56 protein-coding genes and 1 pseudogene are annotated in these 54,642 nt (G+C 69.7%); 34 read left to right on the plus strand and 23 right to left on the minus strand.

Annotated elements, in window-relative coordinates:
- Positions 1-391: 391 nt before the first annotated feature.
- The 4 genes from ACGFJ2_RS55350 to ACGFJ2_RS55365 are packed head-to-tail and all read left to right on the plus strand — an operon-like array spanning position 392 to position 1,975.
- Positions 392-640, plus strand: coding sequence for a hypothetical protein (locus tag ACGFJ2_RS55350; protein ID WP_393482845.1), 249 nt, complete (start codon positions 392-394; stop codon positions 638-640).
- A 53-nt stretch (positions 641-693) separates the two neighbouring features.
- Positions 694-987, plus strand: a complete 294-nt coding sequence (locus tag ACGFJ2_RS55355; RefSeq protein WP_393482848.1) for a hypothetical protein — start codon at positions 694-696, stop codon at positions 985-987.
- A 36-nt stretch (positions 988-1,023) separates the two neighbouring features.
- The gene (locus ACGFJ2_RS55360) at positions 1,024-1,761 is read left to right on the plus strand and encodes a hypothetical protein (RefSeq protein WP_393482851.1); all 738 of its coding nucleotides are present in this window, start codon (positions 1,024-1,026) and stop codon (positions 1,759-1,761) included.
- Positions 1,762-1,804: 43 nt separating this feature from the next.
- A complete protein-coding gene (locus ACGFJ2_RS55365; RefSeq protein WP_393482854.1) occupies positions 1,805-1,975 on the plus strand; it encodes a LuxR C-terminal-related transcriptional regulator in 171 nt (56 codons plus the stop codon).
- On the opposite strand, the gene ACGFJ2_RS55370 is transcribed toward ACGFJ2_RS55365, so the two are convergent.
- Positions 1,976-2,500, minus strand: coding sequence for a hypothetical protein (locus ACGFJ2_RS55370; RefSeq protein WP_393482857.1), 525 nt, complete (start codon positions 2,498-2,500; stop codon positions 1,976-1,978). It lies immediately after the preceding gene.
- Positions 2,501-2,781: 281 nt separating this feature from the next.
- Here ACGFJ2_RS55370 and ACGFJ2_RS55375 point away from each other — a divergent pair, with 281 nt between their 5' ends.
- The 6 genes from ACGFJ2_RS55375 (at position 2,782) to ACGFJ2_RS55400 (ending at position 5,850) form a co-directional block, all read left to right on the plus strand.
- Positions 2,782-3,084 carry a hypothetical protein gene (locus ACGFJ2_RS55375; protein WP_393482860.1) on the plus strand — a complete coding sequence of 101 codons (303 nt, stop codon included), beginning with the start codon at positions 2,782-2,784 and terminating at the stop codon, positions 3,082-3,084.
- Positions 3,085-3,103: 19 nt separating this feature from the next.
- Positions 3,104-3,310 carry a hypothetical protein gene (locus ACGFJ2_RS55380; RefSeq protein ID WP_393482862.1) on the plus strand — a complete coding sequence of 69 codons (207 nt, stop codon included), beginning with the start codon at positions 3,104-3,106 and terminating at the stop codon, positions 3,308-3,310.
- A complete protein-coding gene (locus ACGFJ2_RS55385) occupies positions 3,307-3,510 on the plus strand; it encodes a hypothetical protein (RefSeq protein WP_393482865.1) in 204 nt (67 codons plus the stop codon). The genes ACGFJ2_RS55380 and ACGFJ2_RS55385 overlap by 4 nt, the downstream gene beginning before the upstream one ends.
- The gene (locus ACGFJ2_RS55390; protein WP_393482867.1) at positions 3,507-4,481 is read left to right on the plus strand and encodes a hypothetical protein; all 975 of its coding nucleotides are present in this window, start codon (positions 3,507-3,509) and stop codon (positions 4,479-4,481) included. The genes ACGFJ2_RS55385 and ACGFJ2_RS55390 overlap by 4 nt, the downstream gene beginning before the upstream one ends.
- On the plus strand, positions 4,481-5,089 hold the full coding sequence (locus ACGFJ2_RS55395) for a hypothetical protein (protein WP_393482870.1): 609 nt from the start codon (positions 4,481-4,483) through the stop codon (positions 5,087-5,089). The genes ACGFJ2_RS55390 and ACGFJ2_RS55395 overlap by 1 nt, the downstream gene beginning before the upstream one ends.
- Before the next feature lie 395 nt (positions 5,090-5,484).
- Positions 5,485-5,850 (plus strand): hypothetical protein, encoded by a 366-nt coding sequence (locus ACGFJ2_RS55400; protein ID WP_393482873.1) that lies wholly within the window; start codon positions 5,485-5,487, stop codon positions 5,848-5,850.
- A 26-nt stretch (positions 5,851-5,876) separates the two neighbouring features.
- Here ACGFJ2_RS55400 and ACGFJ2_RS55405 read toward each other — a convergent pair whose 3' ends face one another.
- Positions 5,877-6,542, minus strand: coding sequence for a hypothetical protein (locus ACGFJ2_RS55405; protein WP_393482876.1), 666 nt, complete (start codon positions 6,540-6,542; stop codon positions 5,877-5,879).
- Between the two features lie 381 nt (positions 6,543-6,923).
- On the opposite strand from ACGFJ2_RS55405, the gene ACGFJ2_RS55410 reads away from it, so the two are divergent.
- The 4 genes and pseudogenes from ACGFJ2_RS55410 to ACGFJ2_RS55425 form a co-directional block, all read left to right on the plus strand.
- Positions 6,924-8,741 carry a hypothetical protein gene (locus tag ACGFJ2_RS55410; protein ID WP_393482879.1) on the plus strand — a complete coding sequence of 606 codons (1,818 nt, stop codon included), beginning with the start codon at positions 6,924-6,926 and terminating at the stop codon, positions 8,739-8,741.
- The gene (locus tag ACGFJ2_RS55415) at positions 8,741-9,052 is read left to right on the plus strand and encodes a hypothetical protein (protein ID WP_393482882.1); all 312 of its coding nucleotides are present in this window, start codon (positions 8,741-8,743) and stop codon (positions 9,050-9,052) included. The genes ACGFJ2_RS55410 and ACGFJ2_RS55415 overlap by 1 nt, the downstream gene beginning before the upstream one ends.
- Positions 9,053-9,107: 55 nt before the next feature.
- Complete coding sequence (locus ACGFJ2_RS55420; protein WP_393482885.1) at positions 9,108-9,347, plus strand: helix-turn-helix transcriptional regulator; 240 nt, start codon at positions 9,108-9,110, stop codon at positions 9,345-9,347.
- 203 nt (positions 9,348-9,550) lie between these two features.
- A pseudogene (locus ACGFJ2_RS55425) lies at positions 9,551-9,631 on the plus strand (hypothetical protein); the annotation flags it as partial.
- A 74-nt stretch (positions 9,632-9,705) separates the two neighbouring features.
- On the opposite strand, the gene ACGFJ2_RS55430 reads toward ACGFJ2_RS55425, so the two are convergent.
- Together ACGFJ2_RS55430 and ACGFJ2_RS55435 are read right to left on the minus strand one after the other, a co-directional pair.
- Positions 9,706-9,975 (minus strand): hypothetical protein, encoded by a 270-nt coding sequence (locus ACGFJ2_RS55430; RefSeq protein WP_393482888.1) that lies wholly within the window; start codon positions 9,973-9,975, stop codon positions 9,706-9,708.
- 69 nt (positions 9,976-10,044) lie between these two features.
- The gene (locus ACGFJ2_RS55435; RefSeq protein ID WP_393482891.1) at positions 10,045-10,437 is read right to left on the minus strand and encodes a hypothetical protein; all 393 of its coding nucleotides are present in this window, start codon (positions 10,435-10,437) and stop codon (positions 10,045-10,047) included.
- A gap of 448 nt (positions 10,438-10,885) precedes the next feature.
- Between ACGFJ2_RS55435 and ACGFJ2_RS55440 the strand changes: the two genes are divergently transcribed.
- Complete coding sequence (locus tag ACGFJ2_RS55440; RefSeq protein WP_393482894.1) at positions 10,886-11,098, plus strand: aldo/keto reductase; 213 nt, start codon at positions 10,886-10,888, stop codon at positions 11,096-11,098.
- Between the two features lie 8 nt (positions 11,099-11,106).
- On the opposite strand, the gene ACGFJ2_RS55445 is transcribed toward ACGFJ2_RS55440, so the two are convergent.
- The 10 genes from ACGFJ2_RS55445 to ACGFJ2_RS55490 form a co-directional block, all read right to left on the minus strand.
- Positions 11,107-12,543, minus strand: coding sequence for a sensor histidine kinase (locus tag ACGFJ2_RS55445; protein ID WP_393482897.1), 1,437 nt, complete (start codon positions 12,541-12,543; stop codon positions 11,107-11,109).
- 76 nt (positions 12,544-12,619) lie between these two features.
- On the minus strand, positions 12,620-13,306 hold the full coding sequence (locus ACGFJ2_RS55450; protein ID WP_393482900.1) for a response regulator transcription factor: 687 nt from the start codon (positions 13,304-13,306) through the stop codon (positions 12,620-12,622).
- Positions 13,303-13,923: a GerMN domain-containing protein gene (locus tag ACGFJ2_RS55455; protein WP_393482903.1), complete on the minus strand. Its 621-nt coding sequence runs from the start codon at positions 13,921-13,923 to the stop codon at positions 13,303-13,305. Before ACGFJ2_RS55455 ends, ACGFJ2_RS55450 begins: the two co-directional genes overlap by 4 nt.
- An 11-nt stretch (positions 13,924-13,934) precedes the next feature.
- Positions 13,935-15,122 (minus strand): acyltransferase family protein, encoded by a 1,188-nt coding sequence (locus tag ACGFJ2_RS55460; RefSeq protein WP_393482906.1) that lies wholly within the window; start codon positions 15,120-15,122, stop codon positions 13,935-13,937.
- A 29-nt stretch (positions 15,123-15,151) separates the two neighbouring features.
- A complete protein-coding gene (locus tag ACGFJ2_RS55465) occupies positions 15,152-15,958 on the minus strand; it encodes an SGNH hydrolase domain-containing protein (RefSeq protein ID WP_393482909.1) in 807 nt (268 codons plus the stop codon).
- Positions 15,959-16,108: 150 nt separating this feature from the next.
- Positions 16,109-16,792, minus strand: coding sequence for a hypothetical protein (locus ACGFJ2_RS55470; RefSeq protein WP_393482912.1), 684 nt, complete (start codon positions 16,790-16,792; stop codon positions 16,109-16,111).
- 129 nt (positions 16,793-16,921) lie between these two features.
- Positions 16,922-17,728 (minus strand): ABC transporter permease, encoded by an 807-nt coding sequence (locus ACGFJ2_RS55475; protein WP_393482915.1) that lies wholly within the window; start codon positions 17,726-17,728, stop codon positions 16,922-16,924.
- Positions 17,725-18,738, minus strand: a complete 1,014-nt coding sequence (locus ACGFJ2_RS55480) for an ABC transporter ATP-binding protein (protein ID WP_393482918.1) — start codon at positions 18,736-18,738, stop codon at positions 17,725-17,727. The genes ACGFJ2_RS55475 and ACGFJ2_RS55480 overlap by 4 nt, the downstream gene beginning before the upstream one ends.
- Positions 18,698-19,195, minus strand: coding sequence for a MarR family winged helix-turn-helix transcriptional regulator (locus ACGFJ2_RS55485; RefSeq protein WP_357957341.1), 498 nt, complete (start codon positions 19,193-19,195; stop codon positions 18,698-18,700). The genes ACGFJ2_RS55480 and ACGFJ2_RS55485 overlap by 41 nt, the downstream gene beginning before the upstream one ends.
- A gap of 99 nt (positions 19,196-19,294) precedes the next feature.
- Entirely contained in the window at positions 19,295-21,763 is a 2,469-nt protein-coding gene (locus ACGFJ2_RS55490) for a DUF4132 domain-containing protein (protein WP_393482922.1), read from the minus strand.
- A gap of 101 nt (positions 21,764-21,864) precedes the next feature.
- Here ACGFJ2_RS55490 and ACGFJ2_RS55495 point away from each other — a divergent pair, with 101 nt between their 5' ends.
- The 3 genes from ACGFJ2_RS55495 to ACGFJ2_RS55505 all read left to right on the plus strand — a co-directional run bounded on the left by ACGFJ2_RS55495 (position 21,865) and on the right by ACGFJ2_RS55505 (position 24,966).
- Positions 21,865-22,257, plus strand: coding sequence for a hypothetical protein (locus ACGFJ2_RS55495; protein ID WP_393482925.1), 393 nt, complete (start codon positions 21,865-21,867; stop codon positions 22,255-22,257).
- Positions 22,258-22,410: 153 nt separating this feature from the next.
- Positions 22,411-23,691: an adenylate/guanylate cyclase domain-containing protein gene (locus ACGFJ2_RS55500; RefSeq protein ID WP_393482928.1), complete on the plus strand. Its 1,281-nt coding sequence runs from the start codon at positions 22,411-22,413 to the stop codon at positions 23,689-23,691.
- Positions 23,692-23,817: 126 nt separating this feature from the next.
- On the plus strand, positions 23,818-24,966 hold the full coding sequence (locus ACGFJ2_RS55505) for an arabinogalactan endo-beta-1,4-galactanase (RefSeq protein ID WP_393482931.1): 1,149 nt from the start codon (positions 23,818-23,820) through the stop codon (positions 24,964-24,966).
- Here the strand turns inward: ACGFJ2_RS55505 and ACGFJ2_RS55510 are convergent.
- Complete coding sequence (locus ACGFJ2_RS55510; RefSeq protein WP_393482934.1) at positions 24,950-25,372, minus strand: VOC family protein; 423 nt, start codon at positions 25,370-25,372, stop codon at positions 24,950-24,952. The two genes, ACGFJ2_RS55505 and ACGFJ2_RS55510, sit on opposite strands and share 17 nt — an antisense overlap.
- A 90-nt stretch (positions 25,373-25,462) precedes the next feature.
- Between ACGFJ2_RS55510 and ACGFJ2_RS55515 the strand changes: the two genes are divergently transcribed.
- The 3 genes from ACGFJ2_RS55515 to ACGFJ2_RS55525 all read left to right on the plus strand — a co-directional run bounded on the left by ACGFJ2_RS55515 (position 25,463) and on the right by ACGFJ2_RS55525 (position 28,264).
- Positions 25,463-26,413 (plus strand): helix-turn-helix transcriptional regulator, encoded by a 951-nt coding sequence (locus ACGFJ2_RS55515; RefSeq protein ID WP_393482937.1) that lies wholly within the window; start codon positions 25,463-25,465, stop codon positions 26,411-26,413.
- 58 nt (positions 26,414-26,471) lie between these two features.
- Positions 26,472-27,170, plus strand: a complete 699-nt coding sequence (locus ACGFJ2_RS55520; protein WP_357957327.1) for a TetR/AcrR family transcriptional regulator C-terminal domain-containing protein — start codon at positions 26,472-26,474, stop codon at positions 27,168-27,170.
- Positions 27,171-27,277: 107 nt separating this feature from the next.
- A complete protein-coding gene (locus ACGFJ2_RS55525) occupies positions 27,278-28,264 on the plus strand; it encodes an NAD(P)-dependent alcohol dehydrogenase (protein WP_358182196.1) in 987 nt (328 codons plus the stop codon).
- 62 nt (positions 28,265-28,326) lie between these two features.
- Here the strand turns inward: ACGFJ2_RS55525 and ACGFJ2_RS55530 are convergent, their stop codons facing one another.
- Complete coding sequence (locus tag ACGFJ2_RS55530; RefSeq protein WP_357957324.1) at positions 28,327-28,689, minus strand: cupin domain-containing protein; 363 nt, start codon at positions 28,687-28,689, stop codon at positions 28,327-28,329.
- Between the two features lie 117 nt (positions 28,690-28,806).
- Here ACGFJ2_RS55530 and ACGFJ2_RS55535 point away from each other — a divergent pair, with 117 nt between their 5' ends.
- The 4 genes from ACGFJ2_RS55535 (at position 28,807) to ACGFJ2_RS55550 (ending at position 32,824) form a co-directional block, all read left to right on the plus strand.
- Positions 28,807-29,295: a (2Fe-2S)-binding protein gene (locus ACGFJ2_RS55535; protein ID WP_393482942.1), complete on the plus strand. Its 489-nt coding sequence runs from the start codon at positions 28,807-28,809 to the stop codon at positions 29,293-29,295.
- Entirely contained in the window at positions 29,292-30,263 is a 972-nt protein-coding gene (locus ACGFJ2_RS55540; RefSeq protein WP_393482945.1) for an FAD binding domain-containing protein, read from the plus strand. Before ACGFJ2_RS55535 ends, ACGFJ2_RS55540 begins: the two co-directional genes overlap by 4 nt.
- Entirely contained in the window at positions 30,260-32,281 is a 2,022-nt protein-coding gene (locus ACGFJ2_RS55545; RefSeq protein WP_393482948.1) for a xanthine dehydrogenase family protein molybdopterin-binding subunit, read from the plus strand. Before ACGFJ2_RS55540 ends, ACGFJ2_RS55545 begins: the two co-directional genes overlap by 4 nt.
- A gap of 66 nt (positions 32,282-32,347) precedes the next feature.
- Positions 32,348-32,824, plus strand: a complete 477-nt coding sequence (locus ACGFJ2_RS55550) for a DUF6328 family protein (RefSeq protein ID WP_357957316.1) — start codon at positions 32,348-32,350, stop codon at positions 32,822-32,824.
- Positions 32,825-32,851: 27 nt separating this feature from the next.
- Here the strand turns inward: ACGFJ2_RS55550 and ACGFJ2_RS55555 are convergent, their stop codons facing one another.
- Complete coding sequence (locus ACGFJ2_RS55555; protein WP_393482951.1) at positions 32,852-34,336, minus strand: alpha/beta hydrolase; 1,485 nt, start codon at positions 34,334-34,336, stop codon at positions 32,852-32,854.
- Between the two features lie 160 nt (positions 34,337-34,496).
- Between ACGFJ2_RS55555 and ACGFJ2_RS55560 the strand changes: the two genes are divergently transcribed.
- Positions 34,497-36,041: a beta-N-acetylhexosaminidase gene (locus ACGFJ2_RS55560; RefSeq protein ID WP_393482954.1), complete on the plus strand. Its 1,545-nt coding sequence runs from the start codon at positions 34,497-34,499 to the stop codon at positions 36,039-36,041.
- A 24-nt stretch (positions 36,042-36,065) separates the two neighbouring features.
- On the opposite strand, the gene ACGFJ2_RS55565 is transcribed toward ACGFJ2_RS55560, so the two are convergent.
- Positions 36,066-36,995 (minus strand): carbohydrate kinase, encoded by a 930-nt coding sequence (locus tag ACGFJ2_RS55565; protein WP_393482957.1) that lies wholly within the window; start codon positions 36,993-36,995, stop codon positions 36,066-36,068.
- 150 nt (positions 36,996-37,145) lie between these two features.
- Here ACGFJ2_RS55565 and ACGFJ2_RS55570 point away from each other — a divergent pair, with 150 nt between their 5' ends.
- The 4 genes from ACGFJ2_RS55570 to ACGFJ2_RS55585 are packed head-to-tail and all read left to right on the plus strand — an operon-like array spanning position 37,146 to position 40,926.
- A complete protein-coding gene (locus tag ACGFJ2_RS55570) occupies positions 37,146-38,129 on the plus strand; it encodes a sugar ABC transporter substrate-binding protein (RefSeq protein ID WP_357957309.1) in 984 nt (327 codons plus the stop codon).
- Positions 38,130-38,139: 10 nt separating this feature from the next.
- Positions 38,140-39,102, plus strand: a complete 963-nt coding sequence (locus tag ACGFJ2_RS55575) for an ABC transporter permease (protein WP_357957307.1) — start codon at positions 38,140-38,142, stop codon at positions 39,100-39,102.
- Complete coding sequence (locus tag ACGFJ2_RS55580) at positions 39,099-39,905, plus strand: ATP-binding cassette domain-containing protein (protein ID WP_357957305.1); 807 nt, start codon at positions 39,099-39,101, stop codon at positions 39,903-39,905. Before ACGFJ2_RS55575 ends, ACGFJ2_RS55580 begins: the two co-directional genes overlap by 4 nt.
- 10 nt (positions 39,906-39,915) lie before the next feature.
- Positions 39,916-40,926, plus strand: a complete 1,011-nt coding sequence (locus ACGFJ2_RS55585; protein WP_357957303.1) for a LacI family DNA-binding transcriptional regulator — start codon at positions 39,916-39,918, stop codon at positions 40,924-40,926.
- A 109-nt stretch (positions 40,927-41,035) separates the two neighbouring features.
- On the opposite strand, the gene ACGFJ2_RS55590 is transcribed toward ACGFJ2_RS55585, so the two are convergent.
- Both ACGFJ2_RS55590 and ACGFJ2_RS55595 read right to left on the minus strand, forming a co-directional pair.
- Positions 41,036-41,860, minus strand: a complete 825-nt coding sequence (locus tag ACGFJ2_RS55590; protein ID WP_393482961.1) for a PIG-L family deacetylase — start codon at positions 41,858-41,860, stop codon at positions 41,036-41,038.
- 109 nt (positions 41,861-41,969) lie between these two features.
- Positions 41,970-43,361, minus strand: coding sequence for a tetratricopeptide repeat protein (locus ACGFJ2_RS55595; protein ID WP_358182217.1), 1,392 nt, complete (start codon positions 43,359-43,361; stop codon positions 41,970-41,972).
- A gap of 350 nt (positions 43,362-43,711) precedes the next feature.
- On the opposite strand from ACGFJ2_RS55595, the gene ACGFJ2_RS55600 reads away from it, so the two are divergent.
- From ACGFJ2_RS55600 to ACGFJ2_RS55610, 3 genes are read left to right on the plus strand one after another with little or no spacing between them, the layout of a single operon-like run.
- Complete coding sequence (locus ACGFJ2_RS55600; protein ID WP_358182220.1) at positions 43,712-45,934, plus strand: TerB N-terminal domain-containing protein; 2,223 nt, start codon at positions 43,712-43,714, stop codon at positions 45,932-45,934.
- Positions 45,931-47,190, plus strand: coding sequence for an ATP-binding protein (locus tag ACGFJ2_RS55605; RefSeq protein WP_358182223.1), 1,260 nt, complete (start codon positions 45,931-45,933; stop codon positions 47,188-47,190). The genes ACGFJ2_RS55600 and ACGFJ2_RS55605 overlap by 4 nt, the downstream gene beginning before the upstream one ends.
- 60 nt (positions 47,191-47,250) lie before the next feature.
- A complete protein-coding gene (locus ACGFJ2_RS55610) occupies positions 47,251-48,192 on the plus strand; it encodes an NUDIX domain-containing protein (protein WP_393482964.1) in 942 nt (313 codons plus the stop codon).
- Between the two features lie 56 nt (positions 48,193-48,248).
- On the opposite strand, the gene ACGFJ2_RS55615 is transcribed toward ACGFJ2_RS55610, so the two are convergent.
- Entirely contained in the window at positions 48,249-49,067 is an 819-nt protein-coding gene (locus tag ACGFJ2_RS55615; RefSeq protein WP_357957292.1) for a PaaX family transcriptional regulator C-terminal domain-containing protein, read from the minus strand.
- 112 nt (positions 49,068-49,179) lie between these two features.
- Between ACGFJ2_RS55615 and ACGFJ2_RS55620 the strand changes: the two genes are divergently transcribed.
- Positions 49,180-50,769, plus strand: a complete 1,590-nt coding sequence (locus tag ACGFJ2_RS55620; protein ID WP_357957290.1) for a benzoate-CoA ligase family protein — start codon at positions 49,180-49,182, stop codon at positions 50,767-50,769.
- 15 nt (positions 50,770-50,784) lie between these two features.
- Here ACGFJ2_RS55620 and ACGFJ2_RS55625 read toward each other — a convergent pair whose 3' ends face one another.
- Both ACGFJ2_RS55625 and ACGFJ2_RS55630 read right to left on the minus strand, forming a co-directional pair.
- Complete coding sequence (locus ACGFJ2_RS55625; RefSeq protein ID WP_393482967.1) at positions 50,785-52,302, minus strand: acyl-CoA synthetase; 1,518 nt, start codon at positions 52,300-52,302, stop codon at positions 50,785-50,787.
- A gap of 117 nt (positions 52,303-52,419) precedes the next feature.
- Positions 52,420-54,546 (minus strand): choice-of-anchor J domain-containing protein, encoded by a 2,127-nt coding sequence (locus ACGFJ2_RS55630; RefSeq protein WP_357957286.1) that lies wholly within the window; start codon positions 54,544-54,546, stop codon positions 52,420-52,422.
- Positions 54,547-54,642: the final 96 nt, after the last annotated feature.

Consider the following 54,642-nt stretch of genomic DNA (forward strand, 5'->3'; position numbering starts at 1 on the left):
CAGCCCCAGCCGAATCGGCGACATCGCTCGCGCAGCGCTTGTCCTCACCCATTTCGAGCACGACTACCTACCGGCAATTGATTGAGATCACGTCATTGATCCCGCCTTTCTCGTGAACGATTGCAGAGAGCGTTCTATCATCCACGCCCGACAAGTATGCGCCACACCGGGGGTCGTTCTTGTCAGAGCGGCCCCTGCGCTGGCATTCGCAATCTGGCGCAAGTCCGTGTCAGATAAGTGCCATGTCGCCAACATGCTGTCCGAAATTGTAGACAACGGTCGGTCAAAGCACTTTTATGGTCACTCCATGGCGTGACGCCCACGAGTGACAAATGTCAATCGGTGTCCGCAATCTTTCCTTGTACCGATCCAACCCTGAAGGAGTTCCACCATGTTCATGGGAGCGCTTCCGCGCCTGACCAGGTACGTCCTCGCTTTCGTCGCTGCGGGCATGATCGCGTCAGCGTCCGGCGTCGCTTACGCTGACGACGTCACTCCGGCTCCGGAGCCGATCGTTACGGTCACCGAGCCGGCATCGGCGCAGGAGGTGGACCCTGCGGCCGAGGCGCCGTCACCGACCCCCACCACTATCGACATTCCGGTGGAGTCGGCGCCGAACTCGCACACGGGTGGCATGTAGTCGGGGCGTCGAGCCCGGAGGGCGGCAAGAACCTCAGTGAGTCTCGGAGAATCATGATCATCTGTCATGCCATCCGCACGTGGCTGCTCAGCCTGGCCGTGATGTCGGTCGCGGGCTGGGTGACAACCGCTCTTGCATTCCTCATCCTGCACGTCAACGAAGCCCTCAGCGTGACAGCCGTCGTCCTGCTGGGCTTGTGGACGGCCGCTGTACCCGTCACTGCCACGTTCCAGGTCATCCGGTGGCGGAAGTGGGTTCGTGTGGCTCAGCAGACGTTCCTTCTTGGGCAGCATCACAAACGTTTGTTCGAGAACATGCGTGGGGAGATCAGCTCTATCGCGCGCTGACAACGCAGTCACTGCGCCATCGGGGAGGAAAACGACGTGCCGCACCGGATCGCCGGCCTGAGCTTTGAGCAGGAACGCCTCTATCGGCACCTGCTGGCCACCGGGTCCGCCAGCATCGGTGAGCTGGAGGGCCAGTTCGGTGTACAGGTCCACGATGACCTGTACGAGCTGACGGTCCGGGGCCTCGTGCACGGAGACCCCCTGATGGCGCGGCGCCCATCCATAGCGTTGAACGGCGTCCTCTCCGCGCAGGAAGCGGAGCTTCGGCGGGTCCAGTCGTACGTGGAAGATCTGGATCGAATGTATGACAACGCCCACCAGCCTGACGGTGGGGACGCCATCTCCGTGCTGCCCAGCCGCGAACAGGTCCTGCACTGGTACGAGACCCTGAACGCCACGGCCGAGCACGAAATCATGCAGCTCGTCACGGACCCCTTCCTGTCGCTGAAGACACCCGAACGTACTGGCGAAACTTCAAGTCTGGATCTTGTAAACCACCCCGTGAAGTGTCGCGTCATCTTTGAGTGGAAAGCGTTCCAGAGCCAGTCGGCGATCAACGGCCTGTACCACTCCCTCGATCGGGGGTGCGAAATCAGGCTCGCTGACAGGCTGCCGCATAAGCTCCTGATCTCAGATCGGCGCATGGCGTTGACGCCCCGCTATCCACGGGATCGCGAGGGCGGCCACATGTTTGGTGCGTCCGGGCACGCTGGCGGACTTCTTCGTCCATGCCTTCGAGTCCGAGTGGGAACGGGCGTTGCCGCTTCAGCCTGACCCGGGGCAATTCGCCAGTTCCAGCGGCTTGGACGCTGACGAGATGGCGGTCCTGGAAATGCTGGTGGGCGGTGCTCCTGTCGAGCGCATCGCCAGCGCGCTCAGAGTGCATCCGCGTACCGTGAACCGGCGCCTTGACGGCATCAAGCGCAAGGCCGGGGTCACTACCCTGTTCCAGCTTGGCGCCTACGCGTCGCGCCACTGGCTGAACTAGCTACTCCGGCTTGAGGATCCGCAGTTGCGCATTCGTCGCGTCGAGGGTGGCCTCGATCTGGGCCAGCATGATCGCCTCTATTTGGCCGCGCTGATCGTGGGGAACGCCCTTCAGATTTCGTATCTGGAGGAGCATCGTCTGAAGCTTCTGCTGCACATGCTCGGGCGTGACGTCGGCGTCGATCGCGGCCAGCGCGGGATCCGCCTTCGTCCGCTCTCGGATCCACTCGCGGAACAGCTCGGCCGCCGCTGGCCGGCTCCGCTCCTGAAGGTCGTCCGGGGTGATGACAGGCTCGTTCGCGAGGTCGTTGATCGCGGCCGCCATGAGGACGAGTTCTCGGTCTTCAGGGATCTTCTCGCCGGACTCAATGCGTCGCCAGGTGGGCTCAGACAACGCATCGCCGGTCAGTTTCTTCGCGCGTGCGGCGGCGGCGCGGGTGGAGATGCGTCGCTTGAGCCCTCCTGGGGTGTTGCGGCGATCAATGAGGAGCTGGACCACTGCTGAGGGCTGGTTGAGGTCGGCCACGGCGAGTTGGGTGTCCCTTCACGGCATTTGATGCGTCATACGAGTCTGGCGCAACGGTATCAACTGAAGCGTCAATCGTCCTCTGTCATCGCAAAGTAAGCGATTACTCTGCGTGATATAAGCGAGGTGGCTGCGATGGCGCAAATGATGCGTCAGACGTTGCATGGTGCGTCATGACGCGATAGTGTCGTTATGTCGGTTCGATCGAGTGCGACCGAAAAGCAGCGCACCGGCGAAAAGCTCGGCAAAACCACCCTCGAACCACGGAGCGTCATATCGCCATGCCCACAGGCATCATCCGCTGGGAAGACCCAGCGCCCGTAAAAACCAGCACCAACAAGGAGTACGAGCCCGTAGCGGCCGAACTTCAGAAGAACCCCAGCAAATGGGCAGTCATCGCGGAAGCCCCCGACACACCTGAAGGCAGGCGTGACGCCAACCGCCTCTTCAACGCCGTCAAGAACGGCTACAAGGGGTTCCGCAACGACGACAGCGGAACGTTCCAAGCCACCACCCGCACCGTCACAAAGGACAGCGGGACCAAGGCCGTTCTAGTCCACGTCCAGTACGTCCCCGTCCGCTAACAGCGGTGCCGCACTCAGCATGACCAACACCACTCAAGCGCCGATCCCCGACGAACTGGTGCAGCTCATCGCCACAAGAGCTGCCGAGCACTGGAACCACCACGCCAAGTCCGCGCTCACTCGTCTGCTCGCCGACGTCCTCGGCGACTACGACGCCGCCTACCAGCTCATCGAGGAGACCGGCCGAAAGCTCCTGGCCGCCGAATGCGAAGAGGACACCCAGTGACCCCATCGACCACCATGCCCCCCACCGAAGCGGAACTGATCGACTACCTCGGCGCTCTCAAGACCGACGAACAGCAACACACCCCGCGCCAGCCGAGCGTGCGCGGCGGCGCCCAGCTCGACCCGATGACCGAGGACGAATACCGATTCGGCTGGTTCGGCCAGGCCGACTATGACGGGCACCTCGGCGGTGGTGCATGAGCATCACCATCCGCGAGGACGAGCGCGACGAGTACGACCCGAGCCACGCCGTCCCCACCAGCGCGGGCCGCTACTACTGCGACCCGATGCTTGACCCGGACGACCCCAACCGGATGAAGATCTCCGTCACCAACGCCATCGACCAGCACATGATCGAGGCCCTGGCCCCCGCCGCCGCGAGGGACACCGCGATCTGGCTGATGGACAACCTCCCCGACGCGATCCGTGCGGCCGCTGACCCCGACGACATGGTGGAGTTCATCAAGCTGGCCAAGGCGCAGTACCGGGTCCAGTGGGACAAGAAGGCTGACCTCGGCTCCCGCGTGCACGCCATCGGCGAAGCGATCAACCTCGGCGCCCCATACATCCCAGACGAGGAAGCCGAACCGTTCGTCAACTCCTACCGGCAGTTCCTCGCCGACTTCGGAGTGGACATCCGCCGCGACATCGTGGCGGCCGAGTGCACGGTAATCAATCGCACCATCCCCTACGGGGGCACGAGCGACATCTGGGCCAACCTCCGCTTCGACGGTCCGACGTCGCCGATTATCCCGAAGTTCAAGCCGCGCGCGGTCCCGCCCGACCCGATCCCCACCCCGTCCGGGTTGTGGCTCATCGACATGAAGACCTCGCTGACCAAGCCGGCCAGCGCCGTCTACGAGGACTACCAGCTGCAACTCGCAGCGCTGCGGAACGCGGAGGTCGCCCTGGTGTGCCCGCCGTCGTGCAGATACGGCGAGACGGACAACCACGATGCCAGCCACGAGTACCCCGTCCCGGAGTTCGCCGGGACGGCCATCCTCAACCTCCGTGAGACGGAGTACGGCTTCGTCCCTCTGCCCGCTGACCGGGACGCGTTCGACGCCTTCTGCGGGCTGCTCCCGCTCGCGCACTACGTCCACGGACTCGAAATGCGCGGCCACAAGCCCATCCAGCCCCCGAGCAAGGCCACCAGGAAGGACGCCGCCTGATGCCCATCGACCCCTCCGTACTGCAGCGCCGCCACTGGCAGGACGGCCGGATCCGTCTCGGCGTGAAGAAGATCAGCAAGAACGGCAAGGAGTACCCCAGCAAGATCGAGACTTTCCGGTTCACGAGCCCGTCCGAGGAGATGATCCAGGGCGTCGCGGAGCTGTACGGCGGGCAGGCCAGGCCGTGGAAGTCGCCGCAGGGCCCGCAGTTCGAGGTCATCACCGACGCGAAGCGCATCCCCGTGATCGTCCCGCCCAACGGCCTATCGCAGAACATGGAGCTCTGGGACGGCAAGCTGTGCGTCCGCCGCTGCACCGGCGTGGCGGCGCGACGGAGGTCGGGCAGTATCTCTCCGCAGCTCTCTACCTGTTGCAGGCCCTACGTCAGCACGCCCAGCGCCGCGAGTGGTCTTGGGTGGCGCGTGACCTGGAGAGTGCACGCAAGCTTGCGGCGCGCGTGGGCATTCGCGTCTAGCGCTTACCGCGCTGACCAGCGCCGGACCGCATCGCGCGGTTCGGCGCTTTCGCGTGCCCCCCAGGGCCCTTGGGTCGGGCCCAGCCAGGGCTGCATTTGGCTTGGTTCCTGCGAAAAGAATTTGATCTTGTAGCCGTGTGGGCGTTTCGTCTCGGGGTCGGGGGTGCCGTGTCTGGTCTTGCTTCTGGGGTGTCGGTGGTTCGGGGCGCGTGTGTGGGTCCGTGTAATGGCAGGTCGCGGCGTGCCTGGGCTGCTTTCGAGGCGGCTCGTGAGGAGCATGCGGATCTGGTGGACGAGTGGGCGCGCGGCGGGGAGGTGGGGGAGCCGCCTGCGGAGCCGGAGGTTCCAGAGCTTCGGTGGCGGCGGGGTGACCCGCTGGTGTGTGGCCGGTGCACGGCGACGACGAGGCGTGCGCTGCTGGAGGTGCGGAGGCTCGCGTCGGAGTGGGCGGCGGATGCGGACGGTTTGCGGCCGGCGTCGCGTTGGTCGCGGGTGTCGGGGACGCGTCCACATGGAAGCCCGTCGCCGGTGGGGGATCTGCTGGACGAGTTGACGGGGGAGCTGCTCTGGTTCGAGTCACGCTTCCTCCAGTTGCGGGGTTGGCCTGCTCCTGTGGGGCTGTCGCGGGGTTCGGAGGCGCGTGGTCGCGCGGTTGCGTTCTTGGTGGACAACTTGGAGAGCGTGCTTGTGGTGGGGGAGTTGACTGGTCTGGTGGAGGTGGCGCTTCGGTGGGAGCGGCGGCTGGGGGAGGGGCTGGGGTGGACGCCGGCGCGGTGCCGGTGTGGTGAGCGGAATCTGCGGTGGGACGCGCGGGTGGGGTACTTCGTGTACGGGGGCTGTCACGTCAGTGCGGTGGAGGAGCGGGGCTTGGTCGCTGACGAGGTCGGGGCGTGATCGCTCGTCGTGATGCAAGCTGGGGGTCAGGTGCATGGGACAATGGCGCGCTTGACGTGCAATGGGTCGACCGGTGTGTAGCTGTTGCCTGGATCTTGAGCAAGCCATTTCGTCAGATTGACAGGTTCACGGCTGTATCCCCCAAAATCATCGAGCACCCAAGCATCTTCTGGACCGCTAACGACAACAAGCTCGAAGCGCCCTGATACCCGCTTCTTGCTCTCTTTTATCGAGAGTGGAAAGTCCGGAAGCATCACGCTCTGACTGCAAGGTTCAGCTTCCATCTCCCAGACGAGGGCGGGGTTCGTCTCTGAGGGGGCCGGAACCGGAGTCCACCGGAGATACACCTCAACTGGTTGGCTGTTGGAGTTTCGTACGTTCCATTGATAGACGTTTGTGAGCACCTGGTAGTCGGGCCATATGTGAACGGCCCTGACGAAGGCGGTCCGCGCGAGCTCGTCGGCGTCGGCGCTGGCCTGTGCTCGTAGCTTCTGATCTTCTGCTCGCTGTGCACGCGCGTCGGCCTGCTGCTGTTCGCCGAGGGCCAACGCGTTCATGGAGATGATGAGCGCTGGCACGGACATGAGTCCAGCGATGACGCTGGTGAGGGCTGCCCACCATTGGACGTTCCAGCGGACATCGCGGAGCTTGCGGCGTGGGCGTGGCTTGAGGCGTTGGCGTGCGGCGATCACCTTCGTGGTGCGAGCGGAGGGGCCGGGCGGGAGCATGCGGGATGAGGAAGAGCGCGGGTGTCGTCGCACGGTCATGACTAAATATCGTGCGATGGTGCGGCGATGTTAATGGTCATGCTCCCGGGCCGGGCGCGGGTGGGAGGTGAGGAGGAGCCGCGCTGATTGCGGTTCCGCTGTCGGCTTGCGCTGGGTGCGCGGGGTGTGTAACACTTCCGGGCGACGGAGAGACATGTGCCCTCGGACTGGTTGACGGTTCGGGGGCTTTCCGCTGTTCGGGGGGTGTTGGTGTCCCCTGTGACGGCGAAGATTGCTGCGGCCCGGTTGGGCCGGGAGTCCCGCACAGTGAGGCGGGTCGCGTTCCGCCAGCGGTACCGCATGGTGATGGCGGCTCCGTTCGCGTGGCTAATAGCGCTACCGCTATCAGCAGGAATCTACCTGCTGCCGGTCCACCCGGTCGTGGCCGTCCTCATCGCGGCAGCCACGGTTGTGGTCCCGGTCCGAAAGGCAGTCCAGGCCCGCCAGAACGTCGCCGCCGCGGCGTTCGGCGCGGCCTGGCTCATCGCCACCGCCCCCATTGGCCCCACCGGATTGGTGGTCAAGGTCGGGGTGGCCGGCTGGCTGACGTTCGCGCTGTTGCACTGGCGGCGTCACCGCCGCCTGCCCCTGCCCGGCCGTACAGAGGCGGCCGAGGAGGCGCCGCGCATCACCGTCGAGCAGGTCGAGATTGATTCCGAGGTGGCGCGGATCATCGCGCGGTTCAACGAGCGCCTGGCCGCCAAGGGCAAGGCGCTGGACGGCATGACGCTGACGACGCCGAAGCGGATCGACGCCGGGTATCGCGCGGAGATCCGTGCGATCCCGGGCGAGAAGGAGACCAAGGACATCATGGCGGTCGCGGGGAAGGTGGCTTCGGCCTACCAGACCTCGACGCAGCTCGCCGTGCTGGAGCCGTCGCCCTCGGGCGATAACTCCCGCGCCCTGTTCACTCTGCTGGAGGATGACACGCTGGCTGAGGTGCGCCGATTCGAGGACATCCAGCCCCGCATCGGCAAGGACGGCCGCGCGCACGTTGGGTTCTTCTACGACCTGCAGCCTGCTCACTGGGCGTTCTTCACGGAGTCCGGCGGGATGCGGCACGGAATCATCGTCGGCGACTCTGAAGCGGGCAAGTCCCGGTCGGTGGAGACGCTGCTCGGCTTGGCCCATCTGTCCGACAAGCTCGCGACGGTGCTGCTCGACCCGCAGGGCGGCTCCATGCCGGACTGGAACAACAACACCCACCGCTGCGCCCTCGGCGAGGACGATTGCGCGGACGAACTGGGGCTGTGGCACTGGGTGATGCGCCGCCGTGTCCACCACCTCGCCCGCATCCCCTGGGTGGACGAGGACGGCGACGAGCGGATCGGCAAGACCCATCTCGTGCCTGGCGACCCCGACGCGGGCGGCATGACCGGCATCTTCTTCATCCTGGAGGAGGCGCCCGAGCTGCTGACGCACGACGTTCACGGCAAGAAGGCCGTGGCCACGCTCGCGTCCAGCGCGAAGACCTGGCGCAAGGGCGGCGGCGGAATCGTCCTGGTCGCCCAGGACCCGAACATGACCGAGCTGGGTGGGTCGGTGACGCTGCGGGCGCAGCTCCGTAAGAACGCATGCGCGCTGCGGACGCAGACGCCCGGCGCGGCCTATCAGATGGGGCTACCGCAGGACCCGTCGCTGCTCCCGGCGACGTTCAAGAACGGGAAGCTTACGCAGGGCCTGGCCTACCTGTCCGGGATCGACCGGCGGGCCGCTCTGATGCGGTGGCTGTACACCGAGAAGCCGAAGCTCCTCGCCCGCCAGCCGGCCGCGGGCCGGATCGACGACCTGACGATGGGCTGGATCGAGGAGTACGCCAGCGCGAGGAAGGATGGGCGCGAGCCGCGCACGGGCAAGCGCGCGGCCGCGAGGAACGAGCCGTGTTCGACGCCTGGTGACGTGAAGGCGGCGATTGTCGATGTGCTCGCCGAAGCGGAGGGCTTGCCGCTGGAGTTGGGGGAGCTGCTGCACCTGGTGCTCAAGCGGCGGGTGACGGCCCCGCCGAGCGAGATCCACACGCAGCTCAAGCGGCTCGTGACGGACGGACGGGTGTGGCCGGTCAGCAAGGACGGGGGAGAGGCTTACGCCTTGCCTGAGGAGATCATGGAGCGTCTGGAGACCTGATGAAGGCACTGTTCCGGGTCGAGATGGTGGCGGCGTGGCTGGCGGTTGTTTGGGCGGCCGCGCCGCTGGCGCAGGTGGCCAGCGTGGGTTTGGCGGTGACGATGCCGCTCGTTGTCGTGGTGGTCGGCGCGGCCCTCGAGGAGCTGGAGCGGCACGGGGCAGGCGTGGTCGGCATCGTGCTGACGGCCGTCGCGGTCTGGGGGCTGGCAGTCGCCACGTGGGGTGTGATCGGCGGAAGTGCGCTGGCGCTGTCGGCCGCCGTGGTTCTCGTCGCTGGTGAGGCCGTGCGCGGGTGGCCGAGAGACGCGTGACGTATGTGACGCGTCTGACGCGTCATATACTCGCGATGTCAGCTAGTGCGAAAGCATGACATATGCGGCTGAGGCTCAAGGGCGGCGGCCGACTGGCGGAGGGGCGACGGCGGCGGAGAAGCACCTGACTTCAGAGGATCTGGCAGAACGGGTGGGTGTGCCCGTCTCGACGGTGTACCAGTGGAACTCTCGTGGCGGTGGGCCGCGCTTCATGAGGATCGGCAGGTATGTGCGCTACAAGGTCGCGGATGTGAAGGCGTGGGAGGAGTCGATGTACGCGGAGCAGGTCGGCTGACTTGGCCACCTGCGGCCCCGGATCACTCTCTGTGATCTGGGGCCGTGGCGTTTCTGGCGGTCGCTGCCCTTCGTCTGGTTCTGTTCCAGTTCTGCCCGAGGGTGGCTAGCGATGACAAACGATGACAAACGAAGGCAAGGGTCTGCCCAGGTCAGCGCAGCTTTGCGGGTATTAGCTGCAGGTGGGCCTTTTGGGCGCCGAAGATTTACACCATTTTTGAGGGTACGTCGGAGATCCAGCGGTTGATCATCGGCAGAGCGGTCACCGGCCTGCCGGTCCGCTGAGGACTTGGCACGTCAAAGGGGTGGCGTAACCCCAGAACCGTCACTGCGGCCGCGGGGCGGCAGGCAGCGGAAGGTTAGCTGATGCTGTTGATCCAGATGCCGATCGGAATGGAGATCAGGGCGCCGGCGATGAGGCCGACGATGGTGAGCATCCATTCGCGGCGTCGTTGGCGCGGGCGGTCGAGGCGGGCGGCTTCCTCGATTTGTGCGGTGACGGCTTGAGCGATCTGGCTGACTTGCCAGTTGCTGAGCACTCTCGGGTCGGGGATGGTCTCGCGGATTGATCGGGCGACTCGGTCGGAGAGATACTGCGAGGTCCACGTGATCAGCGGCACGATGTCCATGGCTTTCATTCTCGCCGTGCGGACTGGTTTTGAGGAGCGGTGATGATGGGCCTGGACATGGTCGTTCCCCTAGATGGTGAGAGTGGAGACGGCGTCCCCGTGGTCGGTCTTGGTGCCGAGCCCTTCCACCCACGATCGGTAACCGTCCAGAACGAGGCCGTGGAAGTGATGTACGCCGTGCTCGGACAGCCCTGAGCCGGACGGGTCGCAGACGATGCGGCCCTGGTCGAAGGCTGGGGGCGCATGCCGCGCTGGACGCTCTCCACCAGCGCGATGTCCCTGTCGCTGCAGCACCTCGTCGATGTAGCGCACCGACTGCGCCTCGGTGTCCTCGAGGTCGGCCGTCTCGAAGTAGAAGTCCCAGGTCTCCAGGGTCCGGTCGACACCGACCGGAACGGCCTGGAAGACCAGAAGTTGCCGCGGCCGGGGTAGCGCAGCAGACGGGTGTTGGGCCACAGCCACCACACAGCGTGCTGCTTGACGACGCGCCCGGGACGTCGTACGCCGCGTTCCCGTGCTTGCCGGCCTCGGCGAAGTGGCTCGACCAGATGCCGTGGGTCTTGACCTCGTAGGTGTCCATGTCGACGAGGTCGACGAACTGGGCGAGCACGCTGGCGATCTGGCGGCTGAGATCGCCAGGTGGGCCCCGACGTCGCCCGGCTGACCCACGCCAAGCGGCTGACCTGCGACGTTGCCACCAGGGGCAGACGATGTTGCGTGTGGTGCCTGAGCCCATGAGCAGCTCATGGGCGCGGTGCTTGCAGACGTTTTGACGTGCTCCTCGCCCCGAAGAGGCGAGGATTCCCACGGGCCTGCACCATCCCGCCTGAAGACGGGAGCACTGGCCCGCTCTGGACGCCTTCCGTGACGGTCGTACGGACCAGATCCGTCCGTGTGTCGGGGCCAACATGTGCATCGACGGCATCTACGGCTCCGGCGCGCACTGGCCTGGCTTCTGGCCAATCCTGTCGTCACCGCCACGATCGTCGGACCACGGTCCACGGAGCAGCTCGGCCGCGGCCAACGCGCGCTCGAGATCTCCCTCCCGGACGAGACACTCCGCGAACTCGACGCCATCTGGCCTGGCCCGGGAGGAGAAGATCCGCAAGCATACGCTTGGTGACCGACGGCTCATGGTGGGTCGCGAGGCAGGGTGAGGGTCAGGATGGCTCCGCCGTGAGGCGCGTTGGCCGCGGTGAGGGTGCCGCCGTGCAGGCGCGCGTTCTCGGTGGCGATGGCCAGGCCCAGGCCGCTGCCGTCGGTTCGGGTACGGGCGGCGTCGGCTTTGGTGAAGCGGTCGAAGACGTGGGGCAGAAGGTCGGCGGGGATGCCGGGCCCGTCGTCGGAGACGGCGATGATGATCTGCTCGAAATCGGCCCGCACCTGAATAAGCACTGACACCGCCGCGCCGCCGTGCCGCAGCGCGTTGCCCACGAGGTTGGCGAGGATGACATCGACGCGGCGCGGGTCGAGGCGGGCGCGCAGCCCCGGGGGAACATCGGTGCGGACCCGGTCCCGCCAGTGCCGCAACGCGAGCGTCTTGGCGATGAACTCGCCCAGATCGACCTCGTCGAGGTTCAGTACGGCGGCCCCGGCGTCGAAGCGGGATACCTCGATCAGGTCCTCGACCAGGCGGGTGAGCTTGCGCGTCTCGTCGGAGACCAGGTGCAGCGCTTCGGCGGTGAGCGGCGCGAGGCGGCCGGAGGCGGCGTCGGCGTCGAGGACTTCCGTCACGGCGGCCATGGCCGCCAGCGGCGTACGCAACTCGTGAGAGACATCGGCGGCGAACCGGCGCGCCCGCGCCTCCATGGCGCGCAGCGCGGCCGCGTCGGCCTGGAGCGTGGCCGCCATGGTGTTGAAGGTACGGCCGAGGTCGGCGAGTTCGTCGTCGCCGGTGACGTACACGCGGGTGTCCAGACTGCCGCCCGCCATCCGCTCGGCGGCCGTCCGCAGTTGCCGGACCGGTCGCAGCAGTCTGCGCGCGGCCAGCAGCGCGAGGACGATGGAGGCCAGGGCGACGGGCAGGGCTCCGGAGCGAGCGGCTGCCGCCAGGGTGTCCACGTCCTGCTGCTGGGAGGCCAGGGAGAAGGAGGCGAAGACGGTGAGCGGCGGGGGATCGTGCGGGCGTGCGGTGGCGACGACGGGAAGGGCCACGGCCAGCCAGGGCGTCTGGGCGTGGTGGAAGCGCTGGGCCAGCGCGGTGGTCGCCGAGGCCGCCTGGGTACGCAGTTGCGCGGGCAGCGGCGGCGCCGGCGCCCCGGCGGTGATGAGCGGGCCGCCGCGATAGGACAGGGCGGTGCGCCAGCCGCGTGTGCCCGCCGCGCGGTCCAGTTGCAGCGCCAGCGTACGCAGGTCCGCCTCGGCGGGGTCGGCGGGCAGGTCGGGAGCCCGGGCGGTGAGGTGGGCGCGGAGCCCCTGCAGGGCGTCGGCCTGGACGCGCTCCACGATCGCGGTACGGCCCTGGCGGAAGGTGAACGCGGCGGCGGTCAGCGCGCTGAGCGCCGAGACCAGCAGGAACACCAGGACCAGCTGGGCTCGCAGACCTCGGGCGAGGGGCGGGCGGATCACAGCGGCGGCCCCGACCAGCAGCCGAGGCCGCGTACGGGGTGGATCACCCGGCAGCCGAAGCCGCGAACGGCGCGGATCACAGCGGCCCGAACCGGTAGCCGAAGCCGCGCACGGTCTGGATGTAGCGGGGCTCGCGCGGGTCGTCCTCGATCTTGGCGCGCAACCGCATCACGCACGCGTCGACCAGCCGGTAGTCGCCGTGGAAGCTGTGTTCCCACACCAGCTCCAGGAGTTGCTGGCGGCTGAAGGTCTGTTCGGGCGTGCCTGACAGGAACAGCAGCAGCTTCAGCTCCGTCGGCGCCAGCGCGAGTTGCGCGCCGTGCTTGAGCACGCGCAGGGCGACCCGGTCGACGAGCAGGTCGCCGTGGATGGTGCGGGCGGCCTGGCCGGGGGAGGCGGGCTGGGTGGTACGGCGCAGCACCGCGCGCATGCGGGCTTCGATGACCTCGCTGCTGGCAGGCTTGATCACGTAGTCGTCCGCGCCGGCTTCCAGACCGACGACGACGTCCACGTCATCGTCGCGCGCGGAAAGGATCACGATGGGCACCTGGCTGAAGGCGCGGATGCGGCGGCACGTCTCCAGGCCGCTCATGCCGGGGAGCATCAGGTCGAGCAGTACGACTTCGGGAGCGCTCGCGATGAGTTCGGCCAGCCCGTCCTCGCCGGTCGCCACCAGCAGGGTTTCGTGGCCTCGGTGGCGCAGGCCGAGGCTCACGCCCCGGCGCACGGCCGGGTCGTCTTCGATCAGCAGTACGCGGGTCACGAGGGGGCTCCCTGTTTGGCGGGGACGGCCGACCCGCTCTCATCGCACCTGACCGGCCACGGGTCGCCCGCCATGCCAGGCTCGAACACCTCGACGACGGGGTCGGTGCCGATGCCTGGGGACGCGGCGGCCGTACACACCAGCTGGCTCACCGCCACCGGCCGCAGGTCGCGCACCAGCCACGGTAAACGCAGCTGCACCCGGCCCTTGGTCGTCCTGGCCCGGATCGGCTGGGTCACTGCCGGCAGCCGCGTGATCAGCCCCCGGGCCCGCTCGGCCGCTGTGGGGCCGGCGAGCAGCGCGTCCATGGCCTGTCGCAACCGGTCTCCGTCCGATGCCGGCCGGGTGACCGGCCAGGTGCCCTCGGGCGTGACGAAGTACACCCGCAGCAGGCGGCTGCTGTTCTCGGTCAGGCCGCCTTGGGCGGGCTGACCGGCGGGGAGCGCGCCGGTGTCGGTGATCCCGCAGCCCGCCAGCGCCGCCGCCGCGCTCAGGCCGGCCGCCACGCGGCACAGTATCCCCGGCAGGCCGGTCGTCACACGGCACAGCGCCCGCGGCATGACAGTGGCCACCCGCCAGAGCACTCCCGGCATGTGTTCGCTCTCGTTCTTCGGCATGGTCTCTCCGGCTACGGCTGGTTCAGCATGCTCACATCGACCGTCCCGGCGCCGGGTCGCGGCCGCGGTATCGCCGCCCACAGCCCCACCGCCGTCACTCCCGCGACGGCCAGCGCCGCCCATCCGCGCCGCCCGGTGGCCCACCGGGCGCGCAGTCGTACCGGATCCTCGACCACGGCCTTCGAGACTAGCGCGACCAGCAGCGACAGTCCGACCGCGGCGATCGTCCAGCCCCAGCCGTCGAGCCCGGCCACCGGCCGGGGCAGCAGCAGATAGACCGGCCAGTGCCACAGGTACAGGCTGTAGGACAGCTCGCCCAGTCGTCGCGGCGCTGCGCTGCCGACCACCCTGCCCACGAGACCGTCCGGCGTACGGGCCAGGAGCGCGATCAGCACGGCGCTGCCCAGGGAGTGCGCGAACATCCCGCCCTGGAACAGGCCCGGGGTCTCTTCCCCGCCGGTCAGCAGCCATGAGGCGGACAGCCCGCACAGCAGCGGGACACAGATCGCGTCCACGGCCAGGCGCGGCAGGCCGGCCACGGCGTCTCGGACGGGCGCCGTGGCGGCGGCCGCGCCGAGCAGGAGAGAGAAGGCCCGGGTGTCGGTGCCCTCGTAGGCGCGGGTGGTGTCCACGGCCGCCCCGAGCTTGATCATGACCAGGAGCGAGATGAGCGCACCGGCGACCGCGACGAGCGCCACTCGCCGCTGCCCGCCGGGCCCCTTCCCGGCCAATGCCACCACCAGGGGCCAGGCCAGGTAGAACTGCCATTCGACGCCGATGCTCCACAGATGGGCGAACAAGCGGGTGCCGGCAGCATCCCAGTATCCGAGCTGCTCGTGGATATAGTGCCAGTTCACGCTCTGGGCGGCCACCCATGGCGCGTCCTGGAGGGCGAACCTCAGCATGTCCGGCCTGGCGAACGCCCAGGCCAGCGGCAGCGTCGACGTGACCATGACGGTCAGCGCGGGCAGGAGACGGCGGGCCCGGCGCCCCCAGAAGGCCGTCAGGTTGAGCCGGCCGCCGCCGAGCTCCTCCAGCAGCAGGCCGGTGATCAGAAAGCCGGACAGGACGAAGAACAGGTCGACGCCCAGGAACCCGCCACGCATCTGCCCGGCGTGAAACAGCAGGACCGCGGTGACAGCGAGCCCGCGCAGCCCGTCAAGCGCGCCGATGTGCGCGCGTCGCGGAGCTGAAACCATCAACCCCTCGCCGCGAGAAGCCGGCACCATCAGCCGCAGCCGAGTTTGGCGAAGCGCTCGTCGCCGGTCCACGGCCCGGTGGCCCAGACGCTGGGGGCGGCCGGGGTGAAGCCGGCCAGCTCGCCGAGCCGCTTGGCGAACCAGGTGGCGAAGGCCGCCGACCCCTGCTGGCAGGAGTGGATGCCGTCCTTGGCGCGCTGGGCCTTGCCGGCGGCGTAGTCGCTGCCCCACAGCTCGGAGGCGTCCAGGTAGCTTGCGTGAGCAGCCTTGGCGGCCATCGCGGGCGCGCTCTTGATCGCGTTCTCGTGCGGCCTGAAGAATTCGTCGATCTTGAACGGCGGGGCGGACACCAGTACGAGCCGGGCGCCGGCGTCCTGGGCCGTTCGGGCGAGCTTCTGGTAGGCCGACAGCTGCTGGCGGGCGGCGCCCCAGTCGTAGCTGGTGATCTGGTAGGCGATCACCGTCGGCCGGAAGGAGGCGAGGTTCGCCTTCAGGGTCTTCCAGGTGTCCTTGGCCGCCATGGCCGTCACCGGATGGTCACCGGCGACGATGTTGCCGCCGCCGTCGGACGTGGCGTTCTTGAACGCCACACCGCCGGCTTTCAGCGCCGCTTCCAGAGCCGGGGCCTGCGCGCCCGCGATGGAGTCACCCATCCATAACACCCTGACGCCGGCCGCGGCCTGCGCAGTCTGCTGTCCATCGCTGGTGGAGGCGGTGGAGGCGGTGGAGGCGGTGGAGGCGCCGCAACCCGCGAGCGTGGCCCCGACCGCGACGGCCACGGCCAGGAACGCCCCGGTACGACGGAGGTCAGTGGAGAAATAGGGAGTCGCTTGCATGACCATCAGGCAAGCAGACGATTCCGGAGGTCAACCGCGTTGTCATCGTTTCATCACACAACGGGGGATGGGCTGTCACGAAGGCAGCGCCCCTGCGTCTGGGTGGAGCGGTTCCCAGCGTCGATCAGCGGTGTCGATCAGCAGTGTCGATCAGCGACGTCGCCGGAAGCGGCGCGCGGTCAGCCAGCGGGGAAGTCTGAGATGGAAGCCGGTGGCGTCGAGCACGGCGTCGAGGAGGGCCAGCAGGACGCCTGCTCCTCCCGCCAACCCGGCGGCGCGGAAGTCCTCGGCCGGAGTGTCGCCGGGCGCGGCCGGGCGTGGGTCGATCCGTCCGGTGGGGTCCCAGAGGACCGCGAGGGTGGTGCCCGGCCGCGCCACGGAGATGCGAGTCGTCATCGAGTCCGGACCGCCCTGCGAGCAGGCCAGGCGGTAGTCGTAGTAGGTCTCGCTGCGCGTGGACGTCCACGTGGTGCCCGGGTCGCCGGGTGAGGTGCCGGGCTGGTAGTGGGTGTCGGTGACGGTGCGCTGTTGCGGGGTCTCCTGGCGTACCAGGCAGTCGCTCACCTGGCCGCGCTGGGCCAGCGCCTGCCGCGCCACGGCCTCGTCGGCCAGGTTCAGGCAGTAGATCAGCGCCATGCCCATCGCGAGGCTCAGTAACACCCGGGTGCATCTGAAGAACGCCAGGCCGATCGGTGCCACCGCGACGAAGAAACCGATGATCGCCAGGACGACCCCGACCCAGCCCGCTGGGCCGTAGGCGTCGAGATAGCCCCTTCCGAAGGCCAGCGCGATCGCCAGCACGGCCGGCCACACGCGCGGCAGAATGCCCCGCACGTCCGTGGAGCGTGTGTACCTGCCAGGCATCTGATCACCCTCGCCATCGGTGCCCGCGCCGCTCACGACGTAAACGTCATCCCGTCTCGCGGTGATTTCCCGAGGCGGGTGGAGGTCATGGCGGCGTCCTCAGGTCAGGGACCGGCGGCGGAAGCTCACCATCCCGATGGCGGTCAGCACCACGCAGGAGCCGGTGAGCACGACGATCGAGATCCACGGCTCGATGTGCGGCACCTGCGGCTCCAGCGCCGCCCGTACTCCCTCGCTCGAGTACGTCATCGGATTGAGCGCCGTCAGGACCTGGAACCAGGGCAGCTCACCGAGCGAGGGCCACGGGTATTGGGTGCCGCCGGTGAACAGCATCGGCGCGATGATGAGGGCGAACATGATGCCGACCTTGCCGGGCGGCAGCAGCGTACCGATGATCAGCCCGATCGCCCCGGCCGCCCAGCCGCCGAGCAGGACCGACAGCACGAGCAGCGGAAGGCCGTCGACCCGGAACGACGCGTCCTGGATGATCAGCATGCCGGCGGGCAGGGTGACCGCGGCGGCGAACAGCGCGCGCAGCGCCGCCGCCAGCACCTTCTCCAGGCCGACCAGGGAGATCGAGACCGGCGCCAGCAGGCGGTCCTCGATCTCCTTCGTGTAGCCGAACTCCATCATCAGCGGCAGGGCGACGGCCTGGAGCGCCGCCACGAAGCCGCTCATCGCGACCACGCCGGGAAGCAGCACGTCGTTGTAGGAGGGGTCGACGTAGGCCAGGCGGCCGAGCACGCCGACGAAGATGAAAAGCATGACGAGTGGCTGGAGCACGACCTGGGCGAGCACCGAGATGATGTCGCGCCAGGTCACGACGGCATCGCGCCACAGGATCGCGAGGACCACGCGCAGCGGGCTGACGCCCCCGCGGACGGCCGTCTGGGCCGGCACGCTCATCGCAGGCTCCTCCCCGTGAGGGTGATGAAGACGTCCTCCAGGCTCGGCTCGCCGATCTGGACGTTGGTGATGGGGCAGTCGCGCTTGGCCAGCAGCTGCGCCACCGGTCCGAGCACGGCGGCGGGATCGCGGCTCACGTAGAGCCGGAAACGCGTCTCGCTCGAGGCAGGCCCGGCGGGTGCGGACTGCACGCTTTCGACGCCGTCGACACCGGCCAGGACGTCCGGCAGCTCCTGGACGGCAGGCCCGGGGACCTGCCCGAGAGTGATGTCGAGCAGGCTCTTCCCCTCCAGGCCACGCGTGAGCGCGTGGACCGTGCCGAGCGCGAGCAGCTTGCCGTGGTCGATGATGCCGACCCGGTCGGACAGGTCGGCGGCCTCGTCCATGTCATGCGTGGTCAGGACGACCGTCACCCCCGCGGCGCGCAGCTCGCGGATCCGGTCCCACACGAAGAGCCGCGCCTGCGGGTCGAGCCCGGTCGTCGGCTCGTCGAGGAACAGTACGCGAGGGTCGTGCATCAGGGCTCGGGCGATCAGCAGGCGCTGGGCCATGCCGCCCGAATAGGTGTTGACGCTGTCGCGGCCCCGCCCGACGAGCCCGAAGGACTCCATGAGCTCGGTGGCCCGGGCCTTGCGGACCGCTCGCGGCACGCCGTGGTAGGCGGCGTGAAAGACCAGGTTCTGCCAGGCATTGAGGGAGCGGTCGAGGTTGTTGACCTGGGGCACGACGCCCAGGAGCCGGCGCGCCGCCACGGGGCGGGCCACGACGTCCACGCCCAGGATGGTGGCCGTGCCTCCGGTGGGGATGACGCGGGTGGTGAGGATGCCGATCGTGGTGCTCTTGCCCGCGCCGTTGGGGCCTAACAGGCCGAAGATCTCTCCTGGGCGGACCTCGAGAAAGAGTTCGTCTACGGCGTTCGCCGGAGCCCCGGGATATCTCTTGACCAGGGCGTCGATGGCGACGGCGGAGTCATCGACCTTCGCCGCTCTCTGTGTCTGCGATCCGGGCACGAGTGGCCTCCCGTTCGTCGAATTCGATCGTGCCGATGAGGAACGTGCGGATGATCGCCTCGTGCTCGGGATCCGGCAGGCTGGGGGTGAGCGGGGGCGCCTCGCTCAGGACGTGCCCCACGCGCTCGGTGATCTTCTTGCCGCGCGGCGTGAGCACCAGCAGGACCTTTCTTCGGTCCACGGTGTCCCGCAGACGGTCCACGAGGTGATCGCGGGCGAGCGTGTCCACGATCCCGGTCAGTGTGGAGACGTGCACCCGGCAGCGCCGGGCGATCTCGGTGTGGGTGCCCGACCCGCGGCTCAGGGCCAGCAACACGTTCATCCCCGCGACGGACACGCCGTGCTCCTGGCTCAACAGAGCGTTCCAGCGGCTGTTCAGCACGTTTCCCGCGATCGACACCAGATAGGGGAGTGGCGCCTGCTGGAGGTCGGACTCCGCTGAATGGCCAGATGTCATGTTCGTCAGGATAGCGACTTTGTTTGGTGCCATACATTACGAGCTCATATATTTTTGCCCCATAGCTTTTGGGGTCGGCCGGCTCGTCGTCCGCAGCCATCAGGTGACGTCTGCCCGGCGGATCTGCTGGAGGATGGTCTCGTCGGTGATCTTGCTGTCGTGGGCGAGGAGGAAGGCCTTGCTGAGGATGAGAGCCAGGCGGCCGTCCTCCTCGAAGGGCAGGAACAGCTTGGCGTCGCGCTTACGGGCTGTGACGATGCACAGGTAGATGTCGCTGGGGCTCATGAGGATGTTGCCGCTGCCCAGGTGGATCCGGTAGGTGCGCAGGTCACCGCGGACGACGAGGTAGCGGTCGGTGAGCGTGCAGCGGTCGGCGATCGCCGTACGGGGGAGGATCCGGGCCAGTGCGTCGCGGCGGACCTCGGCCGACGGCGGCAGCGTGCCGAAGGCGGCCTCTCGCACGTACCCACCGAAACGCTCGTCACCGCCGAAACGCTCCTCACCGCCGAAACGCTCCTCACCGCCGAATCGCTCTCCACCGCTGAAACCGTCCTCGCCCCGGTCGATCCAGTCCGGGTCGGCGGCGATCGAGGTGATCGCGATGAACAGGTCCACGTCCCGCATCGCCTCGCTGAACACCAGCGGCGGAACCCACGCCAGTGGCGTCTCCCGCCAGGCGCGCCCGTGGCGCCGGTCGAAACGGACCTGATCGGTGGCGGCAAGGGTCACCTCGTGGTCGGCCACCGCGGCGGTCTCGTAGCGGAAGCGGACCCGCCAGGCGCCCTCCGCCAGTTCCTTCTTGGCCACGGCTTCCTGCTCGCCGTGGAAGGCGCGCAGCCAGAGCGTCTGCCAGCCGCGCTCCTTGAGCAGCGCGTACAGCCGCGGGTGGTCGACGATGTGGGCGGCGAACCGATGGGAGTAGACCCCTGTGCTCTCCTCGGCGGGGGTGAGCACGTAGACCTCCCGGAAGGCCTGCTTGTACGGCTGGCGCAGCCGTCGCCCGGTCACCGTCTCCCGCCAGGCCGCCACTTCCGCCGGCGCGGCGCGCGCGGGATGCCACAGCCGGACCTCGGCCCCGGGCGGTGCGTCGCCGGGCAGGAAGGCCGTCCCATCCGCCTCCCAGATCAGCCCGCGCGCCACCACCCCGGTAATCGGATGATTCAGGTAGTGACGGGCCCACTCCTCGTGCGACCAGGTCCGGTCGACGGTGAACAGCCCCTCCAAGCGGGCGCGCTCGGCCGCCAGCGTCTGGCGGACCTCCTTCTGGACGGCCTTGATGGCCTTGAGCTCCTCAGCATGGGTTTCCTTCACCGCCGCGGGAAGGGCACGGACCGCGGTGCCGTCGGCGGCGGTGAAGCCGAGTCGTACGGTGACCGCGTCCCGGACGGTCAGCACCACGGTGTGGTCGCCCAGGCGCCACGACCGGGTCCCGTCGGTGGCGAGTCCGTGGGTCGGCACGCCCCGCTCCAGCAGCTGGGCCGGTGTGATCCCGGCGTGTCCGGCGGCCGTGGCGAGCGCGGTGTCGACCTGCTTGCGCAGCGCCCGGTGCTTGATCGAGGTCTGGAGCCGCCAGAGCGGCTGCGGGTCTTCGCCCTCGCCGAGCGCGTTGATCGCGGCCCCGGCGATCACCAGATCCTGCGTGAATCGGGCGCGGTCACCACCCAGATGGACGGCCAACCAGGTCAGAGTGGCCGCCAGATCGTCGACCCGGGCCAGCGTCGCCGCCCAGATGGTCCCGCGGGCCACATCCGTGTTCGCCTCGGACACCATCCGCCGGTTGCCGTCGTCGGACACCTCGCGGATGAAGGCCGTCAGCGCGAACCGCACGAACTCCCGCGCACCGGCGGGCTCCAGCAGGGTCAGGCAGCGGGCGCGCCACGTCTGGGTGGGCCGAGGCGTATGTACCTCGCACAGATGCTCGACCAGCTTGACCAGGTGGGGTGCGGGCGCGTCCCCAAGGTAATCGCGTACGGACGAGGCCCAGGCGTCGGCGCGTACGAGTGCCGACAGCGGCAATGTCGTCGGACCGCCGGGCAGGGCCAGCGCGATCCGGCGGTGCAGACGTCGTCGGTCGTCGGCAGGCAGCGGGACGTGGGCCATGGCCTCGATCAGCCGGGTGAACGGCTCGCGCAGGTGTTGCCGCTCGGCGACGTCGATTTCCAGCACCAGGTCCACGACCTGGCACACCCAGGTGGCGTCCCAGTAGTGAAGCCTCCGGCTGCGCACGACCGAGAGCAGCGCGGCCACGTCGGTGGCGGTCCAGCCGCTGGAGCCGGACAGGGCCGGCTCCAGCTCTTCGTAGTATTCGTCCAGCCCGGGTTGAGCCAGGTAGATCACGGCGGCCCGGCGGTCGGCGCCTTCCGTGTGACGCAGCCGTCCCACCCACTCCTGCCGGACATTCCGGGCCTGGCGCCGCAGTTTCTCGTCACGTCGTTCGTCCCGGTCATCCGGCCAGAGCCAGGAGTATGACCGTCCCTCCAGCTCAAGCTCCTGGACGATCGCCTCCATGATCCAGCTCGTGGACGCGAAGGCGGCCGTGACCGTCTCGTCGACGGTGAGTTCGCGCATGCCTGGATCATGCCGAAGCCGTCCGACAGAATTCGCCGGAGGCCGGTTTGTCGGAGGCGGCTGATAGTCAAGGGTCATCCCACTACCACAGGAGATCATCGATGGCCCAGGTCACCTTCCGTGACGAGAGCGCGAGTGGCCGGCCGCTGGAGGAGTTCACGCTGCCCGGCCTGCCGGACCGGATCACCGCGCGTGAGCTGCTGCGGCTGCGCGTGCGCGAGGAGGTCGCCCGGTACAACGCGGCGCCCTCGCCCAGGTTCAACGGGCTGGTCAAGCCTGACGACGCCGAGGTCGAGCTGAACGGCTACCGGATGCGCGCGGCACGGCGGATCGACTGGGAGCGTCAGGCGGACATCGCCGAGCGGGCGTTCGCGCGCAACGGGTTCCTCCTGCTGGTCGGTGATCGTCAGATCGAGGGTCTGGACGAGTCGATCGACCTGACCGCGGATCCGGTGATCTCGTTCGTCAAGCTTGTCCCGCTGGTCGGAGGCTGAGACGGGTGCGGCGGCGTTCTGCAGAGACCGCCGCTGCTGGTTGGCGGCGCGGCTGTCGTCCCTGGCGCCCGCTCGCGCCAGCGCCTCCTCGGCCGCGCGAGTCGATCACAGAGAGCGTTTATACAAGTGCGTTGAGTGATATACGGTGGTCGGGTGGCTTCCGAACCCCCCACGGGCGCATACATCCCGAGCACCTTCGACACCGAGCCGCGCTCCGCGGCCGGTCTGCCGCTGGCGCTGATCGAGCAGTGGCGTGACACCGGTCAAAGCCACGAGGACGCGCGGCGGCTGCTGAGCCGATTCGCGGTCCGCGGTTACAACGTGGTGTCCGATTCGGCCGGGCTGACGAAGCTCAGTCAGCGGCTGGGTCTGCTGGAGGTGCTGGCGCTCATCGACCGGCCCAAGCGGATCCTGCACACCCACGCCAGGGCCATCGGCGGCGAGGCGGTGGGTGTGTGGGCGGCGGACAACGCCCAGATGTTCCATCCGGAATCGGCGGAGGCGGGGGTGCTGCTGTCGGCCCTGCTGAAGGTCCAGGACGAGATCGAACGCCATTGCCGCGTACGGATCGGCATCGGAACGCACTACGGGAGTTTCTACGGCCTGGCCGGTGGGCTGTACGGCCCGGAGGCGGACGCGATCGAGGACATCGCGGAGAACCACACCGAAGGCGGGGAGCTCGTGGTGACAGGCGCGGTCGTCGACCGGCTGCCGCCTGACCATGCCTTCGTCCTGCGACGCAAGGACGGCCCCGAGAGCCTGGTCGGCGCCGTCTATCAGGTGCTCGACGGCCCCCGTCCGGACGATGTGCGGCCGGTCGCCGAGGAGCTGCGTTACCCGATTCCCTACTCCGCGGCCTTCTACGCCGACCTGCTGAGGCTGGAGGGTCGTCCCGAGGACGTCGAGTTGGCCCGGCGGCTGGCCGCCGAGCATCTTCAGGACCGGACGGTGGTTCTGGTCGAGCGGAGCGTCGCCGCGGCCGAGACGCCTGAGCTCGGGCTGCTGAGAGGGCTGGCCCTGTCGGCCGTGCTGAGGGAGGCGGGGCTCCGGCTCATGCCCGAGCGGGGTGCCGTGGAGATCAAGATCGCTGGACCGCTGGCTCTCTACCTGTTCGAGGAGGTCGCGCCGGCCGTACGCTTCGCGCAGGGCCTGCGCGCGGGCCTGGCCGAGCATGAGATCGTCTGCCGGATCGGGGTGGCCGCCGGGCCGGTGCTGGCGGGTGAGACGCCGGGCGGTGGGTGGGATGTCGCGGGCGCGCCGGTGAACCTCGCCTCCAAGATGGCGCAGGATCTCGGCAGGCCCGGTCACGTCTATCTGAGCGAGGCCGTACATGAGCGGCTGAGCGAGGCCGGGAGTGAGCGGGCCCAGCTGGACGGGTTCGCCTCTGTCCGGCGTACGGTCTCCGGGGTCCAGCTGACCTTCTTCGAGGGCTGAATTCCCGGGAACCACTCTTCCCCGGCGGGAGATCCTTCTTTATCCTCATGCTCAAGAGGGTCTGTGAACGTTCACAGAGGAGCGCTCAAGAGCCTCTGTGAACGTTCGCAGGAGCCCGCCCATTTCTTGAGCAAGGAGATCGGGATGGCCGTCAACCACCTGAACCGCCCCTGGAGGATCGGGGGCACGCTCCTCCTCGCACTGGCGACACTGCTCGCCGTCGCACTCGTGAACCCCGCCCCCGCCTCAGCCGCCACGCTGACCATGCGCGGCGCCGACGTCTCGTCGCTCCAGCGGAGCCTGGACCTCGGCGCCAAGTACTACAACGCCGCCGGGACGGCCGCCGACCCGCTGGACATCCTCGCCGGCGTCGGCGTCAACTACGTCCGCTTACGCGTCTGGAACAACCCGGCGAGCGGCTACAACAACAAGGCGAAGGTCCTGGCCTACGCCAGGACGGTCAAAGCCAAGGGGCTCGGCCTGATGATCGACTTCCACTACTCGGACACCTGGGCCGACCCGGGCAAGCAGTTCAAGCCGGCGGCGTGGGCGAGTCACGGCATCGGCCAGCTCCAGACGGACCTCTACAACTACACCTACGACGTCTGCAACAGCCTGAAGGCGCAGGGCACCACACCCGACAGCGTGCAGATCGGCAACGAGATCAACGTCGGGATGCTCTGGAACGACGGCAAGGTCATCAACAACGACTTCACCAACCTGAGCCTGCTGCTCAAAGCCGGGTACAACGCGACCAAGGCGTGCAACAGCGCAACCCAGGTGATCATCCACACCGCCGATGCCGACAGCCTCGCCAACGCCCGCTGGTTCTACGACGGGATCAGGGCCAAGGGCGTGCCATGGGACATCACCGCCCTGTCCTACTACTGCATGTGGCACGGCCCGCTGTCCACCCTGTCCACGGTGATCAACGACGCGAGGTCCCGGTACGGCAAGCCGGTCATCGTGGCGGAGACCGCCTACCCGTTCACCGCGGCCAACGCCGACAGCGAGGGGAACGTGGTGACCGGCTCGGCGCCGTGCTCGGGCTACCCGGCCACCTGGGCGGGGCAGGCGAACGAGTTCGCCGCGGTCCAGAACACGGCGCGCGGCGCGGGCGCGATCGGCGTCTTCTACTGGGAACCGACCTGGTACGCCATCTCCGGCAACGGCTGGGACCCGGCCAACATCAACGGCACCGGCGACCAGTGGGACAACATGGCCACCTTCAACTGGACCGGCGGCATCAATCCCAGCATCAGATGGACTCCGTAGGCCGCGTCCCGAAGATCTCCAGGTAGTGCTCGTTGTACATCACGCCGAGGATGTTCCCGAAGGGGTCGACCACGGACGCGGTGACGAATCCCGGCCCCCGCTCGACCGGCTTGTCGTGCACGGTGGCGCCCAGGGACAGCAGCCGCTCGAAGGCGGCCTCGACATCGTCCACGTGCCAGTAGATCACCGCGCCGCCGGCCTGGTCGGACCGGCCGTGCGGGGCGAATCGGCGGTCGACGATGCCGAACTCGTGCTGGTAGTCGCCAAGCCGGAACTCGATGTACGCGGGCGGCCCCTCGACCGGGCGCACGAAGTACGGCTCGATGCCGAGCAGTTCGGTGTACCAGTCCCGGGCGGCCGAGACGTCGTCGGCGAAGAAGCTGACGGTGGTGAGTCCACGCAACATGGGGTGTTCCTTACTTTCGGTCGGTGACTATGACCATCCTCCAAGCTAAAGTGCTCACCAATTGACCACTTTCTTGGAGAAGATGGGGACATGCGCGCTGACCGGCTCGTCGCGACCCTCCTGCTCATGCAGAGACGTGGCCGGGTGACCGCCGCCGAGCTGGCCGGCGAGCTCGAGGTGTCCGTCGCCACCGCCCGCCGCGATCTGGAGGCGCTGTCCGCGGCGGGCATCCCGGTCTATCCGCAGGCCGGACGCGGTGGCGGCTGGTCGCTCGTCGGCGGCGCCCGTACCGATCTCAGCGGTTTGTCGGCGACCGAGGCGCAGGCGCTGTTCCTGCTGGTCGGACCGGCCGCGGCCGTCTCGGGTGAGGCCAAGGCGGCGCTGCGCAAGCTCGTACGGGCGCTGCCGCAGACCTTCCGGGCCGACGCCGAGGCCGCCGCCGGCGCGACGATGATCGACCCCACCCGCTGGGGCGAGCGTGATCGCCGCCGCCCCGAGCTGGTCGACCTGCTCCAGGCCGCCGTGGTCCGGCGCAGGAAGGTCCGACTGACCTACGCCGGCAGCGCCCGGGAGCGGAGCGAACGGCTGATCGACCCGTGGGGCCTGATCGACAAGGACGACATCTGGTACCTGATCGCCGGGACCGAACGCGGACAGCGAACCTTCCGGATCGACCGGATCATCGAGGCCGAGCCGACGGACCAGACCGCCGAGCGGCCGGACGACTTCACGCTCGCCGACGCGTGGGAGCAGGTCGTGGGGGAGGTGGAGCGGCGGCGTTCGCGTACGTGGGCGACCGTGATCATCGAAGCCAGGTTCGTGCCGGTGCTGCGCACCCACTTCGGGCGGCACTGCCACACCGACGGCGAGCTCGACCACGGCCGGGTCCGAGTCCGCCTCGCCGCGCCGACCCCGCTGGACATCGCCAGGAACCTGGCCGGCTGGGGCGCGATGATCGAGGTGGTCGAGCCGCGGTCGGTCCAGGCGGAGCTGGCCCGGATCGGCGCCGAGCTGGCCGGCCAGTACGCCGCCGAACGCTGACCTGGCAGCGATGGAGCCCAAACTTGCCTTGTACGATATGGCGCGGAGGTTGATCTAGGTGGCCACGCGGAATGGACCGAGGACCGAGCCCCGCACCCCGTTGAGCAGAGACCGGGTGCTCCGGGCCGCGATCAAGGTCGCCGACGAAAGCGGCATCGAGTCGCTCACGATGCGCCGTCTCGCGGAAGAGCTCGGCGCCGAGGCGATGTCGCTCTACTACCACGTGGCCAAGAAGGAAGACGTCCTGGACGGCATCGTCGGCGTCATCGCCGGCGAGATCAACGAGGCGGTCGGCCGGATCGACGTGCCCTCCAAGGGTGCCGCCTGGAAGACGGCCGTGCGGCAGCGGATCCTGACCGCCCGCCAGGTCTTCCTCCGCCACCCCTGGGCGCCGCGCGTCTTCGAGACCCGTACCGACGTGAGTCCGGCCGTCGTACAGTACTTCGATGCCCTGATCGGGCTCATGCGAGACGGTGGCTTCTCCAACGACCTGGCCCACCACGCGCTGCATGCCCTGGGGAGCCGGGCTCTGGGGTTCACCCAGGAGATGTTCGATCCGGGTGACGGGACCGGTGACGAATCCGCGGCCATGCTCGACGCCATGGCCGAGCAGCTGCCCCACCTCGTCGGCATGCTGCGGGAGATCGCCCACGACGACCCCGACTCCACGCTGGGGTGGTGCGACGACCAGACCGAGTTCGAGTTCGGGCTGGATCTGATCCTCGACGGTCTCGACAGGATGCGCGAGACCGCCTGACCTCCGCGTTCGCCTCATAAGGCGCTTCGCCATGCCCTTGACTGCCTTACGCCGTAAGAGTACCTTACGACGTACGACTTACGTTGTACGAATCGGAGGCACCTGCGATGAAGGCGATCGTCTTACGCACGTACGGCTCACCCGACGACCTGGCCATCACCGAGATCGACAAGCCCCTGCCCGGCGACGACGAGGTACTGGTCCGGGTCCGTGCCACCTCCATCCAGCCCTACGACTGGCACCACATGAGAGGCGAGCCGTACATCGCGCGCCTGATGCCCGGCAGCCTCGGGCTGCGCGGGCCGAAGATCCACATCCTGGGCGCCGACCTGGCGGGGCAGGTCGAGGCGGTCGGCAAGGACGTGACGGAGTTCAGCCCCGGCGACGAGGTCTTCGCGCAGTCCAACCAGGGCGGCTTCGCCGAATACGCGTGCGTCCGGGCGAGCGACCTGGCGCCGAAACCGAAGAACCTGTCGTTCGAGCAGGCGGCGGCGGTGCCGATGGCGGCCAACACCGCCCTGATGGGCCTGTGCGACCAGGGCCGCGTCCAGTCCGGGCAGAAGGTCCTCGTCAACGGGGCGTCGGGCGGGGTAGGGACGTTCGCCGTGCAGATCGCCCGAGCGCTCGGCGCGGAGGTCGCCGCCGTCTGCGGCGCGCGGAACGTGGACCTGGTCAAGTCGCTCGGCGCCACCGAGGTCATCGACTACACCACGGAGGACTTCACCCGGAACGGACAGCGTTACGACCTGCTGCTGGACATCGCGGGAAGCCAGTCAGCAGCGGCCTGCCGCCGGGCGCTGACCCCCAAGGGCGCCCACGTCGCCATCGGCGGACCGCCCGGCCGATGGTTCCAGCCCGCCGCTCACGTGTTCGCGGCACTGGCGCTCGGGCCGTTCGTGTCCCAGACGATCGTCATGACGGACGTGGTCCACTGCCCGCAGAAGCGGCAGAATCTGCTGACGCTGACCCGGCTCATCGAGGACGGCGAGATCACTCCGGTCATCGACCGCGGTTACCCGTTCGAGGAGATCCCGGCGGCCGTCCGCTACCAGGAAGAGGGTCACGTCGTGGGGAAGGTCGTCATCACGGTCTGAACGAAAGGGCCGAGGGCCGCCGGCTACGTGCCCGCCGGCGACCCCCGCTGCAAAAGCAGGCCTCAGACGCTCCGCGCCTTGGCGTACTCCGCGGCGCCGCCCGCGAAGTCGTACACCTCTACCTGCTCGTTCCCGACCACCCAGGCGTCGTGTCCGGGCGGGGCGACGAAGACCTCCCCCGGGCCGATCTCGGCCTCGGCGCCGTCGTCCATCCGGATGCGGAGCCGGCCTCGGACGACGAACCCGTTGTGATGGACCTGGCACGAATCGGTGCCGACGATCGGCTTGATGGACGCCGACCAGCGCCATCCGGGTTCGAACGTGGCCACACCGAAGCTCAGGCCCGTCAGGTTGCACACCTCGAAGTGGCCCATCGGGAAGTCCCGGCGCTCGTCGGGCTTGTCGATGCTCTTGACCTCGATCATGACGTCCCCCTTCGTCACCTTTCAGTGTCCCACCGGGCATTTCTCCGAACAAAGCCGACCAAGGCAACGAGGACGACGTGGGGTTGAGCCGTCCGCGCACCGGGTAGGCGAGCGCCTATGGAGATCACCCTGCAGGTCAACGGTTCGCGGCGGACCGTGGAGGTGGACCCGCGCGTCTCGCTGCTGGATCTGCTGCGCGAGCGGCTCGGGCTGACCGGCTCGAAGAAGGGTTGCGATCACGGCCAGTGCGGCGCGTGCACCGTGCTGATCGACGGCCGGCGGGCCAACGCCTGCCTGGCGCTGGCCGTGGCGCAGGACGGATCCGACATCACCACCGTCGAGGGCCTGGCGGACGGCGACCAGCCGCATCCGCTCCAAGCCGCCTTCATCGAGCACGACGCCTTCCAATGCGGCTACTGCACCCCCGGCCAGCTCTGCTCGGCCGCCGGGATGCTGGCCGAGGGCGGTCCGAGCGCCGTCACCGAGGACCTGGCCGCCGACCCGGCGCTGACGGCCGAGGAGATCCGCGAGCGGATGAGCGGCAACCTGTGCCGGTGCGGCGCCTACCCGAACATCGTCACCGCGATCGCGGAGGTGGCGCGATGAGACCCTTCGAGTACGCGCGAGCCGGCGACCCCGCCGACGCCGTGGCCAGGTTCCGGCCCGGCGCGATGTACCTGGGCGGCGGCACCAACCTCGTCGACCTCATGCGTCTGGGCGTGGCCGAGCCCGAGTTCCTGGTGGACGTGAGCCGGCTGCCGCTCGACCGGATCGAGCCCGACGGCGACGGGCTGCGAGTCGGTGCCGCCGTCCGCAACAGCGACCTCGGCGCCCACCCGCTGGTCCGCGAGCGCTACCCGATGCTGACGCGGGCGGTGCTGGCCGGGGCGTCCGGGCAGATCCGCAACATGGCGACCGTGGGCGGCAACCTGCTGCAACGCACCCGCTGCTCGTACTTCCAGGACGTCTCCAAGCCGTGCAACAAGCGGCGGCCCGGATCCGGCTGCCCGGCGATCGGCGGCGACCACAGCAACCTCGCCATCCTCGGGCATTCCCCCGCATGCGTGGCCACCCACCCGTCCGACATGGCGGTGGCGCTGGCCGCGCTCGATGCCCGCGTGCACGTCACCGGACCCGGCGGCGACCGGGTGATCCCGATGCCTGGGCTGCACCGGCTGCCCGGGGACGACCCCGAACGCGACACCGTGCTGGCGCCCGGCGAGCTGGTCACCGCCGTGCACCTGCCCGCCCCGCCGCCGGGCGCCTCCCGCTACCGCAAGGTCCGCGAGCGCGCCTCGTTCGCGTTCGCGCTGGTCTCGATCGCCGCCGTCCTCGACGTCGCAGACGACGGGAGCGTACGCGACTGCCGGATCGCGCTCGGCGCGGTGGCGCACGCGCCGTGGCGGTGCGAGCGCGCCGAGCGGGCGCTGCGCGGCGCCCCGGCGAGTGAGGAGAGCTTCATCCGGGCCGCCGAGGCCGAACTGGCGCAGGCCCGCCCGCTGCCGCGCAACGCGCACAAGGTGCCGCTGGCCCGCAACCTCATCGTCCGCACCCTGCTGGAGCTGGCACCATGACCCGGATCGAGGGGCACGACAAGGTCACCGGCCGCGCGACGTACTCGGCCGAATATCCGATCGAGGGCGTCACCTACGCCTACCCGGTTCAGGCCGGGATCGTCAGAGGCCGCATCACCTCGATCGACGCGACGGGGGCGCTCGTCCTGCCGGGCGTGCTGGCCGTACTGTCCAGTGAGGACCCGCCCGAGCTGGCCCCCGACGCGGACCCGGAGCTGGCGCTGTTCCAGCGCCGCGAGGTCGCCTACCGGGGGCAGTTCGTCGCCGCCGTCGTCGCCGACACCTACGAGAACGCCCGCGCGGCCGCTCGGGAGGTGCGGGTCACCTACGAGGAGGACCCGCACGACGTACGGCTGCGCGGCGACCACCCCGGGCTCTACCGGCCGGACAAGGTGAACCCGTTCTACCCGGCCGACACCGAGAAGGGCGACCTGGCGGCCGGGCTGGCCGCAGCGGCCGTCACCGTGGACGTGACGTACACGACCCCGGCCGTGCACAACAACCCGATGGAGCCGCACGCCACGCTCGCCGTCTGGAGCGGTGACGGCGACCTGACCGTCTACGACTCGACGCAGGGCGTGTCCACGGCACGCGTCATGATCGCCAAGACGCTCGGCCTGCCCGCCGAGCGGGTGCGCGTGGTGTGCCGCCACATTGGCGGCGGCTTCGGATCCAAGGGCACCATCCGCCCCGGTACCATGCTCGCCGTCCTGGCGGCGCGGGCCGTCGGGCGGCCGGTGAAGGTGGCGCTGACCCGGCAGCAACTGTTCGACGTCACCGGCTATCGGACGCCGACGATCCAGCGAGTCCGGCTCGGCGCCGACGCCGACGGCCGCCTCACCGCCGTCGAGCACGAGGTCGCCGAGCAGAGCTCGACGCTGGTCGAGTTCGCCGAGCAGACCGCCACCCCGGCCCGCACCATGTACGAGACGCCCGCGCTGCGCACGGCCCACCGGCTGGTCCGGCTGGACGTGGCCACCCCGTCGTGGATGCGCGCACCGGGCGAATGCCCCGGCATGTACGCGCTGGAGTCGGCCATGGACGAGCTGGCCATCGCCACCGGCCTGGACCCCGTCGAGCTGCGCGTGCTCAACGACGCGGAGACCGAGCCGGAGAGCGGCCTGCCGTTCAGCTCCCGCAACCTGGTGGCCTGCCTGCTGGAGGGCGCCCGCCGGTTCGGCTGGGAGGGGCGCGATCCGACGCCGGGCGTCCGCCGCCAGGGGCGCTGGCTCATCGGCACCGGCGTCGCCTCTTCCACCTTCCCGGCCTTCCGGCGCCCGTCCCAGGCCACCGCCACCGTCGAGAACGGCGGCTATGTCGTCCGCGTGGCCGCCGTCGACCTCGGCACCGGCGCCCGCACCGCGCTGACCAAGATCGCCGCGACCGCGCTCGGCGTCCCGCCCGACCAGGTACGGATCGAACTGGGCGACAGCGATCTGCCCCCGGCCCCGGTGGCCGGCGGCTCCATGGGCACCGCCTCCTGGGGCTCGGCCGTGGTGGCCGCCTGCGAGGAGGCGCTGCGCGACGGCAAGCACGGCGCCGCCGACACCACCGACGCCATCAAGGCGCAGCAGGACCTGGCCAGACACGCCTTCGGCGCCCAGTTCGCCCGGGTGCGAGTGGACATGGACACCGGCGAGATCCGCGTATCGCACCTGCTGGGCATCTTCGCCGCCGGGCGGATCATCGACGAGCAACTGGCCATGTCGCAGTTCGTCGGCGGCATGACGATGGGCGTGGGCATGGCGTTGATGGAGGAGAGCGTCATCGACGACGAGTTCGGCGGGTTCAGCAACCACGACCTGGCTCAATACCACGTGCCGGTGTGCGCGGACATCGAACGGATCGACGCGGCCTGGATCGAGGAGGACGACCGGCACCTCAACCCCATGGGCACCAAGGGCATCGGTGAGATCGGCATCGTCGGCACCGCGGCCGCCATCGGCAACGCGGTCTATCACGCGACCGGCATCCGCGTCCGCGACCTGCCGATCACCCCTGCCCGCCTGCTCACGTGAAGCTGGCCCTACGCGAATTGATCGCGCTTTTGCATGAAATTTCCTGATCTAGGTAGATGAAGGCACATGGAACCGGACAGGGAAACTCATAAGGAGCGGGCCGATCGCAATTTCGTGGAGCTGCTGCAGAGCGCACGGGTGGCGGTGACCGGCGTCCAGGTGCTGTTCGCGTTCCTGCTGACGGTCCCGTTCTCGCAGGGGTTCGACAAGTTGAGCCTGGCCGATCGGCGGCTGTTCTACGTGGCGCTGGTCAGTGCCGCGATCGCCTCGATCTGCTACATCGCCCCGGCCGCCCAGCACCGGGTGCTCTTCCGCCAAGGGCTGAAGGAGATGCTGGTCCGCCGCTCCAACTTGTACGGCATCGCCGGGGCGCTGGCCCTGGCCGTCTCGATGACCGCGGCCACCATGCTGGTGGTCGACTACCTGTTCCACAGCACGGTGGCGGTGATCACGGCCGTCGTCGTCGCCGCGCTGGCCGTGTGGACCTGGTTCGTGCAACCGGCGATGGACCGCTCGGCCAAGGGCGACGACGACACGAGCTGACCCCGGTCGCGCACGACCGGGGCCGGGTCAGATCTTCGGGCACATCTTCCCGTCACGCGGCGGTACCCGGGTGATCAGGTAGCGGTCGACGGAGGTGTTCACGCAGGCCGAGCCGGTGCCGTAGGCGGTGTGGCCGTCGCCGTCGAAGCTCAGCAGCACGCCCGAGGACAGCTGAGAGGCCAGTGCCTTGGCCCACTTGTACGGCGTGGCGGGGTCGCGCAGGGTGCCGACCACCAGGATGGGCGGCGCGCCCTTGGCGTGGATGGCCCTGTTGACCGTCTTGCTCCTGACCGGCCAGAAGTCGCACGCACTGGCCACGGCCTTGCCGGAGCTGATCGCCTTGGCCTGGCGCACCGCTCGCCGCCAGGTCGGGTGATCGAGGCAGTCGATGGCCGCGTGCGCCTCCATCATGTTGGCGTAGGTGGCGTCGGGGCCGCGCTCGTTGTACTGGTCGGCGTACTGCAGCAGCAGCGTGCCGTCGCCCTTGAAGGCCGAGCCGAGCGCCTGCCGCAGGGCCGGCCACGACCGCTGGTCGTACAGGAGGCTGTAGAGGCCGGTGTACACGATCGCCTGCGTGGCCTGCCTGCCGTCGTAGGTGTTGACCAGCGGCGCCTTCTCGGTCCGGTCGTGCAGGGCGCGCATCTGCTTGGTGACCGCGGTGACCGTGTGCTTCTTGAAGGGGCAGTCCTTGTGCTTGAAGCAGTCCCGCGCGAAGGACTCGAAGGCCACGCCGAAGCCGTCCTGCTGGCCCGCGCCGAACTCGGTCGCCGTCGTGGTGGGGTCCTCGGCGCCGTCGAGCACCATCGCGCGCACCCTGGCCGGGAACAGGTTCGCGTACGTGGCGCCGAGCAGGGTGCCGTACGAGAAGCCCAGGTAGGTCATGCGCGACTCGCCGAGAGCGGCGCGCAGCACGTCCATGTCGCGGGCGGCGTTCGGCGTGCCCACGAAGGGCAGGAGCGCGCCGGAGTTGGCCTGGCACGCCTGCGCGAGCCGCAGCTGCGCGTAGTTGTACATCTTCACCTCGGCCTTCGAGTCCGGGGTGTCGTCGACGGAGTGGTACCAGTCGGCCACCTGGGTGGGCATGCAGCGCACGGGGGTGGAGGCGCCCACGCCGCGCGGATCGAAGCTGACCAGGTCGAAGCGCGAGCGGAGGGCGGCGGTGAACTTCACCTTCGCGGCGCCTCTCAGCAGGTCGACGCCCGACCCGCCGGGTCCGCCAAAGTTGATCACCACGGAGCCCAGGCGCTTGGCGCCCTTCGCCGGTAGTTTGATCACGGCGATCTCGATCCGTTTGCCCGACGGCTTGGTGTAGTCGAGCGGCACCTTGAGCTTCGCGCACTGGAAACCCCCCTTGCAGGGGGTCCAGGCGAGCCGCTGGCCGTAGTAGGCGCTCAGGCCGGGCGGTGTGTCGGCCGTCCGCGCGGGCTGCGCCGTCGCGGGCTCGGCGGTGACCAGACCCGCGGAGAGCAGGCCGATGACTAACGGGGTGATGACCCCGAGAAGGCGTCGCATATCTCTGTCCTCGTCTGGCGGCCGAGTGGATATCGCTTAGTGACTCTCCGATGGTTGGGCGCGGTGGTTGCGAGGCTCTTGAAGGCCGCTGGCCGAGCGCGTGCAAGCGTTATTTGGAAAGTTTCTTTACTAGCGCGGATCACGTCCGTATGGTGAGGCCATGAGCCTGCGCACAGTGCTGATCCTGGTGGCGGCGCTCGTCGCCACGTCGGTCTCCGCCTCCCCGAGCGCGCGCGCCGCCGCGCCCCTGAGCTTCGGCGGGGTGGTCCCCGCGCCGGTCAGCGCGACGCCCACCGCCGGGGTCACCTACCGGATCACCTCGGCCACCAGCCTCTACAGCGACGTCCCCGCCGTCGGCGAGCAGCTCGCCCGGCAGCTGCGGCGCTCGACCGGCTACCCCGTGCCGATCGTGGCCGCGCCGCCCGCCGGCGGGATCTCGCTGCGGCTGGGCAGCGTGAGCGGTGGCGAGGAGGCCTACCGCCTCGACGTGACCGCCACCGGGATCACCGTGCTGGCCAATGGGGCCGCCGGGCTGTTCAACGGGGTACAGACGCTGCGGCAGCTGCTGCCGTACGCGGCCGACAGCGCGAGCGTCCAGCCAGGGCCGTGGCCCGTGCAGGGCGGGCGGATCACCGACGCGCCGCGCTACGCCTACCGCGGCGCCATGCTCGACGTCGCCCGCCACTTCTTCCCCCTGACCGCCGTCCAGCGGTACATCGACCAGATCGCCCTCTACAAGATCAACTACCTGCACCTGCACCTGTCCGACGACCAGGGCTGGCGGATCGTCGTCGACTCCTGGCCCAGACTGGCCACCTACGGCGGCAGCACCGCCGTCGGCGGCGATCCGGGCGGCTACTACACCAAGGCCCAGTACCAGGAGCTCGTGGCCTACGCCGCGGCCCGCAACATCACGGTCGTGCCCGAGATCGACCTGCCCGGCCACACGAACGCCGCCCTGGCCTCCTACGCCGAGCTGAACTGCGACGGCGTCGCGCCGCCCCTCTACACCGGCACCGACGTCGGCTTCAGCTCGCTGTGCACGTCGAAGGAGCTCACCTACACCTTCATCGACCAGGTGCTCGGCGAGCTGGCCGCGCTCACCCCCGGCCCCTACCTGCACCTCGGCGGCGACGAGGCCAGCTCCACCAAGCCGGCCGACTACGCCGCGTTCATGAACCGGGCGCAGGCCATCGCCGCCGCGCACGGCAAGACCGTCATCGGCTGGCACGACATCGTCAAGGCGACGCCGCTGCCCTCCACGGTCGCTCAATACTGGGGCACCACGCCGGACGACAGCGCCGTCGCGGGTGCCGGGCGGAAGGTCATCATGTCCCCGGCCAGCCGCGCCTACCTGGACATGAAGTACAACTCGCGCACCAAGCTCGGCCAGGACTGGGCCGGGCTGATCGAGGTCAAGGACGCCTACGGCTGGAACCCGGGCGCCTACCTGACCGGCCTGCCGGCCCAGCAGGTCCTGGGCGTGGAGGCGCCGCTGTGGACCGAGACGATCAGGACTCCCGCCGACATCGAGTACATGGCCTTCCCGCGCCTGCCCGCCATCGCCGAGCTGGGCTGGTCCCCATACGCCAAGCACGACTGGACCGCCTTCAAGAAGCGCCTCGGCGCGCAGGGGCCGCGCTGGCGCGTCCTGGGCGTGAACTACTACCACTCCGGGCAGATCACCTGGCCCGCCGGTTCCTGAACCAACTGATGGTCTTGTACGACGTCACCGCCCGGCGGTCTCGTTGAGCTGGTGCGCCCACGGTGGGTTGGCCCCCGCGACCGAGCACGTCAGCGCCGCCACCCGGGCCGCGAAGGCGGCGGCGTCGGCGGCCGTCTCCAGGTCCAGCCCGTCCAGCCGGCCGCCGAGCAGCCCCCGCACGCCCAGCCGGTGCAGCAGCCCGGCGGTGAAGGAGTCACCGGCGCCCACGGTGTCGACGACCTCGACCCGGGGCGCCCGTACCGTCGCGCGCTCCCCGTCCAGCGACACCAGCGCGCCGTCCGCGCCCCGGGTGATCACGATGAGCCTGGCCCCGGCCGCGTGCCAGGTGTCGCAGGCACGTTCCAACGGCTGGTCCGGCATCAGGAAGGACAGGTCGTCGTCGCTGAGCTTGAGGATGTCGGCCGCCGCGCACCACCGCTCCACCGGGTAGGCGTCCCGGCCGGCCAGGCTGGGCCGTACGTTCGGATCGATCGAGACCGTCGCGTGCGCGCGGGCGTCCGCCGCGAACGACTCCACCGCGGCGCTGCCCGGCCGCCTGACCAGCGCCAGAGACCCCGTGTGCAGGCAGGACCACCCGCTCGGGTCGACGGCGGCCAGCTCTTCGGCCGTCCACTGCCAGTCGGCGGTGCCTTCGGCGTGGAAGCTGTAGGCCGCCTGGCCCCGCTCGTCGAGTGAGGCCACCGCCAGCGTGCTCGGCTCGGCGGCCGGCACGATGGCCGACAGATCCACCCCGGAGGAGGCGAGGTGCTCGCGGAACAGCTCGCCGAACACGTCCGCCGACACCCGCCCCAGGAACCGCGTCGGGGTGCCGAGCCGGGCCAGAGCCACCGCCGTGTTCGCGGGTCCGCCGCCCGGCAGAACCCGGAGCTCCAGCTCGCCGGGGCGCCGGTCGGCGAAGGCGTCGGCGACGCATTCGCCCAGGACAGCGATCATCAGGGCCAACCTTTCAGCCATGTTTGCAGATTTGTTACACCCAGGGGGCATTGACGTTTCTAGAAACGGAGTCCATCATCGCAGCACGGCGAATGTCAACGTTGACATATGTCAACGATGACATTGAATCATCCCTGATAGGAAGCCACCATGATTGCTAGGCTCTCGGCCGGACTTCTGGCCGCCGCGCTCCTCGTCACCGGCTGTGGCGGCAACGAGCAGAAGGCCTCCACCAGCACCAACAAGGTCGGGCTGATCACGAAGACGGAGACCAACCCGTTCTTCGTCAAGATGAAGGAAGGCGCGCAGCAGGCCGCCAAGACGTCGGGTCTGGAGCTGATGACCGCGGCGGGCAAGTTCGACGGGGACAACGCCTCCCAGCTCACTGCCATTGAGAACATGGTCGCGGCCGGGGTGAAGGGCATCCTCATCACGCCCAACGACACCAAGGCGATCGTGCCCGCGATCAAGAAGGCCAGGGACGCCGGCGTCGTGGTGATCGCGCTGGACACGCCGACGGACCCGCAGGACGCCACCGACGCGCTGTTCGCCACCGACAACCTCAAGGCGGGCGAGCTGATCGGCCAGTACGCCAAGGGCGCCATGGCCGGCAAGACCGCCAAGATCGCCACGCTGGACCTGGCGCCCGGCATCACGGTCGGCCAGCTGCGCCACGACGGCTTCCTGAAGGGCTTCGGCATCGCCAACGGCGACCCGTCCATCGCCTGCTCCCAGGACACCCGCGGTGACCAGTCCAAGGGCCAGGAGGCGATGGAGAACTGTCTGCAGAAGGCGCCCGACATCAACCTCGTCTACACCATCAACGAGCCCGCCGCGCTCGGCGCCTACACCGCGCTCAAGGCCAAGGGCCGCGAGAAGGACGTGCTGATCGTCTCGGTGGACGGCGGCTGCACCGGCGTCAAGGCCGTCAAGAGCGGGCAGATCGCCGCGACCTCGCAGCAGTACCCGCTGAAGATGGCCGAGGACGGCGTCAAGGCCGTCGCCGACTTCGCCAAGGGCGGGGCCAAGCCCAAGGGCTACGTCGACACCGGCGTCACCCTGATCACCGACAAGGCCGTTCCGGGAGTGGAGTCCAAGGACACCACCTTCGGCCTGGCCAACTGCTGGGGCTGACATGGCCGTCATGGAAGCGACGCTGCCGCGCCGCATCATCACCACACCGACGGCGGGACCGCTGGCCGCGCTCGTGCTGGCCTGCGTGTTCTTCGCGGTCAACAGCGACCAGTTCCTCACCGGCGGCAACTTCTCGCTGATCATCCAGCAGGTGATGGTCGTCGGCACGCTCGCCATCGGCCAGACGCTCATCATCCTGACCGCCGGCATCGACCTGTCCAACGGCGCGATCATGGCGTTCGGCGGCATCGTGATGACCAAGCTGGCCGTCGGCAGCGGGCTGCCCCCGCTGCTCGCGGTCGCCGCCGGACTCGCCGTCTGCGCCGCCTTCGGGCTGGCGAACGGGCTGCTGGTGACGCGGATCTCGCTGCCGCCGTTCATCGTGACGCTGGGCATGCTGAACGTGGTGTTCGCGCTGACCCACATCTACTCCGAGGACCAGACGGTCACCGACCTCCCGAACACGCTGACCTTCCTGGGGCAGACCTTCAAGGTCGGCGGCACGAACGTCACCTACGGGTCGCTGCTCACGATCCTGCTGTTCCTGCTCTTCGCGTACCTGCTGGGGTACACCGCGTGGGGCCGCCACGTGTACGCGCTCGGCAACAGCCAGGAGGTCGCGCGGCTGACCGGCATCCGCACGCAGCGGCTGACGATCGGCGTCTACACCGTCGCGGGCCTCGTGTACGGCATCGCCGCCCTGCTGCTCGTCTCCAGGACCGGCGTGGGCGACCCGCAGGCCGGTCAGACGGACAACCTCGACAGCATCACCGCGGTCGTCCTCGGCGGGACCAGCCTGTTCGGCGGCCGGGGCCTGGTGCTCGGCACGCTGATCGGCGCGCTCATCGTGGGGGTCTTCCGTAACGGCCTGCAGCTCATGGGCGTACCGTCGATTTACCAGACGCTCATCACCGGCATCCTGGTGATCCTCGCCGTCGCCGTCGACCAGCTCTCCCGCAGGAGGACCCGATGACCCCCGTGCTCCAGGCCCGAGGCCTGGTCAAGCGATACGGCCACGTGGTGGCGCTCGACGGCGCCGACTTCGACCTGATGCCCGGCGAGGTGCTCGCCGTCATCGGCGACAACGGCGCCGGCAAGACCAGCCTGATCAAGGCGCTGACCGGCGCGCTGCAGCCGGACGAGGGCGAGATCCTGCTCGACGGCAAGCCCGTGCGCATCCGCGACCCCCTGGAGGCGCGCCGGCTCGGCATCGAGACCGTCTACCAGGAGCTCGCCGTCGCGGCCTCGCTCGACATCTCGACGAACATGTTCCTCGGCCGCGAGCTCCGCAAGCCAGGACCGCTCGGCACGATCTTCCGGATGCTCGACAAGAAGCGGATGCGCGAGGAGTCGGCCAAGCACATGGCCGACCTGAAGATCGGCCTGCGCTCGCTCACCCAGCCCGTCGAGTCGCTGTCCGGCGGCCAGCGGCAGGGCGTGGCCGTGGCCAGGGCCGTGGCGTGGGCCTCCCACGTCGTGGTCATGGACGAGCCGACCGCCGCACTCGGCGTCAAGGAGTCGGGGCAGGTGCTGGACATGATCAAGCGGGTCCGCGACCGCGGCATGCCCGTCGTCCTGATCAGCCACAACATGCCGCACGTCTTCGAGATCGCCGACCGCATCCACGTCCAGCGGCTCGGCCGCCGCGTCGCCCAGATCAAGCCGGGCGACCACAGCATGGCCGAGGTCGTCGCCATCATGACCGGAGCACTCCAGGTGTCGGAGGGCAAGTCGGTCGTGACGGACAAGGACGCGGCGGAGGCGATCGGCCTCTAGCATGGGCGAAATGCGGCGTCCCACCATGACAGACGTGGCCCGTGAGGTGGGCGTCACCGCCAAGACCGTCTCACGGGTGCTCAACGACGACGGACCCGTGGCCATCGAGACGCGCGAACGCGTCATGGCCGCGGTCCGCAAGCTGGGCTACCAGCCCAACCTGATGGCGCGCAACATGCGGGTCGGCGCCAGGGACGCCGCGATCGGGCTGGTCATCCCCGAGATGGGCAACCCGTTCTTCGGCACGGTGGCGGGCGGCATCGAGAACGCCGTCCGGGCCCGCGGCCTGACCCTCATCGTCGGCTCCTCCAGCGAGACCGCCGAACTGGAGCAGTCCCTGATCGCCACCTTCCTGGCCCGGCGGGTCAGCGCCCTCATCGTGGTCCCCTCGGCCGGCAGCGACCACCGGTACCTGCGTACGGAGCGGGTCGCCGGCCTGCCCATCGTCTTCCTCGACCGCCCGGCCGTCGGCCTGACGGCCGACAGCGTGGTCAGCGGCAACCGGGCCGGCGCGCAGGCCGGCATCGAGCACCTGATCGGGTACGGCCACCGCCGGATCGGCTTCATCGGTGACCTGCCCGCCACCCTCTACACCCGCCGCGAACGCTTCCAGGGCTACCGCGACGCCCTGGAGCAGGCGGGCCTGCCGTTCGACCGCACCCTGGTGGAGACGGGCCACGACCAGGAGGCGGCCCGCGCGGCCACCCTGCGCCTGCTCGCCCTGGACCGCCCGCCCACGGCCCTGTTCGCGGCCAACAACCTGGCCTCCATGGGGGCGGTGGTCGCGCTGGCCCGGGCGGGGCGGCGGGACGTGGCGCTGGTGGGGTTCGACGACCTGCCGCTGGCGGAGGTCCTGGACCCGCCGCTCACCGTCGTGGCGCAGGATCCGGCGGCCATCGGGGAGGTGGCGGCGGAGCTGGTGCTGTCGCGCCTGGACGGCGACCGCTCCCGCGCCCGGCGACCACTGGTGCCCACCCGGCTGATCGTCCGGGGGTCGGGGGAGCTGCCGGCGCTCTCCTGAGCCCGGACCCTGTTTCTGCGCCGATCCTGTTTCTGTAAGGGAAAGGCCCCGCGCACCTTCCCAGAGGTCGGCTCTAGAGGTCGGCCGGGGCTTTCCATGTCAGCTCAGGTCAGCGCAGCCCCGCGAACAGGTCGTCCTCCTGGTCCGGTGCCGCCGCGACGCGATTGACGATCCGGGTGAACGCCTCAGCGGAGAACGCCGCCTGCTGGGCCTCTTCGGGCATCTGGAACAGGAAGATGTTGTCGCCCTGGCTCGCGTGCGACCGCAGCGCCTTGAGCTTGCGCTCGACGTAGGGGGCGACGTCGACGACGGCGGTCACGAGCTCGTCGGGGGTGCCGAAGTCGTCGGAGGGCTCGAAGTCGCCCAGGTCGATGCCGCTGCTGCGGACGAGCTCGAACATGCGCTTCATCGCGGAGCGGGGGAGGGCCGTGTAGTAGAGCTTGTCGGCGACACCGGTCGCCTCGACGGCCGCGACCGTGATGCGATGGGCCTGGACGTGGTCGGGGTGGTTGTAGCCGCTGCCGCCGGTCTCGTCATAGGTGACCACGACCTGCGGGCGATATTGCTTTATCAGCTCGCCGAGCCGGCCGGCGGCCAGGTCGACGGGCACGTTGGCGAAGGCGTCGGGGTGAGCGTTGGTGTCCCAGCCCTCCATGCCGGAGTCGCGGTAGCCGAGCAACTCCAGGTGGTCGATGCCCAGGTGCTCCACCGACTCGCGCAGCTCCGCCAGCCGCCGCTCGGCCACCTCTTCGGCGACGTGGCCGGGGTCGCCGGGCTTGACGCCGCCGGGCCCGTCGCCCTGCTCGCCGTTGGTGCAGGTGACCAGGACCGTGCGGATGCCCTCGTCGGCATAACGAGCGAAGACGCCGCCAGTGCTCAGGCATTCGTCGTCGGGGTGGGCGTGCACGGCCATCAGGGTGAGTTGCCGATCCATGATGCAGACCCTACTGGGCGGCACCGACAGTTGCGGACGGAGCGGACAGCGGCTGCTCCCGATGGGTCCGGTCCGGCTGGTGGGCGCGGAGGCGGGCCGTCCCGAGGGGTCAGGTGCGGCGGGTCAGTTCGCCGGCTCGGAGGCGGGCCGTCGCGGCCGCCGCGCGGTCGCCGAGCGCCTCGGCGAGGGCGCCCTGCTTGAGCCAGTTGAACGGGCTGCACGGCCGCACGCTGATCCGCTCGCTGACCAGCACCCGCGCCAGATCCCGGCGCCCGCCGCGCAGCGCCGCCTCCAGGAGCGTCTTCTGTACGGCGTCCCGCTGCGCGTGGCTGCCGCCGAACTCGTTGACCCGATGCCTGATCGGATAGAGCAGGTCCACGACCGCGTCGTAGTCGCCCCGGCCGAAGGCGACCAGCGACCGGCAGACCGGCAGGCCGACGCGGGCGGTCATGGCGTGGTTGGTGATGTTCGGGTGGGGTTCGGACAGGTAGGTCTCCCGGCTCGCGATGAGTCTCTCGGCCTGCGCGACCCGGCCCGCGCCCACGTACGACATGACGGCGTGCATGTCGTTGAAGGCGTAGAACGGCTCGGCCACCTTGGCGGGCCACGCGTCGGCCAGCGCCCGCCAGCGTTCGTGCTGGCCGGAGCCCTCCAGAAGCAGCCGCCACAGCAGCGCGGCGGCGTCGAGCAGTTCCATCGAGCCCTGACCGTCGGCCAGCGCCGCGTCGTAGATGGCCAGTGCCCGGCCGGTGTCGCCGGCCTCCAGCGCGTAGAGGGCGTAGTGCCACCAGGTGTGCACGTTGAAGAACGTGCCGGTCGACCAGTCGCCGAGCCGGGCGTCGAGGTAGCGGATGCCGTCGCCGAACCGGCCCTGCATCTCGTAGGTGTGCACGACCGCGTGGATGCCCCAGACGTCGCGCGCGTTCAGCTCGACCGCCCGCAGCCCCACATCCTCCGACCGGTCGTAGTGCCCGGCCTCCTCCAGCCCGAACGCGTACATCCCGAGCACGTGGCCGTAGTGCCGGTCGTCCTCGTGCCAGGCGTTGAGCGCGCCGCCGATCCTGTCGCGCAGCGAGCGGGCGTCGCCGGTGAAGAAGTCGACCTGGTGCCCCGCCGCCAGCGCCAGGGCGTCACGGGGGTACTGCTCGGTGATCGCGCCGAGGAGCCTGCCGCAGGTCAGGAAGTCGCCGTCGAGCAGCGCCTGGACGGCCTCGACGTGCGCGCGTTCGCGGGGCAGGAGCGCGGCGGCGTCGCTACGGCCGCGCCAGGCGGCGAAGCGCTGCCTGGCGGTGCGCGCGTCCTCCACCTCCGTGGTCAGCAGCCCGAGGTAGGCGGTCAGGACCTGGCCCATCGGGAAGTCGGGCGCCTCGGCCAGGGCGGCGGCGGCCTCGACGTCGACCTCCGCGCGAAAGTGCAGCAGCTCGTCGATCGCCCGGTCGTAGTGGCGGGCGGCGGCACCGCCCGCGCCGCTCATCGCCAGCCCGTGCTGGTCGTCGGTCACCCGGCCACTATAAAAGGCGGCCGGTCGGCAGGAGCCGGCGCCGCCCCTCGGCGCGTGTCGGGAGCGTCAGCGGCGATTCGGTGGGGCGTCGGGACCGTCGGCGGCCCCTCCGGCTGCGGGCGTGTAAGCCGTTTCGGCGGGGGAAGCGCCTGGTCGTGGAAGCTCCATTACCAATGGCCGCGGACCCCGGTCATCAGGGCGGTTAGAAAAGGTTTTTCGGCCGGTCCGCTAAATGACCGGCGGGGCCGGGATTCAAGATTGTAACGAGGGCCTGGAGCGATATGTCGGGCAATGGCGGGGGCGTTAGGGTGCAATCCCTGTCTATTTCGTGGTGAGGTGGAGGAGGGCCGGTGGTGTACCGCGCGCGTGGCCGCCATGCGTCATCCGGCCAGGCCAAAGCCGCCTCACCCGCGTCGCCGGAGGGGCCGTGGCTGCCCGCCGGCAGCGCCATCCATCTCGCCGGCCTGAACATCATCGGCGGCCTGCTCTACGTGGGCTCCGAGCTGCCGTCCGCGTCCGGAATGTCGGTGGAGCCGTCGCTGATCGACCCTGAACTGCCGGTGGACATGACGCAGCCGGACTGGGACGGTCAGGGGCTCGACCGCTGGCCCAGCTACGCCGCCCTCCCGCCGCCCTCGCGGGCCGCCTATCTGAGCTGGCTCGCCGACGGGCGATGCTATTCGCGGACGCCTCTCGGCTACGTTTTCCTCTATTTCTACGGCCTCGAACGTCGCGTGCTACACGACCTGCACCTGGACCGCTCCACGGCGCAGGAGGAGTTGCCGGTCATCCACGAGGAGGTGCGCCGCCTGCTCGGCGTCTATTCCCGGCACGACGCCTTCCAGCGGCACGCGGGGCCGTTCGCGGAGCTGCTGGCCGCTCTGTGCGAGCCCGAGGTGACCGGCGCGGCGTTCGCGATGCGGGCCCGGCTGGGGGAGCTGGCCGCGCGGGGCGAACCGGTGCCCGCCGACTGGGCGCTGGCCTGGCTGCGCGGCCACCCGGCCTACCGGCCGGGCGCGCCGGCGACGCGGTGCCCGGCGGAGTTCGGGGCGCTGTTCCAGCGGCGGTACGCGGCACGTCACGGCGAAGGGCTTGTCGTCCGGCCCGGATCCAAGGAGCTGGCCTTCGAGTATCGGCCCGCGAGCTCCGGGTTCGCCGGGGCCCCGCCGGTGCTGCCCGGCGTACCCGATGTGCTGACGCTCGCCGCGCCCACCCGGCAGCTGTTCGCGCTGGCCGAGGAGTGCTGCTCCGAGCTGGAGGCGTACAGCCGCTTCCTGGGCCGGCTGCCCGGCGCGAAGCAGAGCGTACGGGCCCAGGCGCTGCTGCCCGCGGAATTGCTCGACCTGGGCTCCGGCGGTGCCGGGCGGGCGGTGCGGTGGGCGCTGGGCCGGCTCGCGGGGCGGGAGACCGCGCTCGTGCCCGCCGAGGAGTTCGTCGCCCTGCTGTCCACGCCCGAGCCCGCCAGGAAGGACGTCATCGCGCTGGCCCAGATCCTCGGGCGGGCCGGGGTGGGGATCGAGCCGGACCCGCGTCTGGGGGGTCCGGTGCCGGGCGCGGGGGTGATGGCCTTGTTCGCGGCGCCGGACGGCCCGACGGCGGCGGCGTCCGAGGTGTACCGGGCGGCCACCGTACTGCTGCACCTGGCCGCCGTCGCGAGAGCCCCGGGCGAGGACGCGCTGAATCCGCCGGATCATGCGAGGGACCAGGCACGTCAGGCCGCGTATCGTCGGCTGAGCGAGCATCTCGAGCGGGCGCTGAGTCTCACGCCCGGTGAGCGGGTCCGGTTGCGTGCGCATATGGAGTGGGTGCTCGCGGCGGATGTGCCGCTGGCTGGTCTGGCCGCTCGCGTCCAGGAGATCGACCGGTCCGAGCGTGGCTATGTGGCGGAGTTCCTGAGGGACGTGACCGGCGCCAACGGGCACCTCACGCCGGCCGAGGCCGAACTGCTCACCAGGATCCACTGGCTGCTGGGACTGGATCGGGATCCCGAGCCCGCCGGGCGTGCGGGGGGCTCCCCGTACGTCGCGGTGCGGCATGCGCCGATCCAGCTGGCGTACTTCCCGCACGCGCCCGCCCAGCAGGTGCCTCCGCCACGCGGCGACATGCCCTATCTGTCCGGCCCCGACATGCCTTACCCGTCCGGGTTCCACATGCCTGTACGGCAGGTCGTTCCGGGAGCGCCCGTCTTCGGTGTGCCCGTCCTCAGCGCCCCGACGGTGTCCAACGGGCGCGCCGTCGCCCGGCTGGTCGAGACGGCCAGGGTGGGGACGCTGCTCGATTCACTGCTCGCCGGTGATGAGCCGCTCCTCACAGCCGCCCCGCCTCCTCCGGTGCCCCCGGTGGCGGGACTGGACAGCCGCCACTCCGGCCTGGTCCGCGCCCTGGCCGCCGTCGATCAGCCGCAACTCACCCGGGGTCAGTTCGAGATGCTCGCGGACGCCTGGAAACTGCTGCCGGAGGGCGCGATGGACCGTGTCAACGAGGCCGCCTACGAGAGCGCGGGCGATCCGCTGCTCGACGGCGACGACCCGATCCTGATCGACCGGCTACTGCTGGGGGAGATGCTGAAGTGACCGTTCGGGCCCGCGAACGCGACGCCCTCCTCAAGGCGCTGCGGGCAGGGGTGGTCCCGCTGATCGGGCAGCGCCACATCCAGGCCGGTCGTACCGCCGAGCTGGCGGTTCTGACCGGCGACATCGAACGGGTCGTGGTGGGCGGCTCGGCCGTCCGGCTCGTCATCGGCGAGCACGGGGCGGGCAAGACGTTCCTGCTGCACCTGGCGCGCTCCGTGGCGTTGGACAAGCGGTTGGTCACCCTGCACGCCGACATCACCGCCGACCATCGGCTGCACTCGGAGGAGGGCCAGGCCCGCGCCCTCTACACCGAGCTGGCCCGCAGCATGGCCACCCGCGCCAGACCCACCGGCGGCGCGCTGGCCGCCGTCGTCGAACGCTTCCTGTCCACCGTGCTCGACGAGGCCCGCCAGGCGGGCACCGACCCCGGCGAGGCGATCAGGGAACGCCTGGCCCATCTGGAGGCGCGTCCGGGCGGCCACGACTTCGCCGAGGTCGTCGGGGCGTACTGGCGCGGCCACGACACGGGCGACGAGCATCTCAAGTCGGCCGCGCTGCGCTGGCTGCGCGCGGAGTACCCGACCGCGGCGGAGGCCAGGTCCGCGCTCGGCGTGCGGTCGATCATCGGCGACTCGACCGTGCTCGATCATCTCGCGCTGATGAGCCGGTTCGTCCGGCTGGCCGGGTACGCCGGGGTGTTCGTCTTCCTGGACGAGCTGGTCAACCTGTTCAGGCTCGCCTCTCCGCAGGCTCGCGACGCCAACTACGAGCAGATCCTGAGCATCGTCATCGGGGGAGTGCCGCACCTGGGGTTCGTGTTCGGCGGCACTCCCGAGTTCCTCATGGACGGGCACAGCGGGCTTTTCAGTCATGTGCCGCTGCGCCGGCGGCTGGGCGCGCGCGCCTTCGCCGAGCCCGGGCTGATGGATCACGCCGGGCCGGTGAACAACGGTGGGCCGGTGCTCCGGCTGGCGGCGCTGACGGCGGAGGAGCTGTACGTGGCGCTGGCCAAGATCCGGTTCGTCTACGCCTCCGGCGAGGACGGTCGGTACCTCGTGGACGACGACGCGCTGGTGGCCTTCATGCACCACTGCTTCGGGCGGGTGGGGGAGTGGTACTACCGGATGCCCCGGGCGACGTTCAAGGCGTTCTGCGATCTGCTGGCCGTACTGGAGCAGGATTCCGGGGCGAGCTGGCGGCGGCTCCTGCCGGGGGTGGACCTGTCGGCAGAGGAGGAGGACGACCGCCCGGTGTGACCGCCGCCCCGTGGTGTCGTCGGTGGGTTCTGTCAGAGGGATCGGGCAGACTCGTCGTCCATGACGAGGGATGACGACGGGGCGGCGCACGATGGCGACGCGGGTGTGCCGGGGTCGCTGGCCAGGGTGCTCGGCGACGTGGCGGCCGAGCGGGCGGCGCAGGACGCCAAGTGGGGCATGCAGACCGTACCCGACGGCACTGGGGCCGAGGGCGCGGTGGCCGAGGCCGACCGGGCGCGGCTGGAGACGGAGGAGGCGGCCCGGCGCGGGGAGCTGACCTGGCGGCACATCCTGCGCGAGGAGGTTCTGGAGGCGTTCGCCGAATCGGAGCCCGAGGCGCTGCGCACCGAGCTGATCCAGGTGGCCGCGGTCGCCGTCAAATGGGCCCAGGCCCTCGACCGCCGCCCCGAGGACACCGGCAAGCCACCGTCAGGCCCCGGCGAGACGGTCCCGAAGGCCGTTGAGGAGGCGGATGCGAAAACCGTGGCGGCCGCCGGTGAGGCGGATGCGAAAACCGTTGGGAGCCCGCGTCCGGACGCTGCCGGTGAGGCCGTCGGGGAGCCGCGTCCCGAGCGGTTCCGGGCCATCGTCGACGTGCACGTGATGCTCGTCCGTGACGGCACGGTGCTCCTCGGCAAACGGGCCGGCACCGGCTACGGTGACGGCCGATGGCACCTGCCCTCGGGGCACCTGGAGCCCGGTGAGTCGGTGGTCGGCGCGGCCGTCAGGGAGGCCCGCGAGGAGGTCGGCGTCACCATCCGGCCGGAGGACCTGGAGTTCGCCCACGTCATGCACCGCGCCCCCGATCGCGTCGGTTTGTTCTTCGTCGCCAGGAAGTGGACCGGCGAGCCCTACAACGCCGAGCCGCACAAGTGCGCCGCGCTCGCCTGGCGGCCGCTCGGCCGGCTGCCCGACGACACCATCGGCTACCCGGCCGCGGCCATCGCCAGGGTGCTGGAGAAGGAGCCGTTCGCGCTGTACGGATGGACTCCAGAGCGTTGAGAGCGTCGCTGGTCTGCCAAGAGTCGACACTGGCGTGATGCCCCGCAAGGGAAGTGTCACATGTTCCGCAGCTCGTCCCACTGCCGCCGCGCGCCCGCCAGCCAGGTGCCGTGCAGGTCATTGAAGACGTTGGCCGCGCGCACCCCGATCCAGTTCGGCGGCGACAGCTCCAGGGGCAGGCGCGGGTCGAGCATCGGGAAACGCCGCCACTCGTGTACGAGCCGGACCTGCGCCAGCAGCACCGGATCGCCCGGCTCGGGCCGCATGCCGGCGAACTCCTGGATGAACTCCTGATAGTGCGCCGCCAGTTCCCCCAGATGCCAGGCCTGCTCCACCAGCGTCCGCTCGGAGCCGATCCCCGCGTAGGGCCCGTTGAAGGAGAACACCGCCGCGTCCAGCCCCAGCCCCTCGACCACCTGCTTGGCCTCGGCCTCGCGGGTGGTGTGCGGGCTGACCCACACCCCGGGCACGGGACTGCCGAAGCCCGCCCACGTCAGACCGGTACGCAGCCGGTGGCGTAGCTCGCGCCTGGACTCCGGCACGCTCGCGATCAGCACCACCCAGCGGCCGTCCCACGGCTCGCGGTCGCGGCCGAACGCGTAGATCCGCTCGGCCCCCTCCGTCAGCAGTTCGCGGCCGCGCCGCGTCAGCGACCACCGCACCCGCCGCCCGGACCGCGCCGACACGATCCACCCGTCGGCGGCCATCCGCGCCAGCGCCTGCCTGGCCGACTTCTCCTCCACCCCGAGCCCGCCCATCACGTGCAGCAGCGCCGACGTCCACGCCGGCTCATCGGAAGGCAGCACGTGCTCGCCCAGCACCGTCAGCAGCATCGACCTCGCGCTCGACTGATGGTGGCGGGGCAGCCTGGCCATTTATGCTCCTTTCGGGGTGGGAGTCTGATTCAATGCTACAAGTAGTTGACGATGCATCAATTCTGTATAGAAGATTCTCGTACGGCGTGTCTCCCTCCCTGTAAGGACGACCATGTCATCGGAGTCGTTCAACGCCAGTCTCTATCTCGTGGATCGTCAGGTCGAAGCCGGTCGCGGTGCGCACACCGCGGTCGCCGGCTCGGCCGGCACACTCACATACGCCCAGCTCGCGGCCCGTGTCGGTGAGCTCTCCTCCGGGCTGCGGGTGGTCGGTGTCCGGCCCGAGGAACGCGTGGCGCTCGTCATGTCCGACCGGCCCGAGACGCTCGTCACCATCCTGGCCGTCATGCGCATGGGCGGCGTCGCGGTGCCGCTGTCCACCATGTACAACGGCGTGGAACTCGGCGCCCTGATCCGCGACTCGCGGGCCCGCGTGGTGGTGGCGACGCCCGAGTACGAGCCGGCGGTCAGGGTGGCGCTGGCCAACGCGCCCGAGGTCGCCCTGCTCGTCCTGACCGGCAACGTGGGCCAGCGGGCGGCCGACGTCGTCCCGGCGTCCGACGCGGACGTCGGCGTCCCGGTGTGCTCGCTGGCGGACGTGGTGGACGCCGGCCGTACGGTGGGCGAGCCGTACCAGACCTGGACGGATTCCCCCGCGCTGTGGCTCTACACTTCGGGCACGACCGGCGCGCCGAAGGCGGCCATGCACCGGCACGGCGCCATCAGGGACGTCTGCGAGACCTACGGCCGGCAGGTCCTGGGCATCACGCCGGAGGACCGGTGCTTCTCGGTCGCCCGGCTGTTCTTCGCCTACGGCATCGGCAACTCGCTGTTCTTCCCGCTGTCGGTGGGCGCGACGACGGTGCTCGACCCCTTCAGACCCACGCCGCCGGGGGTGGTGGCGCGGGTGGTGGCCGAGCGGCCGACGCTGTTCTTCGCCGGGCCGACGTTCTACGCGGGCCTGCTCGCCTCCGACGCGCCCGACGACACCTTCTCCTCGGTACGACTGGCGGCCTCGGCGGGAGAGGCGTTGCCGGCGGAGATCTACCGGCGTTTCACCGAGAGGTTCGGCGTCGACATCATCGACGGCATCGGCTCGACCGAGGCCCTGCACATCTTCATCTCCAACCGTCCGGGCCAGGTCAGGCCAGGCACTTCGGGCACCGTCGTCCCCGGCTACGAATGCAAGCTGCTCGACGACTCCGGCAGTCCGGTGGCCGACGGACAGCCGGGCCACCTGTACGTACGCGGCGACTCCATCGCCACCGGCTACTGGTGCCGGACCGACACCACCCGCCAGGTGTTCCAGGGGGAGTGGTTACGCACCGGCGACACCTACGTACGCGACGCCGACGGCGTCTACCAGTGCCTCGGCCGCTCCAACGACATGATCAAGGCGAGCGGCATCTGGGTGTCGCCGATGGAGGTCGAGTCCCGGCTGCTGCAGCACGAGTCGGTCGGCGAGGCCGCGGTCGTCGCCTTCACCGACGCGAACGGGCTGGAGAAGCCGGTCGCCTGCGTGGTGCCCGCCGCTGGGAAGACGGTGGACGCGGCGGAGCTCATCGCCTTCTGCCGCGACGGGCTGGCCTCCTTCAAACGGCCGCGCGAGGTGCTGGTGCTGGAAGAGCTCCCCAAGACCGCCACCGGCAAGATCCAGCGCGTGGTCATCCGCCAGATCGCCGCCGACCGGCTCGGCGAATAGTCAAGCCGGGCACTGTCACCACAGCCCGCGAAGCTCCCTCTTCAGCACCTTGCCGCTGGCGTTCTTGGGCAGCGACTCCACGAACACCACCGTCTTCGGCGTCTTGAAGGCGGCCAGCCGTACCCGCAGGAAGGAGATCAGCTCGTCGGCGGTCAGGCCGGCGCCCTCGCGCAGGACGACGGCGGCCGTCACCGCCTCGATCCACCGAGGGTCGGGCACCCCGAACACCGCCGCCTCCGCGACGGCCGGGTGCTGGTAGATCGCCTCCTCGACCTCCCGGCTGGCCACGTTCTCGCCGCCGGACTTGATCATGTCCTTCTTGCGGTCCACGACCGACAGATAGCCGTCGGCGTCCAGTACGCCCAGGTCGCCGCTGTGGAACCAGCCGCCGCGGAACGCCTCGGCGGTCTTGTCCGGGTCGTTCCAGTAGCCGAGCATGGCGTGCGGGCCGCGGTGCACGATCTCGCCGACCACACCGGGCGGCACCGGCTCGTCGTTGTCGTCGACGATCCTGGTCTCGACGTTCAGGGCGGGCCGGCCCGCCGAGCCGAGCCTGGTCAGCTGTTCGTCCGGGCCCAGGATGGTGGCCACGGGCGCCATCTCGGTCTGGCCGTAGAAGTTGAACAGCCGCACCCCCGGCAGCCGCGCGGCGATCTCCTTCAGCACCTCGACCGGCATGATCGACGCGCCGTAGTAGCCCTTGCGCAGCGACGACAGGTCGCGGCGGTCGAAGTCGGGGTGGCGCAGCAGGCCGATCCAGACGGTCGGCGGGCAGAACAGCTTGGTGGCGCCCTCCGCCTCGATCGCCGCCAGGATCGCCGCCGGATCGGCGCCGGGCAGGATCACGTTGGTGGCGCCGAGATAGAGGCCGGGCGTGAGGAAACAGTGCAGCTGCGCGCAGTGGTAGAGCGGCAGCGCGTGCACCTCCACGTCGGCGGGGCTCATCTCGCCGTCGATCACGCACGAGGTGTACTGGGCGATCAGACCGCGGCTGGACAGAGTGGCGCCCTTGGGCCTGGATTCGGTGCCGCTGGTGTACATGAGCTGGATCGGGTCGTCGTCGGCGATCTCCACCCGCGGCTCGGTGTCGTCGCCGTGCGCCAGCCAGTCCGTGACCGGTTCCCACCCTTCTGCGTGCCCGATCACCCCACGCACCGCGACCCCGTCGGAGACGGCCCGCTCGGCCACGGGCAGCAGCGCCTCCTCCACCAGCAGGCCCGTCGCCCCCGCGTGCCGCAGGATGTAGGAGACCTCATCGGTGCCCAGCATGAAGTTGATCGGCACGGAGATCGCGCCCAGCCGGGCCAGCGCGAAGTACGCCACCACGAAGACGTCGTTGTTATGGCTGAACAGGGCGAACCTGTCGCCCGTGCCCACACCCCGGGCGGCCAGCGCGTTGGCCATGCGGTTCACCGCCCGGTCCAGCTCGGCGTAGGTCCACCGCGCCCGGCCGTACACGATCGCGGTCTTGGCGGGGAACCGCGCGGCCGAGCGCCGCAGCAGGTCACCGATGGCATGCTGTCGAGTCGTCATGAGCACATCCTCATCTCCACCGGACCAAGAACCGAACCATGTTCGGCGATCCTAACCCGCAGGGGAAACGCGAAAGCGCCCGCCGCGAGACGCGGCGGGCGCTCTCAGATCACGCGGTCACTTTCCGCCGGGCTGGACGACGCCGTTGACCTTGAGCGTGTACGGCGCGTACTGGCCGACCTGCTCCGTCGAGTCGTCGTAGGCCACGACCGCGACCACCGTCGGGAACGGCAGCATCGTGGCCAGCTGCAGCCGGTTGAGGCTGACGCTGTTCTTTCCGTTGGACTCCAGCTGCAGCGCCACCGAGTGCTTCTCGTCGAGGCCGATCAGCCGGACGTTCCAGTTCTCGACCGGAGTCGGGAAGACCTCGGTCGGCGAGTCGAACGGGTCGAGCGACGAGCCGTCGCTGACCGCCGTGGCGCCGACCGTGATGTCGTCGATCTTCCAGCCGCCCTCGTTGACCCCGCCGTCGCTGACGTAGCGGAAGCCGAGGAGGATCTCCTTGCCGGCGTAGGCCGACAGGCTGTAGGTGTGCGGCTCGAAGCCGGTCGTGGTGCCGTTGACGCCGGGGCCGAGCGGGCCCGTGACCGTCTTGTCGCCGGGGATCGAGGTGTAGGTCTTGCCGCCGTCGGTGGAGACGATCACGTAACCGTAGTCGAATCCCTGCTCCGCCCCGTACTTGGCGAGGAAGCGCAGCGTCGGGTCGGCGGCCGGGACGGTCACCTTGGTGACGGCGGCGGCGTTGGTGTTGCTGGCGTTGCCGGAGAACAGCACCGGGTTGCCCGCGCGGTCCGGGTCGTCGGAGACGACGGTCCAGGTCAGCGGCTGGGCGGGCAGGGCCTTGGCGCCCTCGAACGACAGCGAGCGCAGGTCCACCCCGCGCAGGAACTTGCCGTCCGCCTTCTGCAGCGGCACGTAGTCGGCGCCGTTGGGGGCGGCGCCGGCGGTCTTGTAGGTGGCCGGGTTCGCCAGGTTGACGGTCGAGTTCAGGCTGGCGGTCGTCACGCGCTTCTTGGGCACGCCGAGCATGACGCCCTTGGTGCCGCCGACGATCCGGTCCACCAGGGTGGAGGTCTGGAAGTCGTGGATCACCTGGTACATGTTCTTGGCGCCCGCAGCCGCCAGGTTCGCCTTCAGGCTCGCCAGGCCCTGCAGCGTGCCGTCACGGTGCAGCCCCGACATGAACGCCGTGCCGTATCTGTCGTACAGGAACACCATCAACGAGTACGCGTTGCCGTAGTCGGCCAGCACGCCGTTGGCGTTGGCGCCCTCACCCCAGATGTTGAGCGAGTTCTCCGGGCCGCCGCAGTCGCGCGGGTTGGTGTTGTACGGCGTCTGGACGATGCCGAAGCCCTGGAAGCAGTAGATGTGGCTGTCGGTGCCGCGTTCGTTGACGGTCGCCTTGGGGTTGGAGTAACCGACCAGCGACATCGCGAAGTCCGACAGGCCCTCGTTCATCCAGGTGGTCTCGAGCGGGTCGGTGTAGTAGTGCGCCAGGTGCTGCCACTCGTGCGCGAACGTGCCTTCGTACTGGCGCGGCCGGGCCGGGCGCGAGGTGCACAGGTCGGCGGTCGGCTCGTCGGGCGGGTTCGCGCCGGTGCGGTGCGCCCAGTCGAAGGCGTCGATCGTCATGACGTTGCGGTCCAGCAGCTCGTTGAACTGGCTGGAGAAGAAGCCCGCGATGTACGTCGGAGCGGCGGGGAAGCTGTAGTAGTTGTCGTCCCTGACGTTGTCGACCAGGGTGACGGTCTTGTTGCCGCCGCCCGTGTAGACGCCGCCGTTGCCGTTGGCGTCGGGGCCGAGGACGGCGTTGGTGCCGTCGCGGTCCGGCGGCGTGCTGAAGGTGGCGGTCTCCTTCGGGTACATGTTGGTGTCGAACTGGGTGACCAGGTCCGCCACCTGCGCGTCGGTGACCTGCGTGGAGTTGGCGATCTGCGCCCGGCAGTCACCGGCGGGGAAGGACAGGTCGTTGGCGACCCAGACCTCGATGTTGTTGCCGACCCCGCGCAGCGTGTAGTCCTTGCGGTAGAGCGTGCCGTTGAAGTCGTCCAGTCCGAGCCACTGCCGGACCGTGCCGACCGGCGGGGTGTCGGCGGCGGCCTTCGTCTTGGCCCGCGCCTTGGCCTCGTACTTGGCGGGCACGTCCACGGGCTTGCCGTCGAGCTTGAAATCCTTGCGGGAGAGCTCTCGGATGTCGCTGGCCGGCGGAGCCTTCGGATCGGCCTGCGCCGGTATGGCGGACAAAAACGGTAATGCCATGATTAAGGCCGCGATTCCGATGAATCGGGTGCGCCCCATGAAGCCCCCTTGGAGTGGTCAGCGAGGGTGACAAAATGTGAC

Source organism: Nonomuraea sp. NPDC049028 (assembly GCF_043197735.1).
Taxonomy (GTDB): Bacteria; Actinomycetota; Actinomycetes; order Streptosporangiales; family Streptosporangiaceae; genus Nonomuraea.

Bases quoted from the DNA above. Each gene is read 5' to 3' on its own strand.
- ACGFJ2_RS55350 (WP_393482845.1), top strand. From the start codon at position 392: ATGTTCATGGGAGCGCTTCCGCGCCTGACCAGGTACGTCCTCGCTTTC.
- ACGFJ2_RS55355 (WP_393482848.1), top strand. From the start codon at position 694: ATGATCATCTGTCATGCCATCCGCACGTGGCTGCTCAGCCTGGCCGTG.
- ACGFJ2_RS55365 (WP_393482854.1), top strand. From the start codon at position 1,805: ATGGCGGTCCTGGAAATGCTGGTGGGCGGTGCTCCTGTCGAGCGCATC.
- ACGFJ2_RS55375 (WP_393482860.1), top strand. From the start codon at position 2,782: ATGCCCACAGGCATCATCCGCTGGGAAGACCCAGCGCCCGTAAAAACC.
- ACGFJ2_RS55380 (WP_393482862.1), top strand. From the start codon at position 3,104: ATGACCAACACCACTCAAGCGCCGATCCCCGACGAACTGGTGCAGCTC.
- ACGFJ2_RS55390 (WP_393482867.1), top strand. From the start codon at position 3,507: ATGAGCATCACCATCCGCGAGGACGAGCGCGACGAGTACGACCCGAGC.
- ACGFJ2_RS55395 (WP_393482870.1), top strand. From the start codon at position 4,481: ATGCCCATCGACCCCTCCGTACTGCAGCGCCGCCACTGGCAGGACGGC.
- ACGFJ2_RS55410 (WP_393482879.1), top strand. From the start codon at position 6,924: ATGGCGGCTCCGTTCGCGTGGCTAATAGCGCTACCGCTATCAGCAGGA.
- ACGFJ2_RS55415 (WP_393482882.1), top strand. From the start codon at position 8,741: ATGAAGGCACTGTTCCGGGTCGAGATGGTGGCGGCGTGGCTGGCGGTT.
- ACGFJ2_RS55420 (WP_393482885.1), top strand. From the start codon at position 9,108: ATGACATATGCGGCTGAGGCTCAAGGGCGGCGGCCGACTGGCGGAGGG.
- ACGFJ2_RS55430 (WP_393482888.1), bottom strand. From the start codon at position 9,975: ATGGACATCGTGCCGCTGATCACGTGGACCTCGCAGTATCTCTCCGAC.
- ACGFJ2_RS55455 (WP_393482903.1), bottom strand. From the start codon at position 13,923: ATGCCGAAGAACGAGAGCGAACACATGCCGGGAGTGCTCTGGCGGGTG.
- ACGFJ2_RS55460 (WP_393482906.1), bottom strand. From the start codon at position 15,122: ATGGTTTCAGCTCCGCGACGCGCGCACATCGGCGCGCTTGACGGGCTG.
- ACGFJ2_RS55465 (WP_393482909.1), bottom strand. From the start codon at position 15,958: ATGCAAGCGACTCCCTATTTCTCCACTGACCTCCGTCGTACCGGGGCG.
- ACGFJ2_RS55475 (WP_393482915.1), bottom strand. From the start codon at position 17,728: ATGAGCGTGCCGGCCCAGACGGCCGTCCGCGGGGGCGTCAGCCCGCTG.
- ACGFJ2_RS55485 (WP_357957341.1), bottom strand. From the start codon at position 19,195: ATGACATCTGGCCATTCAGCGGAGTCCGACCTCCAGCAGGCGCCACTC.
- ACGFJ2_RS55490 (WP_393482922.1), bottom strand. From the start codon at position 21,763: ATGCGCGAACTCACCGTCGACGAGACGGTCACGGCCGCCTTCGCGTCC.
- ACGFJ2_RS55495 (WP_393482925.1), top strand. From the start codon at position 21,865: ATGGCCCAGGTCACCTTCCGTGACGAGAGCGCGAGTGGCCGGCCGCTG.
- ACGFJ2_RS55510 (WP_393482934.1), bottom strand. From the start codon at position 25,372: ATGTTGCGTGGACTCACCACCGTCAGCTTCTTCGCCGACGACGTCTCG.
- ACGFJ2_RS55515 (WP_393482937.1), top strand. From the start codon at position 25,463: ATGCGCGCTGACCGGCTCGTCGCGACCCTCCTGCTCATGCAGAGACGT.
- ACGFJ2_RS55525 (WP_358182196.1), top strand. From the start codon at position 27,278: ATGAAGGCGATCGTCTTACGCACGTACGGCTCACCCGACGACCTGGCC.
- ACGFJ2_RS55530 (WP_357957324.1), bottom strand. From the start codon at position 28,689: ATGATCGAGGTCAAGAGCATCGACAAGCCCGACGAGCGCCGGGACTTC.
- ACGFJ2_RS55535 (WP_393482942.1), top strand. From the start codon at position 28,807: ATGGAGATCACCCTGCAGGTCAACGGTTCGCGGCGGACCGTGGAGGTG.
- ACGFJ2_RS55540 (WP_393482945.1), top strand. From the start codon at position 29,292: ATGAGACCCTTCGAGTACGCGCGAGCCGGCGACCCCGCCGACGCCGTG.
- ACGFJ2_RS55545 (WP_393482948.1), top strand. From the start codon at position 30,260: ATGACCCGGATCGAGGGGCACGACAAGGTCACCGGCCGCGCGACGTAC.
- ACGFJ2_RS55550 (WP_357957316.1), top strand. From the start codon at position 32,348: ATGGAACCGGACAGGGAAACTCATAAGGAGCGGGCCGATCGCAATTTC.
- ACGFJ2_RS55555 (WP_393482951.1), bottom strand. From the start codon at position 34,336: ATGCGACGCCTTCTCGGGGTCATCACCCCGTTAGTCATCGGCCTGCTC.
- ACGFJ2_RS55560 (WP_393482954.1), top strand. From the start codon at position 34,497: ATGAGCCTGCGCACAGTGCTGATCCTGGTGGCGGCGCTCGTCGCCACG.
- ACGFJ2_RS55565 (WP_393482957.1), bottom strand. From the start codon at position 36,995: ATGATCGCTGTCCTGGGCGAATGCGTCGCCGACGCCTTCGCCGACCGG.
- ACGFJ2_RS55570 (WP_357957309.1), top strand. From the start codon at position 37,146: ATGATTGCTAGGCTCTCGGCCGGACTTCTGGCCGCCGCGCTCCTCGTC.
- ACGFJ2_RS55575 (WP_357957307.1), top strand. From the start codon at position 38,140: ATGGAAGCGACGCTGCCGCGCCGCATCATCACCACACCGACGGCGGGA.
- ACGFJ2_RS55580 (WP_357957305.1), top strand. From the start codon at position 39,099: ATGACCCCCGTGCTCCAGGCCCGAGGCCTGGTCAAGCGATACGGCCAC.
- ACGFJ2_RS55585 (WP_357957303.1), top strand. From the start codon at position 39,916: ATGCGGCGTCCCACCATGACAGACGTGGCCCGTGAGGTGGGCGTCACC.
- ACGFJ2_RS55590 (WP_393482961.1), bottom strand. From the start codon at position 41,860: ATGGATCGGCAACTCACCCTGATGGCCGTGCACGCCCACCCCGACGAC.
- ACGFJ2_RS55610 (WP_393482964.1), top strand. From the start codon at position 47,251: ATGACGAGGGATGACGACGGGGCGGCGCACGATGGCGACGCGGGTGTG.
- ACGFJ2_RS55615 (WP_357957292.1), bottom strand. From the start codon at position 49,067: ATGGCCAGGCTGCCCCGCCACCATCAGTCGAGCGCGAGGTCGATGCTG.
- ACGFJ2_RS55620 (WP_357957290.1), top strand. From the start codon at position 49,180: ATGTCATCGGAGTCGTTCAACGCCAGTCTCTATCTCGTGGATCGTCAG.
- ACGFJ2_RS55625 (WP_393482967.1), bottom strand. From the start codon at position 52,302: ATGACGACTCGACAGCATGCCATCGGTGACCTGCTGCGGCGCTCGGCC.